Below are 54,898 nucleotides of genomic sequence, written 5' to 3' on the forward strand. Positions count from 1 at the left end.
GGCTGCGGCGCTGATACGCCTCGCGTTCCGCCAGGTAGACTTCGCGCAGGCCATACCAGGGCAGGCCGGGCAGATCGTGATGCACTAAATGGTAGTTCAGATTGAGAAACAGCAGCCGCCACGGCCAGCCCGCCTCATTAATAATAGAACGTGCCTGCGGTGCGTCCACGGCGCGATGCTCAAAAAACGATCTTACCTTGGTCAGCGCCAGCGCCGGGTAGCTGATGGCCAACAGGTAAAACGCCGCGCCGATGCCCTGCATCTGCAGCCAGTACAGCAGCACCGCCAACAGCGACAGGTGCGCCAGCCACATCGCCCAGGCGCGCAGATCGCCCGCTGCAAGCGTCTTCACTGCGCCGAACAGCGTGGTGACGATATCCAGCGCCGGGCCGAGGAGCACCCGGCCGATCAGCGTATTGCGCACCGCGGCCAACAGCGGCAGCAGGCGGGGATAACGCCGCCACTGCGCGGCGCTGAAGTAGTAACTTTCGGGATCTTCATGCGGATCGGTCAGGTGATCGTTGCGGTGATGGCGCAGATGCGAATCCCGATACAGCCCGTAGGGATACCACACCGCCAGCGGCAACAGGCCGAACAGCTGATTGACGCGCGGCCAGCGCGTCGGATGGCCGTGGATCAGCTCGTGTTGCAGCGACATATACCCGGTGGTCAGCAGGATCAGCAGCGGTGCGCCAAGCCACGGACCCAGCGCCTGCCAATAATGCGCCACGCCGAACCAGCCGCCATACACTGCCGCCATAATCCCCCAAGTGGGCAGTTCCAGCCGCCAGTGCCAACGCTGATAAAGCCGCCGGATGCGGTCGCGTTGTTCGGGGTGCAAATAGTGGGCGTGGGACATGCTGCGGCTCGCGGTTGGGGAGTTTCCCCCCAGTATCCGTGAGCCGTAACGACGTTCAAAATAACGAAAATGGCAAAGCTAAGTGAAAATTCAGCGGGTTGCGTACGCGGCATGCGGCTCACACGCCACCGGGAAATTCACCGAGTTGGCGATAAAGCACAGGTGATGCGCCTGCTCGTGAAGCTGTTGCGCCAGCTGCAGATCGTCGCCATCGCGCACTGTGACCTGCGGCCGCAGCGTCACCGAGGTAAAAAAGCCGCCGCGCGCGGCGTCTTCGCGCATCACCCCCACGGCATCGTCCTGATAGGCCAGCACCGAAATCCCCGAGGTGGCGCACAGATGCAGATACCATAATTTGTGACAGGCGCTGAGCGATGCCACCAGCAAATCTTCCGGATTCCAGCGCGTCGCGTCACCGCGGAAGGCCGGATCGGCTGAGCCGGCGATGTCTGCCTTGCCCGCGGCGCCGATCAGGTGATCGCGCCCATAGGCGCGGTAATCTTCCGTGCCTGCCCCCAGGTTCCCTTGCCAGGTGACCGCCACCTGATAATGATGCTCGCCTTTCATGCCTTTTTCTCCCGTTGGCCGGCCAATGAAAAATCATCTTAATGCATGCCCGGAAAACACTATTGGCAGAAAAGCGTGAATACGCAAACGGCGAGACGAGAAAAAACGGGCCGCGCAAGCGGCCCGTCGGTCACATCCCTTTAGGGAACGAAATCGAGCACCACGGCGTTGAACAGCGCGTACTCGGTGGCGTTGGCCATCGGCGGAAACTGCGCGTGCTGCACCGCAGCGCTGGCCGCCGCGCACAGGGGCGCATCGCCCCTCACGATCTTGCTGCTCGCCAGCTTGCCGTCCGGCCGCAGCCGTATGCTGATGGTGCAGCGTTGGCCGCGCGCGTGCTCCGGCGAGCGCAGCTCGCGGCTCACCGCGTTATGCACCCGCTCCGGGTAACTGAGCTGCGTTGCGGCCAGTGCCGGGGTCTGCGGCAACGGGGTGCCGGTCTGATGGCCGGCCCCGGCGCCGCAGCCGCTCAGCAGCAACAACGCCAACAGGCTTAGTGTCTTTTTCATTCCCTATGTCCTTATTGGGGGATTTATCCTTATCGAGCGGCCCTCACTGCGCCGCCGGGTAGGCCTCGCCGTCGTCCGCATAGCGCTGCAGCCGCTCGCGCCACCACTTGGCCGCCAGGCCGCTGGCGCTTTCCCGCCAGCCGAAGTAGGCGATATCGCTGCACCGTTCCGATTCGACGCGTTTCGCCACCAGTTCGCCGCTGTTCAGGTAAGGTTCCGCCAAGGCGCGCGGCAGATAGCCGCAGCCCAGCCCGGCCAGCTGCGCCTGCAGTTTGGCGTCGAAACCGAAGACCGTCAGCGTATCCTGCTCTTCCAGCAGATTCAGGCTCTGCGGCGCGTTGACACGCGAAGTGTCGCGCACCACCACCGCCCGGTGCTGACGGATTTCGTCCTTCGGCAACGGTTCCGGCAATGCCGCCAGCGGATGCTGCGGCGCGACGGCGAACACGTAATCCAGCTGCCCCAGCCTGCTGAACGCATAGCCTACCCGTGACGGCGGCTCGCAGATGGCGCCGATGATAATGTCGGCGCAACCGTAAACCAGCGACTCCCAGGAACCGGCCAGCACCTCGTGGCTGAAACGCAGCCGGGTATGGTGATGCTGCCGATAAAACTCGTCGATCAGCGGCAACAGGCGGGCAAACGGGAAGGAGGCGTCGATCCCAAGCGTAATCTCGCTTTCCCAGCCGTTCTCCACATAGCGCGCCTGCTGTTCCAGATCCTGCGCCGCGCGCAGCAGCACCCGCCCTTTTTCCAGCATCAGCTTGCCGGTATCGGTGAACTTCGCCCGATGGCCGGAGCGATCCAGCAGGGTGATGTCGAGATCGTTCTCGAGCTTTTGCACCATATAGCTCAGTGCCGAAGGGGTTTTAAACAGTGCGGCGGCCGCGGCGGCGAAAGATCCGTGCCGGTCCAGCGCGTCCAAAATCAGCAGCGCTTCCAGGTTTAATCTCATGCTTTCTCCCGTGTATAAAAAAACTCAACAAGTCGGCAAAAATTCTGCGGTATCTTTGAAATCGCCCTCTGCCTACCATGGGTTTTATCGGCGTTACACTCATCAGATGTTCAACCGAAATATCACTGGGAAGGTAAATTATGTCCAAGTTTCAACTGCTTGATAAAGACAATTCCGCACTGATTTTTATCGACCATCAACCGCAAATGGCCTTCGGCGTGGCTAATATTGATCGTCAGCAACTGAAAAACAACGTTGTTGGTTTGGCGAAGGCAGGCAAGATTTTCAACGTCCCTACCCTTTTCACCTCGGTCGAAACCGAAAGCTTCAGCGGCTATATCTGGCCGGAACTGCTGGCGGTGCACCCTGAAATCACCCCGATTGAACGCACCTCGATGAACTCCTGGGAAGACGCGGCCTTCGTCAAAGCCGTGGAAGCCACCGGCCGCAAAAAGCTGGTGATCTCCGCGCTGTGGACCGAAGTCTGCCTGACCTTCCCGGCGCTGATGGCGCTGGAAGCCGGCTATGAAGTGTATGTGGTGACCGACACCTCCGGCGGCACCTCCGTCGATGCGCACGAACGTTCGATCGACCGCATGGTGCAAGCCGGCGCCGTACCGGTGACCTGGCAGCAGGTGCTGCTGGAGTACCAACGCGACTGGGCGCGCAAAGACACCTACGACGCGGTGATGGCGCTGGTGCGCGAACACAGCGGCGCGTACGGCATGGGCGTCGACTACGCTTACACCATGGTGCACCACGCACCGGCCCGCACGGTGAAATAATTCCCCTTGCCCCGGCCCCGCGCCGGGGTATTTTCAGGAGTCGGTTTTATGGCCCATCCGCAGCATGTCACGCTGGTGATCACCCACCGTTTGGCGCCGGGGAACGAGCAGGCCTATGAGGCCTGGCTGAACCGCATCATGCCGGACGCCGCGGGCTTCACCGGCCATCTGGGCGTCAACGTCATCCGCCCATCCGACAGCGAACAGGCCTATACGGTGCTGGTCCGCTTCGACAATCTCGACAATCTCTACCGCTGGCTCAACTCGCCGCTGCGCAAGCAATACATCGAAGAAGTCACTCCGCTGTTGCTGGAGAACGACCATATCGAGATCCGCCCCGGCGCGGAGTTCTGGTTTACCCCGCCCAACCCCGGCGTGCGCCAGCCGCCCCAGTGGAAGCAGTTCATCATCACCCTGCTGGTGATCTTCCCTTCCACCAATCTGGTGCCCTGGTTTTGGGGACTGGCGCTGCCGCAGCTGGACGGCACGCTGCTCGGCCATTTTCTCAATGACGCCACCGTGGTCGCCCTGGTGGTGTACCTGTGGATGCCTATCGTGACTCGCGTTTTTCATCAATGGCTGACCCGCCGCTAGGCGGTTCGCCGGGAGAATGTTATGAACCACCACGCTTCATTGATCATCACCAACGGCAAGTTTCACACCGTCGATCGCCAAAATCCTACCGCACAGGCGGTCGCCATCCGCGACGGCAAGTTTCTGGCGGTCGGCAGCGAAAGCGAAGTCATGCAGCACGCCGGGCCGGAGACCCAGGTGATCGATCTGCACGGCCACACCGCCATTCCGGGCCTGAACGACTCACACCTGCACCTGATCCGCGGCGGCCTGAACTATAACCTGGAGCTGCGCTGGGAAGGCGTGCCCTCGCTGGCCGACGCGCTGCGCATGTTGAAAGAACAGGCGCTGCGCACCCCGAGCCCGCAATGGGTGCGGGTGGTCGGCGGCTGGACCGAGTTCCAGTTTGCCGAACGCCGCATGCCGACGCTGGACGAAATCAACCAGGCGGCGCCGGACACGCCGGTGTTTATTCTGCATCTCTACGATCGCGCGCTGCTCAACCGCGCGGCGCTGAAGGTGGTCGGCTACACCAAAGACACGCCGAACCCGCCGGGCGGCGAGATCCAGCGCGACGCCAACGGCAACCCGACCGGCATGCTGATCGCCAAACCCAACGCCATGATCCTGTACGCCACGCTGGCAAAAGGGCCGAAGCTGCCGCTGGAACAGCAGGTCAACTCCACCCGCCAGTTTATGCGTGAGCTGAACCGTCTCGGCCTCACCAGCGCCATCGACGCAGGCGGCGGTTTCCAGAACTACCCGGAGGATTATCAGGTGATCGCCGAGCTGCACGAGAAAAAGCAGCTGACCATCCGCATCGCCTATAACCTGTTCACCCAGCGGCCGAAGCAGGAACTGGAAGACTTCGAGCTGTGGACCGACATGCTCAAGCCGGGCCAGGGCACCGACTTCTATCGCCACAACGGCGCCGGCGAGATGCTGGTGTTTTCCGCCGCCGACTTCGAAGACTTCCTGCAGCCGCGCCCGGATCTGCCGCCGGGCACCGAAGACGAACTGGAGCGGGTGGTGCGCCATCTGGTGGAGCACCGCTGGCCGTTCCGCCTGCACGCCACCTATGACGAATCCATCAGCCGCATGCTGGACGTGTTCGAGAAGGTGAACCGCGATATTCCGTTCAACGGCCTGCACTGGCTGTTCGACCACGCCGAAACCATTACCGAGCGCAATATCGAGCGCGTCAAGGCGCTGGGCGGCGGCATTGCAGTCCAGCACCGCATGGCGTTCCAGGGTGAGTATTTCGCCGACCGCTACGGCATCGAAGCCACCAAACATACGCCGCCGGTGGCGAAAATGCTGGCGGCCGAGCTGCCGGTCGGGCTGGGCACCGACGCCACCCGCGTCGCCAGCTACAACCCGTGGACGGCGCTGTACTGGCTGGTCTCCGGCCGCACCGTCGGCGGCATGGCGATGTACGACGACAGCGCCCGGCTGGATCGCGAAACGGCGCTGATGCTGTGGACCCAGGGCAGCGCCTGGTTCTCCACCGAACAGGGCAAGAAAGGCCAGATCAAGGTCGGCCAACTGGCGGATTTGGCGGTGCTGTCGCAGGACTACTTCAGCGTGCCGGAAGAGCAGATCAAAGGCATCGAGTCGGTAATGACGGTGGTGGACGGCAAGGTGGTCTACGCCGCCGGCAGCTTCTCGCCGCTGGCGCCGCCGCCGCTGCCGGTGCTGCCGGAGTGGTCGCCGGTCACCCAGGTGCCGGGCCATTACCGCTCCGCGCCGCCGTCGGCGGCGGCCCGCGTCGGGGTCGTGAGCCAGGCGCATCAATGCTGCGGCCCGTGCGGCGTGCACGCGCACCAGCATGACATCGCGCGCCGCTCCAGCATCCCGGTGTCGGACGAGAATGCCTTCTGGGGCGCTTTCGGCTGTTCGTGCTTCTCGTTCTAAGTTATCAAGCCAATAACTTATTATAAAATTAATTTAATAAGCTATTAAGCTAACAACATAATAAATTAATGGCGCTGTCCGCAGAGAGCGCCATTTCCTTTTCAATCGCGGTTGATCTCCAGCCAGCGCCGCTGCTCGGCGGAGGCGGCTATCGCGTCCAGCACGCACGACACCTTCCAGCCCTCTTCAAAGTCCGGCCACATGCGATCGCCCGCGGCGATGCCATTGACCAGATCGCGGATCTCCACCGTCTTCTGATCGTTAAAGCCGATGCCGTGCCCGGCGCTGATGCAAAACGCCGCGTAGTCCGGGTGCTTTGGCCCCACCAGCAGCGTCTTGAACCCCTGCCGCTCCGCCGGTTCATCGTGCCGATACAGTTTCAGCTCCGCCATCCGCTCCTGGGTATAGCTCAGCGTGCCTTTGGTGCCGGTGACCACATAGGTCAACCCCATCTTGCGCCCGCAGGCGATGCGCGAGGTTTCGATAGTGCCCATCGCCCCGCCGGCGAAACGCAGCAGCGCGCTGGCCTGATCTTCGTTTTCCACCGGGTGCAGCCGCGTCGGGTCCTGCGGATCCGGGCGCTGTTTGATCACGGTCTGCATATCGCCGGAAACCGCCACAATATCGCCCACCAGGTAGTGCGCCATATTGACGATGTGCGCCGCCAGATCCCCCAGCGCGCCTAACCCGGCGCTGGCGCGGCGGCAGTGCCAATCGATCGGCGTGCGCGGATCGGCCAGATAATCCTCATTGTGGGTGCCGTAAAAATGCACCACCTCGCCGATTTCGCCGTTGGCGATAATTTCGCGCGCCAGTTGGCTGGTGGGGTTTTTCATGTAGTTAAAACCGACCAGCGTTTTCACCCCCTTGGCGCGCGCGGCCTGCACCATCTCCGCCGCATCGGCGGCGTCCAGCGCCAGCGGCTTTTCCGAATACACGTGCTTGCCGTGACGGATCGCCGCCAGCGCCATCTCTTTGTGCAAGAAGTTGGGGGCGCAGATGTCCACCACATCGATCGCCGGATCGGCCACCAACTGCCGCCAGTCGCCGGTCGAACGCGCAAAGCCGAATTCGGCCGCGCGCTGCGCCGCCAGCTCGGGCGTCACCTCCGCCAGCATCTCCAGCACCAGTTCCCCTTTCAGAGGAAAGACCGTGGCGGCCTGCGCATAGGCGATAGCGTGACAACGCCCGATATAACCGGTGCCGATTAACCCAACGCGTACCTGTTTCATCATTTTCTCCCGTGACCGAAATTCTGTGTAGAACCAGGCGTCGCTCAATGAAACGCGCCGGTTGATAACGGGTTTATATGGAATATAAATTTCAATAACAAGCACACAGGAAAATAAAGTTCATATTCGTGATGCCGTTCATGAAACATTGACGGGATGATGCAACGAGGAAAGTTCGGACACGAAGGGACGTATCCGGACAAGATAAAATGAACCGTTTATTTCATATCACGGTAAACCGTTGGCGCCGTGCTGCACGTAGCCAGGGCGTTGCAGCAGGCGCTGCTGATAGGCCGCCAGCGCCGCATAATTCGGCCGCTCGAACGGCGTCATCAGCCAGCGGTTCAGCGACAGCCCCAGCACCACGTCCGCCAGCGTGAAGGCGGCGCCGGCGGCATAAGGGCCGTGCTGCGCCAAATGTGCGTCCAACAGGCCCATCAGCCGGTTCCATTCGCGCTCGGCGGCGGCCAGGCTGGCGGCATCCTGATAATCCGCATGCCCACGCACCCGCGACATGAACACGTAGCGCCAGGCGCCGTTCAGATCGGTGGCCTGCCAGTCCATCCACATCTCCACCGCCGCGCGCGCGCCGGGTTCCTGCGGCAGCAGATCGCGGCGCCCTTCCCGCCCCGCCAGATAGCGGCAAATGGTATTCGACTCCCACAGCACCCGCTCGCCGTCGATCAGCACCGGCACCAGGCCGTTGGGATTCAACGCCAGAAACGCCGGCTCCTGCGTGGAGCGAAAGCCGCTGCCCCAGTCTTCCCGTTCCAGCGCCAGCCCCAACTCCTGACAGGTCCATAACACTTTGCGCACGTTGATTGATGAAGCCTTGCCCAAGACTCTCAGCATCGGTTTTCCTCTTATCTATTCTTTCCAGAAAGGTTTACATCCTTCACGCAGCGCTTCTGCACGCGACAAACCAATATCGATCAGCCGTGCATCGTCCAGCAATAATAATTCTTTTCGCGTCCTGTAACGTTGCAGATACAGACGCCAGCGTGACCCGCCGAATGAGCGCCGCCGCGGCGCGCCAGTAAACAGAGCCATCTTGTTATTCCCCCTGATGTTTTCGCCTGGTAGTGATGATGCGCGCCAGGCAAAAAACAATACAGATTCACGCTGGCGCTATTTTTTTCATACAGCTGCGCCAAAAAACCCGCTGAATGGTTTATTTTGAAAGTATCTGTACCGGTTTTTTAATCCTTACCCCCGATGAGAGGCCTCTGTATGACACGCTACGCCACGCTGGCCGCCATTCTCAGCCAACGCATTCAGCAAGGGTTGTATCCGGCCGGCCATCGCCTGCCTTCGGTGCGCGCATTGAGCCAGGAGCACGGCGTCAGCATCAGCACGGTGCAGCAAGCCTACCGGCTGCTCGAGGAACAGCGCCTGGTGGAAGCGCGGCCGAAATCGGGCTACTTCGTGCATACGCGGCGCGCGCAGGCCGAGCTGCCCGCCATGACGGCGCCGGTGCAGCGGCCGGTGGACATTTCGCAATGGGAGCAGGTGCTGGAACTGGTGCGCAGCCGGCCGCGCGAAGGCCTGATCCAGCTGGGGCGCGGCATGCCGGATATCGCCGAACCGACGATGAAACCGCTGATCGTCGCCCTGCGCAACGCCGCCCGCCACGGCGACCTGCGCAGCCTGTATTACGACAGCATTCAGGGCGTGGCCGCGCTGCGCGAACAGGTCGCCCGTCTGCTGCTGGACTCCGGCTGCCAAATCGGCCCCGATCAGTTGCTGATCACCACCGGCTGTCAGGAAGCAATCTCCGCCGGGCTGCGCGCCGTTTGCCAACCCGGCGACATCGTGGCGGTCGATTCGCCCTGCTTCCACGGCACCATGCAAACGCTGAAGGGTCTGGGCATCAAGGCGCTGGAAATCCCCACCGATCCGCTCACCGGCGTCAGCCTGGCGGCGCTGGAGATGGCGCTGGAACAGTGGCCGGTCAAGGCCATCCTGCTGACGCCCAACTGCAATAATCCGCTGGGCTACATCATGCCCGACGCCCACAAACAGCGGCTGCTGACGCTGGCGCAGCGCCACGACGCGGCGATCATCGAAGACGATGTCTACGGCGACATCGCCTATCACTACCCGCGGCCGCGCACCATCAAGTCATTCGACGACGACGGCCGCGTGCTGCTGTGCAGTTCGTTTTCCAAAACGCTGGCGCCGGGGCTGCGCGTGGGCTGGATCGCGCCCGGCCGCTACCTGGAGCGGGTGCTGCACATGAAGTTCATCGGCTCCGGCGCCACCGCCACCCAGCCGCAGTTGGCGATCGCCGAATTCATCCGCAGGGGGCACTATCTGCAGCACCTGCGGCGCATGCGCGCCCGCTACCAGCAGAACCGCGACCGCATGACCGATCTGATCCTGAAATACTTCCCGGCCGGCACCCGCGTCAGCCGGCCGCGCGGCGGTTTTATGCTGTGGATCGAACTGGACGAAGCGTTCGACACCCTGCGGCTGAACCGCCATCTTGAACAGCAAGGCGTACAAATCGCCGTCGGCAGCATTTTTTCCGCCGCCGGCAAGTATCGCAACTGCCTGCGCATCAACTATGCGCCGACGCTGACGACGGAGATCGAACAGGCGGTACAGCGGGTCGGCGCCACCATCCAGGCGCTGATGCCGGCCGACAGTTTGGCGCAATCAGATTAAATCTTGACGCGATCGGATTATCGGCGCATGGACAGGCTGTTTTAGAGTAATGCCTTCTCTTACCACTGGCAGGCAACAACCATGAGCAGCGATCAAATTCCGGTTTCCAGCGCGCTGGCTGTGCGCCTCGCGGCGCTAGGTGTCGATCTCGAACGGGTCGGTCAGTTGGCCGGCTTGCCCGCCGGGCTGCTCAGCGAGCGGCGCATAAAAGTGCGGCTGACCACCCACCAGTTCTTCGCCGTCTGGCGCGCCCTCGCCCAACTGAGCGACGATCCCGCCTTTGGTCTGCGGCTGGGCGGCGACGTCGCGCCGGAGCATTACGATATCGCGTCAGTCGCCGCACTGCACTCCGCCACGATGGGCGAAGCGCTGCGCAAAGTCGCGCGCTACAAACGGTTGGTGTGCCCGGAAGAACTGATGCTGGAGGAAGACGGCGACAGTATACGGCTGCATACGCGCTGGACGATGATCGAAGACCATACGCCGGAATTATTGATCGATACAATGTTCGCTTCTATCACCGCCCTGTGCCGCCGTGGCACCGGCTTGCCGCTGCAGCCCAAGGCGCTTGAGGTGACACGCCGTCACGATCCCCACTCGCCGCTGTTGCGCCACTTCGGCTGCCCGGTGCGATTCGATGCGCCGCAGGACGTGCTGGTGTTCGATCGCGCGCTGATGCGGCAGCCGCTCATCACTTATGATCAGGACATGTTGGCGCAGCTGCTGCCGGAGCTGGAGGCCGAGTTGGCCGAGGTGCGCGCCGAGCAAAACTTACCGATGCAGGTGATGGCGATCCTCGGCCGCAGCATGCGCGGCCAGCGCCCCAGCGTCAACAGCGTGGCCGCTGAACTCTATCTCAGCCCGCGCACGCTGCAGCGCCGCTTGCAACAGCACGGCTACAGCTACCAGCAATTGTTGGACAAAACCCGGCACCGCACCGCCTGCCGATTGTTGGCGGAAACCGACCTTGAACCGGGCGAAATCGCCTTTGTGCTGGGATTCGAAGAGCTGAATTCGTTCAGCCGCGCCTTTATTCAGTGGGAAGCGCTGACGCCCAGCCGCTGGCGCACGCAGCGCGCCGCCGGCCAGTGGGAGAACAGAGCATGAAAGTGATTATTTTCGGCGCCAGCGGCATGGTGGGTCAGGGCGCGCTGCGAGAATGCCTGCGCGATCCGCGGGTCAGCGAAGTGCTCAGCATCGGCCGTCGCCCGCTGGCGCAAAGCCACGCCAAACTGCGCCAGCTCTCCCTGCCCGATCTGCGTGATCTGTCGGCGCTGGCGCCGCAGCTCGCCGGCTACGACGCCTGTTTCTTCTGCCTGGGGATTTCGTCCTCCGGCCTGAGTGAAGCTGAATATCGCGCGGTGACTTACGATCTGACGCTGGCCGCCGCCCGCCCGCTGGCGACGCTGAATCCGTCGATGGTCTTCGTCTACGTCTCCGGCCTCGGCACCGACAGCAGCGAACGCGGCCGCAGCATGTGGGCCAGGGTCAAAGGCGCCACCGAAAACGCGCTGCTGGCGCTGCCGTTCCACGCGGTGATGTTCCGTCCCGGCGCCATTGTGCCGCTGCACGGCATTCGCTCCAAAGTCCGCGCATACGATCTGATTTATCGGCTGTTCAAGCCGCTGTGGCGCGGCGCATTGCGGCTGTTTCCCGCCCGGGTAAGCAGCACCGAACGAATCGGGCTGGCGATGCTGGCGGTGGCGCGCCGGGAAACGGCCTTGCGCATCCTGGAGCCGCCGCAGATCAATCAACTGGCGACGCGCTGAAATACCGTCATCAACCGCCCCGCCGCCAATACTCCGCCACCCGGCGACGCAGATGGTCGATGCCCTGCGGATGATGAATGAACTGATCCACCGGCATCATCCGCCAGCGCTGTCCCTCGTCGCCGAAACGTATGGCGGCGATCTGCGCGGGGGCGATCTCGCCGGCCATGAACCAGGTCGGGGGATAGCCGGGCAGAATGCCGTCGTAGCGCCGCCGCCAGACAACCTGACGTTCGGCGATCGCCACGCCGAATTCTTCCTGCGTCTCCCGCTGCACGCACTGCAGCGGCGTTTCGCCGTTTTCCCGCCCGCCGCCGGGCAGATCCCACAGGCCGGGCCACGGAATGTCCGGTTTGTCGTCCCGTTGGTAAACCAACAAGAGATCGCCGCACAACAGTGCGATCTTGGCCCCGCCAAACGCCCAATCCGTCATGATTTCTTCGCTCCCGGCCCATTGCCTTTGACTGAACATCATACTTCATCCCCGCGCGGCCTGGTGTATAGTGAAAATCCGTTTTCACAACAGGCGAACAATAACGATGAACTCTCCGTTTCTGGTGACCCCTCAATGGCTTGCGCAACATATCAACGATGAAAATCTGGTGGTGATCGACGTCCGGATGTCGCCGGTGGGGCTAACGCCGAAAAAGGACATGCTTGCCGAGTTCGAACGCGGCCATATCCCCGGCGCGGTCTATTTCGACATCGACGACGTGGCGGACAAAAACACCACGCTACCGCATATGCTGCCAACGGCGGCGGAGTTTGGCGAGGCGGTGGGCAAGCTGGGCATCAGCGAGCGCGATACCCTGGTGATTTACGATGAGGGTAACCAGTTCTCCGCGCCGCGCGGCTGGTGGACCTTCCGCAATTTCGGCGCCCAGCATGTTTACGTACTGGACGAAGGGCTCAACGGCTGGACCGCGCAAGGCCAGGCGCTGGCAACCGGCCCGGCGCAGCCTGAACCGCAGACGTTTAACGCCCGGTTCAACGCCGACGCGGTGGTGGATATGCGGCAAGTGGAACAGGCGTTAGGCACACCGGTGCAAATTCTCGACGCGCGCGCCGCGCCGCGTTTCCATGCCGAAGCGCCGGAGCCGCGCCCCGGCCTGCACCGCGGCCACATTCCCGGCAGCATCAACATTCCGTACGGCGAGCTGCTGGAAAACGGCCGCTTCAAATCGCTGGAGGCGCTGCGCCAAACCTTCAGCGACAAGGGGGTGGACATCAACGGCCCGATCATCACCAGCTGCGGCTCCGGCGTGACGGCGGCGGTGCTGGCGTTTGGCCTGCTGTCGCTCGGCGCGCCGCAGGTCAAGTTGTATGACGGCGCCTGGAGCGAATGGGGCCAGCTGAGCGGCAAGCAGCCGATCGCCCAAGATTAGGTTTCGATCCGCTCGACCACGATCTGCGCCAGCCGCTGCACGGCGGCCGAAGGCTGATCCTCGGCGCGGTGCAGCACCACGCCGAGCTGGCCGAGAGCGGGCAGCAGATCGGGGGCCAGCGGCGACAGGCCGGGCGGTAAGCCCGCCGCCGTGCGTACCGTAACGCCCAACCCGGCGCTCACCGCCGCCCACACGCCGTTCAGGCTGCGGCTGCTAAAGGCGATGCGCCAGGGAATGCCGGCGCGATCCAGCGCCTGCGTCGCCGCGCTGCGCATCAGGCAGGGCGCGTCGAACATCACCAACGGCAAGGGTTCGTCCCCTTCTCGCCACGGCGCCAGCGCGAAGCCGGGCGACGCGATCCAGTGCAGCTGCCGCTGTCCCAGCGCCTGATGAAACGGCGTGCTCAGACCGCCATCCCACGCCAGCGACAGATCCAGCTGGCCTTTCAGCACCCAGTCGATCAGCTCGGCATTACGCGCGATGCGCGCCTCGATCCTCACCTTTGGATTGGCGCGCGCGAAGCTGCCCAACACCTGCGGCAGAAACGTCTCGCCGAAATCCTCCTGCAGCCCCAGCCGCACCGTGCCCTGCAGATCCAACCCGCGCACCGCGGCGGCGGCTTCGTCATTGAGCTCCAGCAGGCGGCGCGCGTAACCGAGCAGGGTCTCCCCCGCCTCGGTCATCACCATGCCGCGTCCGGCCTTGCGCAGGATCGGCGCGCCGACCTGCTGCTCCAGCTTTTTCAGGTGGGCGCTGACCGCCGACGTCGAACGCCCCAGCCGTTCAGCCGCCTTCGCGAAGCTGCCCAGCTCGACGCCGGTGACGAAGCTGCGTAAATCCTCGAGATCGAACGTGATTCGCCCCATGCTGACCATCCTGATTTTCTGAACTATCAATCAAAATAATACCGATTTTACTAATAAAGATGGCGTGTCACGCTCTCCCGGTCAATGTCTTTCAGGAGAATCCTTATGCTCGCGATGCAATACCGTTTCACCCTGCCCGCCGATTACGACATGGCGATCGTCCGCCGCCGCATCGCCGATGTCGGCCACCGGCTCGACGCCTGCCCGCAGCTGATCGTCAAAGCCTATCTGTACGCGCAGCGCAGCGAAGGCAGCGCCGAGAATCTCTACGCTCCCTTCTACCTGTGGAACAGCGGCGCCGGCATGAGCGACTTTCTGATCGGCGAGGGTTTCAGGGGCCTCAGCCAGGCGTTCGGCTGGCCGCGCGTCAATCACTGGCTGCCGTGGCTGGCGCATTTCGATCGTCCTCATCTGGCCGAGGCCGCCTGGGCGACCTGTCAGGAAAGGGCCATCGCCCCCTACAGCGATCTGCCTGCGCTGCGTCGGCAACAGCAGGCGGCGCCCGGCGCGCTGGCCTCCATCGTGGCGTTCGATCCCGCCGAGTGGCGGTTAGTGCGGCTGGATGTCTGGCGTGAACCGCCGCAGGCGCGGCCGCAAAACGGTCAACTGTTCCGCGTCGGCCATCTGTCCGCGCCCTTTGACCACACTGCGCCGCGGGTTGACAGCCAAACTTGATATTGATAATCATTATCAAAATTGCATATTCATTTGCGGCTCGCGGGATGCGGGCCGCTATCCGGGGTCAACCGTCATGTCGTCATCACCAATCACACCTTACGCCACCACCTGCTGCATCGTGGGAGGCGGCCCCGCCGGGCTGATGCTCGGCTATCTGCTGGCGCGGGCGGGGATCGATGTGACGGTGCTGGAGAAGCACGCCGACTTCCTGCGCGATTTTCGCGGTGACACCATTCACCCGTCGACGCTGGAAGTCATGCACCAGCTGGGCCTGCTCGACGAACTGCTGACGTTGCCGCACCAGCGTGCGGAGTCCCTGCACGCCGAAGTCGCCGGGCGCGACATCAAGCTGGCGGATTTCACCCGCCTGCCGACGCGCTGCAAATTTATCGCCTTTATGCCGCAGTGGGAGTTCCTCAACTTTTTGGCCCAGCAGGCCGCCGCCTTCCCCAACTTCAGGCTGCTGACCTCGACGCAGGTTCACCAACTGCTGTACGACCGCGGCCAGGTGTGCGGCGTGCTGGCCGACACGCCGGAAGGCCCGATCCGCGTGCGCAGCCAGTTGGTGATCGGCACCGACGGCCGCAACTCGGTGGTGCGCGAACAGGCGGCGCTCAGCAGCCGATCCTTCGGCGCGCCGCGCGACGTAGTGTGGATGAAGCTCAGCAAGCAGCCGGGCGATCCGGCCTGGTCGATGGGCCACACCGGGCCGAAACAGAACTTCATCATGATCGATCGCGGCGACTACTGGCAGTGCGGCTATTCGATCGACAAAGGCAGCTTCGACGCGATCCGCCGCAGCGGGCTGGAGAAATTTTTGCTGCACCTCGCCGAGGTGGCGCCGTTCCAGGACGATCGCCTGCAGGAGATCGTCGAGTGGGATCAGGTAAAACTGCTGAGCATTCGCATCGATCGTCTGGATCGCTGGGCCAAACCGGGGGTGCTGTGCATCGGCGACGCCGCGCACGCCATGTCGCCGATCGGCGGCGTGGGCGTCAACCTGGCGATTCAGGACGCGGTGGCCGCCGCCAACGCTCTGATCCCGCCGCTGCGCCAGCATCGGCTGCAGCTGAAGCATCTGCTGAGCGTGCAGCGCCGGCGCGAATTTCCCACCCGGGCCATCCAGTTTCTGCAGATCAAAATGAGCCAGCGCAAACCGGGCGAACGCCGCGCGGCGGGCGGCTCGCGCCTGATCGCCCGCGTCGGCAACAGCCGCTGGCTGCCGCGCCTGTTCGGCCGCATCATCGGCCTCGGTTTTCGCCGTGAAACGCCGCAGCATCTGTCCAACGAAACCTGCCCGCCGGAATAGCATTGGTGATTTTTTCATCGCGCCGTATAATGGTTAAATCGAACGATTTAATTAACTGGAGCGATTAAATGTACGCACTCACCGCGAACGAGGCCAAAACCCAATTCGGCGATTTGCTGCTCAAGGCGCAGCGTGAACCGGTGCAAATCAATCGCAACGGCAAACCGGTCGCCGTCGTCATGTCTGTAGAAGATTACCAGGCGCTGGAAGATCTCAAATTAAGCGCACTGCAGCAAAAAATCGCGCAGGCTACCGCCGAGGAAGACGCCGGTAAGGCGGTAGACGGCGATGCCTTCTTCAACCGTCTGCTCACCGATGAAACAGACTGAGATGCCCGCGTTTCGCCTCACCCCGCAGGCCCAACAAGATCTGCTGGCTATTCGTCATTTCACCATCGAGCACTGGGGCCAAGCGCAATCTCGCCGCTATCTTGAGCAGTTGAGAGAGGTCATGCATCATTTGGCAGATATGCCGGAAGCGGGTAAAGCTCACTTCCACGATCTGGGCGAAGAGATACGCAGTTTTCCTTACGCCAGCCATAGGATCTACTACCGCAACCGCCCTGCCGGCATCACCGTTCTCGCCATTCTGCATCAGGCGATGGTGCCTCACCGGCATCTGGAACAACGGCTGTAATTTTTCTTACTCAAAGGGGCACTGATGTTCACCGTTCGTCAGGCATTGCTGGAAGATTTAACCCTGGTGCGCGATATCGGCATCCGCACCTATCGCGCCCACTTCGGTGAGCTGTGGCGCTACCCGCACGAGCTGGAAGCCTTTCTGGCGGAGGATTTTTCCGTCTCCGCACTGGAACGGACGCTGCGCGATCCCGACGTGTGCTGGCTGTTGGCCTATGAGAATGACGCCCTCGTCGGCTATGCGCGGCTCAACGTCGACAGCCTGCTGGCGCCAACGCAAACCCGCGGCGCAGAGCTGCAGAAAATCTATTTTCTGCCGGGCCATGCCGGCAACGGCTATGGCCAGCGCCTGTACGAACAGGTGCAGCTGCGGGCCATCGAGCGCCGGCAAAAAACGCTGTGGCTGGAAGTGCTGCAACGCAACACCCGCGCCCAACGTTTTTATCAGCGTCAGGGATTGAGCATTTGTGGCGAGACCTGCTACACCAGCGCCCAGGGCTCGATAGGCATCTGGTATATGAGCAAGGCGCTGTAACCGCGCCCCGCTCCGCCGTCGTTTAGCGCGGCTCCCGCTGCAGCATCAGGAACAGCAAGGCAAACGCATTGGGCGCCAGGTAGATCAGCGCCCCCAGCTGCACCGCCAGCGGATCCTTCTTGGCCTGCCAGGCCATGAACCAGTCGCCGGCGACCACCATAAAACCGACGCCCCACACCGCAATTGCGCAAAGCGCCCCCAGCATCGCCCAGGCTTTGCCCTTGGCGAAGGCGGCATAAGGGCCTTTCAATCGCCCGATCATCAGCGCCACGCCCGCGGCCGCGAATAGGCCGGCCAGCGTTTCCAGCGTGGTGATGACCGCCAACCCCAACATGCAGGCCCAGTCGGCGCGGATCGCGCGCCACATCAGCCCCGGCGTTTGATAAGTATCCTGCATGGCGAGCAGCGGCCCCACCGCATTGCGCGCGGTGCCGGCGAAATCCGCCGTATTGTTCAACAGGCTAAACAGCCCCCACAGGGCCGGAAACAGAGACAGGACGATGCAACCGAGGCGTGACACAGTGATTTCGTTCATGGTTATCCTTAATGAATAAACGGGTGGCTCCCGTCCTCATGACGGGACCGCTATTGAGATCCTGATAGTTTGACGTGCACAATGTAAGAACTAATCTTACAATGACGCAGCATAGCCGAAAGTGAGGAGGAACAATGGGCAGAACACTAACGGTAGATCTGGGTGACGAACTGCGTAGCTTCGTCGAAGACCTGGTGGCCAGCGGCGATTACCGAACGCCCAGCGAAGTCATCCGCGAATCCGTGCGCACTTTGCGCGAACGTACCGCCGCCTCAAAACTGGAAGAGCTTAGGCGCTTGATCGCCGAAGGAGAGAACAGCGGCGAAGCCGTCGAATGGGATCGTGATGTGTTCATGGAAAGAATACGGAGCAAAGCAAAAGGATGCGCAGGAGAGTAACCGTTCGTCCAAAAGCGTTGGACGATATGGAAGAGATCTATTTTTACGGGTTGGCGCACTTTGGCTTGCAGGTGGCCGAAGATTATCTGCGCCGCCTGCATCAGGCTTTCGATAACCTTAGCCACCACCAACTCGGCAAAAACATCGATGCAATCGGCCCCGGCCTATGGGTATTGCCCGTCGCCAACCACCTGATTTATTTTCGACAGCACAGGCGGGAGGTGAATATCATCAGAGTGCTGCATCATTCCCGCGATCCGCTCAGCCAATCCTTTTTCAGCTGACCCAACGTTAAATCGCCACCAGCCCGCGGACGCCGTCCTGTTCCATATTGCTGCCGGCGCCGCGCTGCACGATGCTGCCGCGCGACATCACCAGATAGCTGTCCGCCAGATCGGCGGCGAAGTCATAGAACTGCTCCACCAGCAGGATCGCCATATCGCCCCGCGCCGCCAGCTGTTTGATCACCGCGCCGATCTCCTTGATCACCGAAGGCTGGATCCCTTCCGTCGGTTCGTCGAGGATCAACAGCTGCGGCCGGCAGGCCAGCGCCCGGCCGATCGCCAGCTGCTGTTGCTGCCCGCCAGAGAGATCGCCGCCGCGCCGATCCTTCATTTGCCGCAGCACCGGAAACAGTTCATAGATCGGATCCGGCACCGCGCGCGCGTCGGCGCCGGAAAAACGCGCCAGCCCCATCAGCAGATTTTCCTCCACCGTCAGGCGCGGGAAAATTTCCCGCCCCTGCGGCACATAGGCGATGCCCGCCTGCACCCGCTGATACGGCTTTTTACCGGTGATGGCTTCGCCCCGCCAACGGACGCTGCCGCTGCGCGCCGGGACCAACCCCATCAGGCATTTCAGCAGCGTGGTCTTGCCCACGCCGTTGCGCCCCAGCAGGCAGGTCACCTCGCCGATGCGCGCCTCGAACGACAGGCCGCGCAGAATGTGGCTGCCGCCGTAATATTGATTCAATTCCTCTACCTGCAGCATGATTACGCCTCCTCAGCGCCCCAGATATACCTCAATAACTCGCTCATCGGCCTGCACCTGCGCCAGCGATCCTTCCGCCAGCACCTGCCCCTGATGCAGCACCGTCACGCGATCGGCGATGGTCTCCACAAACCCCATATCGTGCTCCACCACCATCAGCGAATGCTTGCCCGCCAGCTCGCGGAACAGTTCGGCGGTGTAGTCGGTTTCGGCGTCGGTCATGCCGGCCGCCGGCTCGTCGAGCAGCAGCAGGTGCGGCTCCTGCACCAGCAGCATGCCGATCTCGAGAAACTGTTTCTGCCCGTGGGACAGCAGCCCGGCGGGCCGGTGGCGTTCATGCCCCAGCCGCAGGGTCTTCAGCATCTCGTCGATGCGGTCGCGCTGTTCGCTGCTTAAACGGGCGCGCAGGCAGGCCCATACCGACTTGCGGGTTTTTTGGGCGATCTCCAGATTTTCGAACACCGTCAGCGCCTCGAACACCGTCGGTTTTTGAAACTTGCGGCCGATGCCGGCATGGGCGATCTGCATCGGCGCCAGCCGGGTCAGATCGACGGTCTGGTCGTAAAACACCCTGCCGCTGTCCGGCCGGGTCTTACCGGTGATCACATCCATCAGCGTGGTCTTGCCGGCGCCGTTGGGGCCGATCACGCAGCGCAGTTCGCCGACGCCAATGCGCAGCGACAGATCGGTCAGCGCGCGAAAACCGTCGAAGCTGACGTTGACGTTGTCGAGCTGCAGCACCGGATCGGTTTGCTGCCGGTATTTGTCCGCCGGCAGCGGGTGGGTAAACAGCTCGTCGGTCACTTGCATCGCCTTCATGAGCTTTTCCTCCGGCGCAGCAGGCCGATCACCCCTTTGGGCAGAAACAGCGTGACGACGATAAACATCAGGCCGAGGAAGAACTGCCAGTATTCGGGAATGGCCATGGTGAACCAGCTCTTGGCGCCGTTGACGATGCCGGCGCCGAGCAGCGGCCCCACCAGGGTGCCGCGCCCGCCGAGCGCCACCCAGATGGCGGCCTCGATCGAGTTGGTCGGCGACATTTCGCCGGGATTGATGATGCCGACCTGCGGCACATAGAGCGCGCCGGCCAGCCCGCACAGCACCGCCGACAGCGTCCAGACGAACAGCTTGAAGCCCTTCGGATCGTAGCCGCAGAAAGTCAGCCGGTTTTCCGCATCGCGCACCGCGGTCAGCACCCGGCCGAACTTGCTGCGCGCCAGCGCAAAGCCGATGGCCAGGCTGGCGGCCAGTAGCAGCACCGTCGCCAGGAACAGCGCCACCCGCGTGCCGGCGGCGGTGATGGGAAAGCCGAGCAGCGTGGTGAAACCGGTAAAGCCGTTATTGCCGCCGAAGCCAGTCTCGTTGCGAAAGAACAGCAGCATGCCGGCATAGGTCAGCGCCTGGGTCATGATCGAGAAATACACCCCTTTGATTTTCGAGCGGAAGGCGAAGTAGCCGAACAGGAAGGCCAGCAGGCCCGGCACCAGCACGATCAGGCACAGCGCCCAGGCGAAATGCTGGGTGCCGCTCCAGAACCACGGCAGCTCATTCCAGGAGAGGAACGCCATAAACGCCGGCAGCCCGTCGCCCGCCGCCTGCCGCATCAAGTACATGCCCATGGCGTAGCCGCCGAGCGCGAAGAATAGCCCGTGGCCGAGCGACAGCAGCCCGGCATAGCCCCACACCAGATCGAGCGCCACCGCCACCACCGCGTAGCACAGGATCTTGCCCGCCAGCGTCAGGGTATAGGTGGACACCGCCAGCGGATGATCCGCCGGCAACAGCGTCATGAACGGCATCACCAGCAGCGCCAGCAACGCCAACCCGCCGATGCTCAACGCCAGCCGGGGCGCTTTCTGCACGCCGGTTACGGTCAATGGTTGGCTCATCAGTCAATCACCCTGCCCTTAAGGGCGAACAGCCCCTGCGGACGCTTTTGAATAAACAGAACGATCAGCACCAGGATCAGGATCTTGCCCAGCACGGCGCCGATCTGCGGTTCGAGGATCTTGTTGACGATGCCGAGACCGAAGGCCGCCGCCACCGTCCCCGCCAGTTGGCCGACGCCGCCGAGCACCACCACCAGGAACGAGTCGATAATGTAACCTTGCCCCAGCTCCGGCCCGACGTTGCCCAACTGCGACAGCGCCACCCCGCCAAGCCCGGCGATGCCGGATCCCAGCCCGAAGGCCAGCATGTCCACCCGGCCGGTGGGCACGCCGCAACAGGCCGCCATCGCGCGGTTTTGCGTCACCGCGCGCACGTTCATGCCGAGCCGGGTCTTGTTCAGCAACAGCCAGGTCAACGCCAGCACCAGCAGCACGAACGCGATCACCGCGATGCGGTTCCACGGCAACACCAGATTCGGCAACAGCTGCACGCCGCCCGACAGCCACGCCGGGTTGGCGACCTCGACGTTCTGCGCGCCGAACAGCACCCGCACCAGTTGGATCAGCACCAGGCTGATGCCCCAGGTGGCCAGCAGGGTTTCCAGCGGCCGGCCGTACAGGTGGCGGATCACCGTACGCTCAAGCGCCATGCCGATCCCGGCGGTGATGGCGAACGCCACCGGCAGCGCCGCCAGCGGATAGAGCGCCAGCCACTGCGGCGCAAATTGCTGAAACACCCCCTGCACCAGATAGGCCGAATAGGCGCCGAGCATCAGCATTTCGCCGTGCGCCATATTGATGACGCCGAGCAGGCCGTAGGTGATCGCCAGGCCGAGCGCCGCCAGCAGCAGGATCGAACCGAGCGACAGGCCGCTGAACGCCTGGCCGAGCAGATCGCCGATCATCAGGCGGTGCTGCACGCGCTGCAGGCTGCGTTGCGCCTCGGCGCGCACCGCGGCGTCCGGCTCATTGGCCGCGTCGGTCAACGCCTGCAGCCGCGCGCGGGTTTCCGGCTCGCCCGATTCCCCCAGCAGCCGCACCGCATTGAAACGCACCTGCGGGCTGGCGTCGGCCAATTGCAGGTTCGCCAGCGCAATGCTCAGCGCATCGCGCACCTGCGGGTCTTTCTCCTGCGCCAGCCGCCGGGTCAACAGCGGCAGCTGCTCGCCCTGCGCTTCGCGCTGCAGCGCGGTCGCCGCCTGCAGCCGCACCGCCGCGTCCGCGCTGACCAGCCGCTGCGCCGACAACGCATTGGCGATCAGAATGCGCAGCCGGTTGTTCAGCCACACCTTCTTCGGCTCGCCAACCGGGGCCGCCTCACCTTCAAGCGGCAGATAGCGATCGCCCTGGCGGATAAAGGCGCGCTTCGCCTCGTCGATCGCCACGGTTTCCTGCTGCAGCCCCTGCAGCAACGGCAGGCGCGCAGGATCCGGCTCGGCCGCCCACGCCTGCAGCAGTTTGGCCTGCTGCGCGCGATTGGCCGCCGCGAACTCATCGGCCGGCCCGGCCTGCGCCAGCAGGGGCCAGGCGCACAACAGCCACAGCCCGGCGCGCAGAGAGGATAAAAACGGAGATTGCATCAGCTGCCTCTTCTGTTGGGCCGGCGCGCGTCGAGCCGCGCCGGCGCTGAGTGACGTTACTTGCCGCCTTTCACCGGGTAATCCGGTTTTTTGTCGTTGCCGGCGATATAGGGACTCCACGGCTGCGCGCGCACCGGCGCTTCGGTCTGCCACACCACGTTGAACTGCCCGTTGCCCTCGATTTCGCCAATCATCACCGGCTTGTGCAGGTGGTGATTGGTTTTGTCCATGGTCAGCGTGAAGCCCGACGGCGCGGCGAAGGTTTGCCCGGCCATCGCGGCGCGCACCTTATCGACGTCGGTAGTGCCGGCTTTTTCCACCGCCTGCGCCCACATGTGGAGGCCGACGTAGGTGGCTTCCATCGGATCGTTGGTCACCGCGGTGGCGTAATTCGGCAGATTGTGCGCCTTGGCGTAGGCTTTCCACTGGCTGACAAACTGTTTGTTGGTCGGGTTATCCAGCGATTCGAAGTAGTTCCAGGCCGCCAGGTTGCCCACCAGCGGTTTGGTGTCGATGCCGCGCAGCTCTTCCTCGCCGACCGAGAAGGCGATCACCGGCACGTCGGTGGCCTTGACGCCCTGGTTGGCGAGTTCTTTGTAGAACGGCACGTTGGAATCGCCGTTGATGGTGGAGATCACCGCGGTGTTGCCGCCGGCGGCGAATTTCTTGATGTTGGCGACGATGGTCTGGTAATCGCTGTAGCCGAACGGCGTATAGACCTCTTCGATATCCTTGTCCTGCACGCCTTTGCTGTGCAGGAAGGCGCGCAGGATCTTGTTGGTGGTGCGCGGATAGACGTAATCGGTGCCCAGCAGGAAGAAGCGCTTGGCGCCGCCGCCGTCCTCGCTCAGCAGGTATTCCACCGCCGGGATCGCCTGCTGGTTCGGCGCCGCGCCGGTGTAGAACACGTTCGGCGACATCTCTTCGCCTTCGTATTGCACCGGGTAGAACAGCAGTCCGTTCAGCTCCTCAAACACCGGCAGCACCGACTTGCGCGACACCGAGGTCCAGCAGCCGAACACCGCCGCCACCTTGTCCTGGCTCAGCAGCTGGCGCGCCTTTTCGGCGAACAGCGGCCAGTTGGAGGCCGGATCCACCACCACCGGCTCCAGCTTTTTGCCGAGCACCCCGCCTTTGGCGTTGATCTCGTCGATGGTCATCAGCGCCACATCCTTCAGCGGCGTCTCGGAAATCGCCATGGTGCCGGAGAGCGAACTCAGAATGCCGACCTTGATGGTGTCGGCGGCCTGCGCGCTCCAGGCCAGGCCCATGCCGATCGCGGCGGCGGACAGCGCAAAAGCTTTGATAAAACGACGACGTTGCATAGTTCAAACTCCCGATGTGTGTGAAATCAAAATTGTTGCGCCGAGCGCGCAGGCTGCTGAGCCCGCGCCTGGTGCAACATGTGCAGCGTTATTTTTCGTACCTCTGCCTTGCTGACGGCGATGTGCTCGCCGAGCAGCGTTTGCGCCGCCCCGCTTTGCCGCCGCAGGATCGCCTGCAAAATGGCGGCGTGCTCGCGGTAGGTGGCGTCCACCCGCGCCTGCTGGGTGAAATCCAGCCGGCGAATGATGCGGATCTTTTCGGTCAGTTCGCGGTGAATGCGCGCCATTTCGCCGTTGCCCGCCGCGGCCACCAACGCCTGATGAAACTGCTCATCGTGCTGCGACACCGCCTTGCCGTCCGCCAGGCGCGGCACTGCGGTCCAAAAATGGCTCAGCGCCGCCAGCGCGTCCGGCGTTTCCCCGGCCGGGCGTTCGCACAGCCGTTTCACCGCCTCTTGTTCCAGCACGATGCGCAGGTCGTACAGCTCTTCGAAGTAGGCGAAGTCGAACGGCCGCACCTGCCAGCCGCTGCGAAACAGCACCTCGACATAGCCTTCGCGCTCCAGCCGAAACAGCGCCTGACGCACCGGCGTGCGGCTGGCCGCCATGCGCTGCGCCACGTCGCTTTCGCTGAAGCGATCGCCCGGCAGCAGGCGAAACTCGAAGATGTCGGCCTTGAGCTGCAGATAAATGCGCTCCGCCAGCCCCTCCGGGCGCGCCTTGTGCTCTCCGTTGGTGATTTGCATCATCGCTCCTCCGTTCAGACCGCCTTTTCCAGCCACAGCAGGGCGTCGCCCGGCCCGACCGGCCGCCCCTGCCGGCAGCTGATGCGTTTAACGATCCCGGCGCGCGGCGCGGTGACCGCCAGCTCCATTTTCATCGCCTCGACCACGATCAGCGGCTGCCCGGCCGCCACCGCCTGCCCCGGTTCCACCAGGATCTTCCACACGCTGCCGTTCAGATCGGCGCTGACCAGATCGCCCTCGATGGCGTCTTCTTCCTCCGGCGGCAACAGCTGCGCCTCGGCCTCGTCGTCATCGCTGCGCCAGCGCGCCACTTCGGCGCTGAACGCCTGTTGCTGGCGATGCTGGAAGTCGGCGATCGCCTCGGCGTTGTCGGCCAGGAAACGGGTGTAGGCGGCGAAGTCGAACTCGCTCTCTTCGATGCGCACCTGCATGCGCCCTTCACGGAACGCTTCGCGCTGCTCGTCCAACTCTTGCTCGCTGACCGGATAGAAGCGCACCTGATCGAAGAAGCGCAGCAGCCAGGGTTCACCGGCGGTGAACTGCGGGTTTTTGAGAAACTTGTTCCAGATCGGCAGCGTGCGCCCGACCAGCTGGTAACCGCCCGGCGAGTCCATGCCGTAGATGCACATGTACATGCCGCCGATGCCGACCGTCCCTTCGGCGGTGTGGGTGCGCGCCGGGTTATATTTGGAGCTCAGCAGGCGATGGCGCGGATCGAGCGGCACCGCGCAGGGCGCGCCGAGGTAGACGTCTCCCAGCCCGAGGATCAGGTAGCTGGCGTCGAACAGAATGTCGCGCACCTGCTCGCGTTGGCTCAGACCGTTGATGCGCTGAATGAAATCGACGTTGTTCGGCAGCCAGGGCGCCGAGGCGCGCACCGTCTGCTGATAGCGATCCACCGCCCCCAGCGTGGCCGAATCCTCGAACGCCATCGGCAGCCAGACGGTGCGCGTCGGCACCTTCAGGCGGCTGACGTCCCCCAGCGCCCGTTCGCGCGCCAGCAGGCGCTGCAGCAGGTCGGCCTGGCTTATCAGCCGGCTGTCGTAGCGGATCTGCAGCGAACGCACGCCCGGCGCCAGCTCCGCTACACCCGGGATCGCCTCCTGCCGCAGCGACTGCATCAGCAGATGTATGCGCAGCCGCAGCGCCAGATCGAGCACATTGTCGCCGTACTCCATCAGGATGTAGCCGTCCCCCGCCTGGCGATACGCCACCGCCGGGCGCCCGTCCGCCGCCGGCAGCGCCGCCAGCACCGCGGCGGAAACGGTCGCCGCCGGGGCCAGATCCGGCGGCGGCAGGGTGATGGCCTTCACCGCCGCCAGCGCTTCGATGCTGCCGAGCTGCGCCTGCTCCAGCGACTGCGCCTGCCGGAAGCCGATCGGATGGAACCGGATGCGGTCGCCCGGCTTCACCTGCCCCACTTTCCACAGTTCGGCCTTGGCGATGGTCACCGGGCAGACGAAGCCGCCAAGGCTCGGCCCGTCGCGGGTCAGGATCACCGGGAAGTCGCCGGTGAAGTTGATGGCGCCGATGGCGTACTCGCAGTCGTGCACGTTGGAAGGATGCAAACCGGCCTCGCCGCCGTCCTCCCGCGCCCACTCGGGCTTCGGCCCCGCCAGGCGCACGCCGAGGCGGTTGGAGTTGTAATGCACCTGCCAGTCGGTGGCGAAGAAGGCCTCTATCGATTCAGCGGTGAAAAAGTCCGGCGCGCCGTGCGGCCCGTACAGCACGCCGATGTGCCACTGGTCGCCGTAGTGCGGGATCAGGCTGTCATCCATCGCCTGCGGCGCGGCGATCGGCGCCGGCGTGGTGCTGGCCGCCAGCGCCGGTTGGGCGATCGCCAGCATGTCCGCCACGCGCAAGGTGCGCCCGGCGTGGCCGCCGAACTGGCCCAGCGCGAAGGTGGAGCGGCTGCCGAGATACACCGGCACGTCAAAGCCGTTGCGTACCGCCAGATAGGTGCGGCAGCCGTGTGTGGCGCGCCCCAGCGTCAATACCTGCCCGGCCCGCACCGCGATCGGCCGCCAATACGCAACCGCCTCGCCATCCAGTTCGGCCGGGCAGCTCGCGCCCGTCAGCGCGATGGTCGCGTCGCAGTGAAAGCGCAGCGTCGGCCCCTGCAGGGTAAACTCCAGCCCGGCCGCCGCCGGGTGGTTGCCGACGATGCGGTTGGCCAGCCGAAACGCGAAGTCGTCCATCGGGCCGGACGGCGGCACGCCGATGTCCCAATAGCCGAGGCGGCCGGGATAATCCTGCACGCTGCTGTAGGTGCCGGGTTGCAGCACTTCGAGGCAGTGCGGCTGGAAACGCAAATCGTCCAGCAGGCGCGTCCAGACGTCGCCGCGCTGAAATTGCGGCGTGGCGATCACCTGTCGCAGATAGTCGAGGTTGGTGGCGATGCCGTGCAAACGGGTCGCCGCCAGCGCCACGCGCAGTTTTTCCAGCGCCTGCGCCCGATCGGCGCCGTGCACGATCAGCTTGGCGATCATCGGGTCGTAAAACGCCGACACTTCGCTGCCGGTCGCCACCCAACCGTCGAGGCGCACGTCGTCAGGGAAATGCACCTCGGTCAGCACGCCAGGGCTGGGCTGGAAGTTTTTCAGCGGATCTTCGGCATAGAGACGCACTTCGATCGCCGCGCCCTGCGGCGCGCGTTGCAGCGCCGCCCAATCCAGCGCGTCGCCCGCCGCCACCTGCAGCATGCATGCGATCAGATCCAGGCCGGTGACCATTTCGGTGACCGGGTGCTCGACCTGTAAGCGGGTGTTCACTTCCAGAAAGTAAAACTCGTCGCGCGCGGCGTCATAGATAAACTCTACGGTGCCGGCGCTGCGGTAATTCACCGACTCGCCCAGCGCCACCGCCGCCCGGTGCAGCGCCTGGCGGGTCGCCGCCGGCAGGTGCGGCGCCGGGGTTTCCTCCACCACCTTTTGGTTGCGCCGCTGCAGCGAACAGTCGCGCTCGCCGAGCGCCGCCACCCGCCCCTGGCCGTCGCCGAAAATCTGCACCTCGACGTGGCGCGCCCGATCGACGAAGCGTTCGATAAAGGCGCCGGCGTCGCGGAAGAACTGCTCTCCCAACCGTTTGACGCTGTCGTACGCGTCGCGCAGCGCCGCCTCGTCGTCACAGCGCGTCAGGCCGATGCCGCCGCCGCCGGCGGTGCTTTTCAGCATCACCGGGTAGCCGATGCGCGCGGCGGCCGAGACCGCCTGCTCAACGCTCTCCAGCAAGCCGGTGCCCGGCGTCATCGGCACCCCGGCCAACGCCGCCAGCTCGCGCGCCCGGTGCTTGAGGCCGAACTCGCGCATCTGAGCCGCCGTCGGGCCGATAAAGGCGATGCCCGCCGCTTCGCAGGCGTCGGCAAACTCGGCGCTCTCGGACAAAAAGCCGTAGCCGGGGTAGATCGCCTGTGCGCCGGTGGCGGCGGCCGCCGCGAGGATCTTGTCGATGCGCAGATAACTGTCGGCGGCCTTGTCGCCGCCGAGCGCCACCGCCCTGTCGGCTTCGGTGACGTGCGGCGCATTGCGGTCGGCGTCGGAGTAGACCGCCACGCTGGTGACGCCCAGGCGTTTCAGGGTGCGAATAGCGCGGCAGGCGATTTCGCCGCGGTTAGCGATCAGTACGGTAGTAAACATGTTCATGCCCCCTCAACGCTGGCGAGATAATCACGCCAGCCGCCAAACTCAGTGATATCCGTGGCGCCTTCCAGCGCCCAGGCTTCGCAGATGAACCCCTTCACCCGTCGGCCGTCCGCCAGCAGCAGCGTGCCGATGCCCAATGGCGCCGGGATTTCCGCCACAAACTCGCCGAAACGGGCCAGCGGGATGTCCCACAGCTCAACGCGGATCGCCGCCCCCTGCGCCGCGCGCGCCAGCCCCGGCTTCGGCGGCTCGGTATCGGCCAACGCGTACAGGCGGTAACAGGGAGCGGTGACGGTTTGTTCCACCCGCACCGCATCGCGCTGCGTCAGTTGGACGTTGAGCGGCATGCCGCTGAGGTGAGCGCCCACTACCGCCAGACGCACATGCCCTGTGGACGGCGCAGGCACAGGCTGCGGCGGCAATGCCCGGCCGATGGCCCCGAGCGGCAAGGCGCTTTGCCGTTGCCAGCGCAGGCCAAACGCCGCCAGCGCCCGGTCATGCCAGGCGGGCGCAATCAGGGTGATGCCCGCCGGCAGACCGTCTTCGCGCAGCGGCCCCGGCAGCGCCAGCGCGCTCAGATCGGCCAGGTTGGTGAAATTGGTGTAAGTGCCGAATTGCGAATTGAACAGCACCGGCTCCTGCGCCATCTCCGCCAGGGTGCGGATAGTGGGCGCGGTCGGCACCACCAGCGCGTCGAACGGCGCCAGCCGCTGGGCGATTTGCCGCGCCAGCTCGGCGCGCAGGTATTCCGCCTTGTAGGCGTCGCAGGCGCTGTAGCCGAGGCCGTTGCCGACGATGCCGCGCACCACCGGATCGATGGCCTGCGGGTTCGCTTCCAGCACCTGCTCAATGGCTACCGTGCGCTCCGCCACCCAGGGGCCGTAATACAGCTGTTCCGCCAGGGTGCGAAACGGCGCGAAATCGAGGGGTTCCAGCGTGGCGCCGCCCGCCCGCAGCTGCGCCAGCGCCTGGTGAAACGCCCGCTCGGCCTGCACGTCGCCGAAAAACTCCAGCTGGGCGGGAACGGCGAAACGCGGCGCGGCGGGGATATCCGCCGGCGCGGTATGCGGATCGGCGCGGGAATACGGGTCTGCCGCGTCAAAGCCGCTCGCCAGTTCCGCCACCTGCGCGGCGTCGGCCACCGTCAGCGCGAAGACCGACACCGTATCGTTCAACCGGCAGGCCGGCACCACGCCGCGGTTGGATAACCGCCCCTTGGTCGGCTTCAGCCCGACGATGTTGTTGAACCCGGCAGGCACGCGTCCCGAACCGGCGGTGTCGGTGCCCAGCGCAAACGGCACCAGGCCGCGCGCCACCACCGAGGCGGAGCCGGAACTGGAACCGCCGCTGACGTAGCGGCTGTCGAAGCTGTTGACCACCGCGCCATAAGGTGAGCGGGTGCCCACCAACCCGGTAGCGAACTGGTCGAGGTTGGTTTTACCGAGGGCGATCGCCCCGGCGGCGCGCAGGTGGGCGACCACGGTAGCGTCCGCCGCGGCCTGGTAGGTGAACGCCGGGCAGGCGGCGCTGGTCGGCCAGCCGCCGACGTCGATATTGTCTTTGATGGCGAAGGGCACGCCGAACAGCGGCAGGCGGCTGAGATCGCCGGCGACCGCCGCCAGCCGTTGCGCCAGCTGTTGATACTGCTGCTCGCGCTGCGCCGGCGTGGCGAGATACAGCCAGGCGTTATCGTCCGGGTTCAGGCCGGCGACCAACGTTTCGATCGTCGCACTGACGCAGGCGAGGCGCTCGCCCGCCGGACGGGTTTGATAATGGTGCTGCCATTCACTGAGGGTAAAACCGCACGCTTCAACAGGTTCGCTCATCGACTGAATTCCATCTGGTACACAAGATGGGATTCAACAGAGCAACCGGCGTGCCAATTTTTAATCTCATGATTTCAATAAATTATAATTAAAACTTATGACGGCGGCGGCAAACGGGCTGCACCAGCGGCGCGCAGCGGGAGAACAAAAAGAGTGCAATGGCGGGATGACGCAGAGGAAAAACCGGGGCGACGACACTCGCCGCCCCGCAGGACGATAGGGATAGGTCAACCGCCAGCCGCAAGCTCAGTACCTACCATGTGGTGAGCGCTACCCTTCTCCAGGTATTGGCCGCCGTGCAAACATAAAAGAACGTGGAGTCTGCCGACCATTGGCCTATTTTACCGGGTGCAACGGCCGAAGCGGGGACAGCAACTCTGACACCTACAGGATCTCCGTTCACGTTCGCTGAATCATAAATATTCAACACTTTTATGTGGCCGGAGGAGAATTGGTTATTCGGCCCACCAATAGGATAAGCGCCGTTACCGGCCGGATAGATGCCATTATCCGCAACCGTTAACTGCTTGGTGTACAACCCGCTCCATTTAAATGAGGGTTGTCCTAAGGCGGTCGCGATATCCTTCTGCGGCGAAAAATCCGCCGGGGAGATGGATACGCCGCTGCTGGTCGTATTGTTATTAGCGCCAAGCGTAAACTTAGGTGCAAAACTAATTAAAGAAGCCCCGTCCTGAGCCAACCTGACGCCCGGTTCAAACCCCTGAAGGTTATTGCCTGGAGAAATGCCGCCAAAGTAATGGTAGCTGGTACTCCCTCCTTTGGCGGCATAGAACAGGTTATCGGAGCCGTCCTTGATACCATGGAAAATGGCCGGATAAGTGCCATGGCTGGCCCTGTCCGCCAAGGACCACGGAAGTTGCCTCGGAGCCATATCGGCGATTGCCGCGTTGGCGAATCTTGTCGTATTGCTCAGCATGTTATCAAACACAAATGCCGCCGCGATGCCGTTTACCGGTTCTGCAGCCACATTGTAAGTGGTATTACCCAGGTTATAGAAACCGCCCCGACATTCAAAGGTGCTTCCATCACTCTGAAGAATAGTTTCACCTTCGCAAGTAAACTGCCCCAGGATGTTATCGGTGTTGGTTCGGGTGAGTTTGATCGCCGTAGCGCCGACGCCGCCGAACAGGTGGATATAGCAGAAACCGTTGTACCACGTTACGCTGTTGGCGTTTCCTCTCAGCTCCAGCCCCACGCCGGCATCCGTATTTGTGCCACCATCGCCCGGATTGCCGGAGACTTTGATCTGACATTGAATTTCATGGAACCCCACGCCGTGGAAGGAGCTATCCCCGCCATTGCTTTCCATCAAGATGTTCGACAAGCCACGGTGGAACCGGCAAGAGTGAAAACTGACGAACTCGGTAAACGCACCGGCATAGCCGTTCAACAGATGTAAGTTCACAAAAAACTTCATAATCAGCAATCTTTCATGCCGCATGAAACAGGAACCATTGATCCGATAGCCGGTGCCCGTATATAACGCGCCCTTGGCCGGCGTAATCGTCACATCGCTGATATATCTGTTGGTATGGATCCCGGAACCGCCTTTCGACTCAAAACATGCATGATCATTAGACGTCGGCTTAAAGAAGAATTTCGTACTAATCCAATTTTCACCCTCTATCGCAATGCCTTTATCTCCGGTGTAGTTTTCTCCCCCTAAATTTAAGGTATCTGTAATGTAATAGTTGCCGGCAGGAACATAGAGCTTCTTGCAGCCTTGGCTAATCGCATAAGCTATAGCCTGTTTAAACGCCTGCGTATCATCTGTACCAACGCCAGCTGTATCATTCCAATCGCCCTTCGCGCCGAACATCTGAGGGGTAATGTGGGGCACGCCTTCATTCGGGAAGGAATACTGAATGAGTTGATTGCCCGTTACCCCTGCAATCGTAGAGAGAATCGGTTTAAAAGCGCAATCCCAGGCGTTCTTGCCAATGAGGGTCGTTTCGTCAAATGCCCCGCCTAACTCCAGCGCCCGAGCAGGCGCAGCAAGCTTAATCACATTCCCTTCAATAATGGCGTTTTTCCCATTCAAGAAACGGATATAACCAAACCCAGAGTCCGTGACCCGGTTGCCGGAAAACACCGTACGGTCGCCATAGAGCTTGATCCATACCTGGCTGCTGGTCCATCCGGAGTTGGTTATCTTGTTGCCGGTCATCACGCAGCTATTGGTGAACAGGGCAACCTTACAGTTATTGATAATATTGCCTGAGAGGGTCGCCTCCGTTGCGGCAATGCCATTGAAGGCCGACGTCGTGGAGGTACCACAGTAATTTAAAAAGTTATCTGCGATAACGGACTCCGCGACAGAAATATCGTTATTGCCGTGATAGTCGATGCCATTCTCAACGGTATCTTCAACGTGATTCCCAATAATTCGTGAATTATTCGTAGGGATTTTGGTGGGGTTATTTACTAAGGAATAGTCGATCTGAATGCCGAACCTTTCAATCGTTTTGATATAGTTATTAGAGATATTAATGTCACTGATTCCACCCAGCGAGATGCCATAGCTGGTATTAACAATATGGTTATTGGCAACGGTCAGGTTAGTGAATGAATGAGGCGTGCCGGTCACTTCATTATTCAATGTCACCCCGCCCCCTCTTTGCGTATGCCCGGCCCCAACGGGTTTAGCGGGTTTATGTCCATCATGAATATGATTGTTCACAATCAAGATGTCATAAGCATCTCGGTTCACGCCCGTTTTCAGCAAGATCCCGTCACCCTGGTGATTCGTCAGCTCGTTATTCTGGATCGTAATATGGCGGCCGCCACGAACTGCGATAGGTTCCTCTCCCAGATCTTTAAGTAAATTGTTCTCAAGGGTAACTGACGTACAGTCAGAAAGGCCCAAAGCATCGGTATGCATGCTGATGACGCAATTTCTCACGGTGAAGTTTTCACAACGGGTGAAAGCCATGCCGGTACACGCGCGAGTGGCATACCACCAAATAGGATCTGCATCTTTCTGAGTCACCTTTCTCGTGATCCTCAGATCTTCCACGATGAAATTCGACTGTTCCACGGTATTAAAAATGTTGATTTGAGGCGTATCGTCATCCAGGTGAATTTCACCACCGCCATAAATATGGCAGTTGCTGGGGATCTGTAGAGACTGCCAAGCCGAACCCAACGTCAACCGATAGACATTCGCCATTCTGACCTGGCGTTTTTTCATCGAGTTAGCGGCGTCAATCGCCACTTTAGCGAACATGGCGCTAACAGCGTCTCGATCGTCAGCCAGGCCATCGCCTACGGCGCCGAACTGCTCAGGGGTATATTCAGCGAATTCGCCGCCGTCATTGACCTGAGCGGCGACATTTTTTGCGTTGAGCTGCGGATCTTTTTTTGACATTTGAGCCATTGAATTACTCCTCTGGATTTTACGTTTCAATCGACATTGAATTGAACGAACCCTAAAAAAGTAACCGGACGGGCGGCACGCCCACCATCAATGGCGGATGGCTGAGGGCCAGTACAACAACGGCAGGCGGGAGAGGGGCAATAAAAAAGGCGCAACCTTGCGATTGCGCCTGATGTTCGGTGAACGCTGCGCGTTACTCGCCGCGAATGCGCTGCGCCAGCCCTTTGAGGAAGTAGCGCAGCATCTGATCGCCGCACGGGCGGTAGTTCTTGGTGCCCTCTTTACGGAACAGCGCGCTCAGCTCCGGCTTGGAGATGCGGAAGTCCACCGCGGTGAAAATCTGGTGCATGTCGGTGTCTTTCAGCTCGAACGCCACGCGCAGCTTTTTCAGCACCAGGTTGTTGGTGATCGGCAGTTCAACCGCCGGCGCCGGGAACTTGTCGTCCTTGCCGCGCTTGAAGAACACCAGGCCGTTGAGGAAGTGCGCCATCACTTCGTCCGGGCACTTCTCGTAGCCCGGCTCGCCTTCTTTGATCACGTAAGCGTCCATCGCCGACACCGCCACCTCAAAATCGTCCAGTTTGATAATCTCGACCATTTTGGCGTTGTTAATGCTCAGCATATAGCGCACGCTGCGCAGCACGTCGTTGTTCATCATGGGATTGCATTGCCTTATTTGTCTAACGGGGACGTGCGCATTGTAAAAAAATGCCCCATACCCAAAATAATTGGAGTTGCATCGCGGCGGCAAATTTGTAAGCCCCCGGAGCATAGTTAACTATGTGACCGGGGCGCGCAAATGCAGCCAACAAAGAGGCAGCTCCAAGTATGACGGGTATGGCCGCACACCTTGAATGTGCGGCAGTATAGGGATCGGCAAGGGGTTTCTCAATCGATTTGGCTTTTTTGCTGATACAGCGGGATGTCTTCGCCGATGATGTACTTGTTGCGCAGCATTGACGAGACCTTGTCCATGATCATCACCACCACCACCAGGATCAGAGTGATGAACATCACCACGTCCCAGTTCCACAGCCGCATGTTCTCCGCGTACACCAGGCCGATGCCGCCGGCGCCGACGAAGCCCAGCACCGCCGCAGAGCGGGTGTTGGACTCGATCTGATACAGGCTGAGCGCCAGGAAGGTGGGGAACGACTGGGTGAAAATGCCGTAGCGGTGCTTCTGCAACCCGTTGGCGCCCACCGCCGTCAGGCCGCGGCTGGGGGACTTGTCCACCGCCTCATGGCCTTCGGCGTACAGTTTGCCCAACAGCCCGACGTCCTGCATCACGATAGCCAACACCCCGGCGAGCGGCCCCATGCCGACGGCGCGCACGAAGATCAGCCCCCAGATCGCCATGTCGATGCCGCGCAGCACGTCCAGCAAGCGGCGCACCAGCACCGAAATCGGCCGCAGCAGCGGCGTCGACATCACGTTGCGCGCGGCGAAGAACGACAGCGGCAGCGCGATCAGCGACGCGGTGATGGTGCCGGCGAACACGATGGCGATGGTGATGCCGATCTGCTGGAAGTAGTACATGAACGGCCAGTTGGCGAAGTCGTGCCAGACGAACATGCGCAGGAAATAGCGCCCCAGCTGCTGGCAGCCGTTGATAAACTGCGGCCAGCTAATGCCGAAGACCAGGAAGAAGAACACGTAGTACAGCACGATCGCCAAGGTGATCAGGCCGACGGTGCGCAGGTAGCGCCCCTGCTGCGCGAAGATCGCCGGATGCTGCTGTTTTAGCTGGCGCAGCGTTTCCGCCGACGCCGGAGTGCCCGCTGTCATTTTGCCCCCTCCACCACGCGCTTGCGCAGCTCGCCCGACACGTAGTCGAGCACGGAAACCACCACGATGATCAGCAGCAGCGTCATGCTGACCTGATCGTAACGGTCGAGTTTAATGTTGGTCATCAGCTCCTGGCCGATGCCGCCCGCCCCCACCAGCCCCAAAATGGTCGACTGACGGAAGTTGATCTCCAGCCGCATGAAGCTGTAGGAGAGAAACACCGGCTTCACCTGCGGCCACAGGCCAAAGCGCATGCGCTGCAGCGGCGTAGCGCCGCAGGCCGCCAGCCCACGCACCGGTTTGTTGGAGGCGGTTTCGATCGATTCGTAGAACAGCTTGGTCAGGCTGCCGATGGTGTGCAGCGCCAGCGCCAGGAAGCCGGGAATGGCGCCGATGCCGAACGCCATCACGAACATCACCGCCCACGCCAGCTCCGGCATGGTGCGCAAGAACGCCACCAGCGTGCGGATCGCCAGCCGCACCGAGGCGGGGGTATAGGTATTGCCGGCGGCCAGAAACGCCAGCACGGTCGCCACCAGCACCGAGAAAATGGTCGCCGCCAGCGCCAGCTGCAGGGTCTCCCAGATCAGCGGCAGCTGGATATTCAGGCGATAGCCCCAGTAGGCCAGCGAGCCTTCGGTGCGCCCGTCGGCGAACAGCAGGTTCCAGTGCAACGTTGGAACGGTTTCGGCCAGATAGTCGAAGAAGTGCGGAATAGACACCCAGACGGTGTGCAGGTTGAACTCGGCGAGGTTGCCGGCGCCCAGGTACAGCACCACCAGCCCGAGCGACCACAGCAGCGCTTCGCGTTTTTGCTTGCTGCGGATCCGTTGGTAATAGTGTGCGAAATCGGTATTCAAAGCAGGTCTTCCATCTTGATGGAACAAGGGGTTCAGCACGCTGAACCCCTTCATTCGGACGGCCGAGGCAGCCGGGAATTAACGGTCGCCTTTGGTCAGCTCGCGCTTCATATCGATGATGGTCTGGTATTCCGCCAGGGTAGTGTCGCCGATGTGCTGTTTGCCGCCCATCGCTTTGATAAAGCACGCGTGATCGTCTTTATCCAGCTTCTTGATGGCGGTGACCACTTTGGCCTTGAAGTCGGCCGGCAGCGAGTTGCTCACCAGGATCGGGCCGTTCGGGATCAGCGGCGACTGCCAAATGATGCGGATCTGCTTCATCAGGTCCGGGTGATCCATGCGGATCATGCGGGTGAACGCGCCGCTGGTGTAGCCGGTGTTGTAGTCGCCAATCATCGACGCCCAGGTCACCGCGCCTTCGAACTGGCCGTTCAGCACGCCGAGGATGTCCTGCTCGTGGCCGCCGGAGAAGGTGACGCTGGAGAAGGTGTTGTTGTATTTATTGTCGACCGTGCCGCCGAACAGCTTTTTAAACGCCTGGTTCGGGATCAGGAAGCCGGAGGTCGAATCCGGATCGGCGAAGCCGATGGCCTTGCCTTTCAAGTCTTCCAGTTTCTGGTACGGGCTGCCGGCCTTCACCACCACCACCGAGTGGTAGCCGCGCGACTGGTCAACGTCGTCGACCGCGATGCCGACGATGTCCACCGCTTTCGGATCCTTGATGTAGACCGAGGCGAACGACGACGGCGACATGCTCAGCACCAGGTCAATCTTGCCGCCCAGCAGGCCCTGGATCACGCCGGAATAGTCGGACGAGTTGCGCAGCTTGGTATCGACGTTCAACTCTTTGTCCAGGAACTGCTTCACGCATTGGTTATCGCCGATCTGCTGGGTGGCGTTCTGGCCGCCGAGAATGCCCAGGTTCAGCTCTTTCGGCGCATCCGCTGCGGCAGCATTAAATACCATCATCGCGCCGGCCATCAGGGTGGTCAGACTCAATACTTTTTTCATCAGGTGTGCCTTGTGTGTAAAGGGTAAAGGTCAAAAGTGCTTCAATGGATCTGATTGGCTTCTTCGCCATACAGCTGGTGCAGGATCCGTTCGTTCAGTTGCGAAGGATACCCGTCAAACACGATCTTCCCGTGGGCGATGCCGATCACCCGCGAGCAATACTCTTTCACCAGTTCGACCGAGTGCAGGTTCACCATCACCGCGATGCCGTCTTCGCTGATTTTCTGCAGCGCGTCCATGATGCGGCGGGTGTTTTTCGGATCGAGCGACGCCACCGGCTCATCGGCCAGCAGGATTTGCGGGTTTTGCATCAGCGCGCGGCAGATGGCGACGCGCTGCATCTGACCGCCGGAGAGGTGCTCGGCGCGCTGCAGCGCGTGCGGCAGCATGTTGAGCCACTGCAACAGCTCGATGGCGCGAGCGCGGTCGGCGTCATCGAACAGTTTGAAGAAGGATTTCAGGGTGGAGGTGTGGCTCAGGCGGCCCAGCAACACGTTGGTCATCACGTCCAGCCGCGGCACCAAGCAGAAGTCCTGGAAGATCATGCCGCAGCGCGCGCGCCACTGGCGCATCTGGCGGCCGGCAAGCTGGGCGATATCCTGCGCCACGCCATCGTCTTCGAAGTGCAGCATCTCGCCGCAGCTGGAAGGAATGGTGCCGTTGAGGGTATGCAACAGCGTGGACTTGCCTGCACCGGAGCGGCCAATCACCGCCACGAATTCGCCGGCGTGCAGATCGAAATTGATGTCATCCAGCACGCGCTGCTGCGCTTTGTAAGCTTTGCCGAGCCCCTTTACCGATAACACTTTGCGGGATGCGGCGGCGTGCTGCCCTGGGAACTCGTGCTGCGCCAATTTTAACAGTGCCTGAGCCATATGATTTCTCTGGTTTCAGTGGCTAATCATTATGGGCACCTATTAACGGATAAGTTTATGACAGTGGGATGATGGTTTTATGGCCGGGGCGTGACGCGTGCCGCCCCGGTGTACGCCTCACGCCAGGGTGAAGAAGTCCAGCCCCAGCGCCGCCTTGACCTGCTGCAGCGTCCGCTGGCTGACCTGATGCGCGCGGCGGGTGCCGTGCTGCAGGATGCGCGTCAGCTCGCCTTTATCGGCGATGAATTCGGCGCGGCGGGTGCGGATCGGTTCGAGCAGGCTCTGCAGACAATCCTCCAGCAGCCGTTTGATCTTCACGTCCCCCAACCCGCCGCGGCGGTAGTGCGCCTTCAGTTCCGCCACCAGCGCGGCGTCTTCGCAGAAGGCGTCCAGATAGGTGAACACCATGTTGCCCTCCACCCGGCCGGGATCGCTGACGTTGAGATGGCCGGGATCGGTGAACATGCTCATCACCGCCTGGTGCACCTCGTCGGCGCCGGCGCCAAGCGGGATGGCGTTACCGCGCGATTTCGACATCTTGCCCTGCCCGTCCAGCCCCGGCAGACGCCCAACGTTGCTCAACAGCGGCTGGCACTCCGTTAATATCGGTTGGCCGACGATGTGGTTGAAGCGCCGCACGATCTCGTTGGTTTGCTCCAGCATCGGCAGTTGATCCTCGCCGACCGGCACGTGGGTGGCACCGAAGGCGGTGATGTCCGCCGCCTGGCTGACCGGATAGATCAGAAAACCGGCCGGCAGGCTGCGGGCGAAATCCTTCTCGGCGATTTCGTTTTTCACCGTCGGGTTGCGTTCCAGCCGCGCCACGCTGACCAGATTAAGGTAGTACATTGTCAGCTCGGCCAACGCCGGCAGCGCCGACTGCAGGCAGATCGTGGTCTTGTGCGGATCGATGCCAACCGCCAGATAGTCGGCCACGACGTTGAGCACGTTGGCGCTGATTTTTTGCGGGTTGTTGCCGTTGTCGGTCAGGCCCTGCAGATCCGCCACCATCACCGTTTGGTTATGCTGGTGCTGCAGTGCGACGCGCTGGCGCAGCGAGCCGACGAAGTGGCCTAAATGCAGTGGGCCGGTGGCGCGATCGCCGGTAAGAATGGTGTAGCTCATGACAGTGCTCCTGAAGGTCTGTAGACCGCCGGATCAACGCCACAAAAAATAATGCCGCCAAACCGGCGGCATTAAAAAGAGATGTGAATACTCGTGCCGCCTCAGAAGAGGCGCCACCATGACTGATTGTGGGTGGAGTGCATCGATATATTCATGCCATCAAGGTATACCCGCCGCGGCAGCGCGTCAATAGCCCACCGCCGGCGCGTAAGACGGCGTTACACTCCGGCATTTGCGTTCCTGGCCTGGCGCGCTAGGGTAAAACCTTCAACCTGAAAAAGGAGCGCATGATGAAGATCGGATTTGCCGGACTGGGTGGGATGGGCAGCGCCATGGCGGCCAACCTGTTGCAGGCGGGCTTCGCCTTAACGGTATGGAACCGCTCGCCGCAGGCGGCGCAGCCGCTGGTGAGCGCCGGCGCGCGGCAGGCCGAACGGCCGGAACAGTTGGCCGATGCCGACGTGCTGATCACCATGCTGGCCGACGATGCCGCCACGCAGCAGGTAGTGGTGGACAGCGGATTGCTGCAACGGATGAAACCGGGCGCGCTGCATATCAATATGGCGACTATCTCGGTCGAACTCGCCAAACGTTTGACGACGCTGCATGAGGAGCACGGCATCGGTTATCTCGCCGCGCCGGTGCTGGGACGGGTCGATGTGGCGGCCGCCGGCAAACTGAATATTCTGGCGGCCGGCGATAGCGAGCGGCTGAAGCAAGCGCAGCCGCTGTTCGATGCCCTCGGCCAGAAAACCTGGCACTTCGGCGCCGATCCGGCGCAGGCCAACGTGGTCAAAATCGCCACCAACTTTACGCTGGCCAGCGCCATTGAAGCAATGGCGGAAGGCAGCGCGTTGGTGCGCAACTATGGCGTGTCCGGCACCGACTACCTGCAGATGCTGAGCGGCACCGTCTTCGCCGCCCCGGCCTATCAGGGCTATGGCGCGCTGATCGCCGCAGAGAAGTATTCACCCGCCGGATTCCGGCTGGCGCTGGGGTTGAAAGACGTCGGGCTGGCGCTGGCCGCCGGCGCCGACAGCCATACGCCGATGCCGTTCGCCGGGGTGCTGAAAGACAACTTCCTCGACGCGATGGCGCAGGGGGATGCGGATCTGGACTGGGCGGCGCTGGCCAAGGTGGCGGCGCGGCGGGCGGGCCTGAAATAACGAACGGGGGCGTTGGCCCCCGTTTTCCGTTCTCAGAACACGATGTCCGCCGCGGGCACGGCGCGGATCGGCACGCCGAAGCTGTCGATATTCGACAGCGTCTCGTTATGGTGGGTGCGGATCAGCAAACCGTCGGCATAGGATTTGTCGTGGCAGGTGTGCGCATCCGCCGCCAGCGTCACCGGATAGCCGCGCGCCGCGGCGCTGCGCACCGTGGTATCGATGCAAAACGGCGTGGAGTAGCCGCAAACCACCAGCTGCGATACGCCGTTGGCGATCAGCAACGCGCCGAGCGAGGTGCGCAGGAAGGAATCCGGCGTGGTTTTATCCACCCGATGGTCGCCCGGCGCCACCTTCAGCGCCGCGAGCACTTGCCAGGCGGCGCTGCCGTGCGGCAGTTCGTCGTCAGGCGTGTGGTGCTGAATCACGATCACCGGCACGCCCGCCCGGCGGGCGCGCTCGCTCAACTGATTGATGCGCGCAACGGTGCCCGCGGCATCCGCCGGCGGCGGCGTAAACAACCCTTCCTGCACATCGATAATCAACAGCGCGGTGGTCATGGCGGCTCCCGAAGAGAAGATAAATGGCGTCAGCACACCGGCTGGCGCGGGCGGAAAATGTGGTCAACGCCCTGCTCGCGCAGCCGGTTCACCAGATCGTGCCCGCCGTTCGGCGTGGCGTGCGCCAGCTGACGCTCGGCGGTAAACACCGGGCTGGCCCAAAACAGGTTCACCGGGTCGCCGTACTGCTGCGGCAACGCCAGGTGCGCGTGATGCGGATAGAAGGACGACGATAAAATATAGCCTTCGTAGCCCAACGGCGCCACGTCGGACTCCAGCGTGTGCCCTTCGCCGATCCAGGTCAACCGCGCCCACGGCGCGTGCGCGAAACCGGCCAGCGCGCTGGCCATCTGCACCGCGTTGTCTTCGGTCATGTATTGGCTGTCGATGGCGATCGCCATCTCCATGCGGCGATAGCGCGAAGCCTCGTCGTTGAACAGGATCTCCACCCACGGCATCGGCCGGATGCTGACCCCCATGGTGAGGAAGTAATAGATGCCGTCGCGCTCATGCTGAGTGATGGCCATCGGCGGCCACTTGCCCTGATCGATGGCGTAATATTTTACCGAAGGGCCGAAATGCTGCTCATAGCGCGCCTGAAAATCGCGCTGCATCTTCGGCCACGGATTGCCCTCTTCACGCTGCCAGCTGCGCCAAAACTGCCGGGTGCTTTCCGCCTGCGCATATTGCGTGTTGGTCGAGGCCGAACCGAGCGGATAGGCCAGTGGGCTCTCCTTGATGCAGCTGGCCGAATAGCACACCGAATGGTCGATATACAGGCTCCAGCCGGGGATCACCGCCAGCAGTTGGCCGTAATACCACAGGGCCGCGCCGTCGTCGCTTTCGCTCCACACCACCATCAGCCCTTCCGGGTTCAGCGGCGCTTCCCCTTCCAGGTTGCGGCAAAACTCCGCCGCCAGCATCGGCGGCTGCCCTTGTTCCAACGCGGCGCGATCCTCCTGCAGCGGCGCGGCGGCCAGGTTGCGCAGCCAGCAGGCGCGCACCTGATAGCGATCGCTGTAGGCTTCGGCGGGATAGATGTAAAAATAGGCTGCCCGGTGATCTTGCTGAACCACCGCGACCAGCGTCTGGTTCTCATTGCTGACTTCAGCAAGTACGTATGACTCGTTCATATCACCTCAATAGGGTCAGGGCGCGGCAGAATCGGCTGCGCGCCAAAAATGGAATGTGGCTTTGCCCCAAGTGTAAAACGCATTACTGGCCGGATCACCCGTAAAAGTCTCAAAAACGGCCGTAAACGAAGATAAACAAAGGCTAATTATAGCGGCTGCGGCTCATGACGGCCGAGTGATGCGCCGCACCGCGCGCTGATAGGAACCGTTGCGCATCGACGCGCCCAGCACCTTGCCCAAACCGGCGGCGCCCGTTCGCACCAGCCGCCGCCGCAGCGCGCCCGGATGAAAACCGAACTGCCGCTGCGCCCAGTCGGGCAACAGATCGATGCCCGCCTGCATCACCACCCCGCCGAGCGGGCGCGCCAACGCGCTCGGCGCCGGCGCCTTCAGCAGAATGCGCGCCACCTCTTGGGTGCGTTCATCGCACACCAGCTGCGGCCGCATCGCCTGCAGGTATTCTTCGACCTCCGCGCAGGACTGAGGTATTGCAGTGGCTCCCAGCGCGGCGGCCACGCGCGCCGCTTCACGATAGTATTGATCCTGCAAATCGCGGGAAAGATGGGGGTTACGGTAGCGCAGGTGGCTGGCCAGAAAGCGGCTGCTCTCCGCCACGTGCACCCAGGTCAGCAGCGCCGGATCGCTGGCGGCATAAGGCGTGCCGTCGCCGCCGACGCCGGTTACCCGCAGATGGATGGCTTTGACTTTGGCGATCAGCCGCTCCGCCTCGGCGGTCGGGCCGAAGGTGGTGACCGACACGAACTGGCTGGTGCGGCGCAGGCGGCCGATCATATCGTCGCGAAAATTGGAGTGATCCCATACGCCGGCCAGCGCCAGCGGGTGCAGCATTTGCAGCAGCAAGGCGCTGACGCCGCCGCACAGCATCGGCGTGAAATCGCGATGTACCTGCCAGATGACAGACTGCGGGCCGAACAGCCCCGGATCGCCGGGCGGATTCTCAAAATCGACGCCGCCGAGCGCCAGCCCGGTCAGGCTGAGCACCTGTTTCTCTATCGCTGCGCGTACCGCTTCCATCCTGCCGCCCTCTTGCTCATTCAGCGGCCAGTGTAACACGCGGCGAGCGCCTCACTGCGCCCTGCGGCGGTTGAAAGCATTAACTTACTGAATTACAGTTGTTATACCGCTTGCAACAAAGCGGGCCTATTCGATCCACTGCAGAGGCGCTTTGCAGGGCGTTAACCCACGTTAATTCGGCACTAACCCCACAAAACCTCTATCTAGTTTCTTTTCCTTCAACTTAGATAGCAGAGAGTTCGATGATTACCATCAGAGCACGCGCGGCGGAAGACAACGCGCAATTGGCAGATATCTGGCTGCGTTCGGTGCGCGCCACCCACCATTTTTTAACCGAAGACAACATCGCGCAGCTGTTCCCGCTGGTGCTGAACGACTACCTGCCGGCGGTCAACGTTTGGGTGGCTGAAGAACGCCCGGGGCATCCCTGCGGCTTTATCGGCCTGAACGGCAACAAGGTGGAGATGTTGTTTATCGACGCGGATCAGCGCGGCAAAGGGGTGGGCAAAGCGCTGCTGACCCACGCGGAAACGCTGCACGATGAGCTGCAGCTGGACGTGAACGAGCAAAATCCGCAGGCCAGCGGCTTCTACCGCCACTACGGGTTTGTCATCACCGGCCGCTCGCCGCTCGACGGCCAGGGCAACCCGTTCCCGCTGCTGCACATGAAGCTGGAAAAACGCTAGCCCTCCGCCGGCCGCCCTGCGGCCGGTTTCTTCCCCCGCCTCCCCCGCCGCCTTATATATCAAATCAGAATAAGTAATAGATTTTACATTCTTCCTGTCACTATAAACCCTCGGTAGGATTGCCCGGTATTCACCCGCAACAGAGGTTCCGTCAGCCGAAAAGCCGAACGATCTCTGTCCGGCGCACCGCGCTCTGGACGGAATGCTGTGATGTATCGATAAGGATCCGCTTCGCTATGATCGTTCTTTCGAACGTTTGCAAAACTTTTGACAGCACACAGGGCCGCGTCGTGGCGGTAGACAACGTCAGCCTGGCGGTAGAGGCCGGGCAAATTTACGGCATCATCGGCTACAGCGGCGCCGGCAAAAGCACCCTCATCCGCCTGCTCAACGGCCTGGAAACGCCCACCAGCGGCCGCATTGACGTGGGCGGTTTTGATATCGCCCGCGCCAAAGGCAGCCATCTGCGCCAGGCGCGCCTGAAAATCAGCATGGTGTTTCAGCACTTCAACCTGCTGTGGTCGCGCACCGTCAGCCAGAACATCGCGTTTTCCATGCAGATCGCCGGCGTGCCCAAGGCGCAGATTGCGCCGCGCGTGGCGGAACTGATCGCGCTGGTCGGCCTGCAGGGGCGCGAAAACGCCTACCCGTCTCAGCTCAGCGGCGGCCAAAAGCAGCGCGTCGGCATCGCCCGCGCGCTGGCCAATAACCCGAGCGTGCTGCTGTGCGACGAGGCCACCTCGGCGCTCGATCCGCAGACCACCGACGCCATTCTCGACCTGCTGTTGGACATCAACCGTCAGCTGAAATTGACCATCGTGCTAATCACCCACGAGATGCACGTGGTGCGCAAAATCTGCCACCGCGTGGCGGTGATGGAAAACGGCCGCATCGTCGAAGAAGGCCCGGTGCTTGACGTGTTCACCCGGCCGCAGCAGCCGATCACCCGACAGTTCGTCAAGCAGGTGTCGCAGTATGCGGACACCGAAGAGAGCTTCAACCCGCAGCTCACCGCCCACCTGCCGGGGGCGATTTTCAAGCTGACCTTCGTCGGCGTGCAAACCCATCAGGCGGTGATCTCTGAAGTGATCCGGCGCTACGCCCTAACCGTCAACATTCTGCACGGCAAGATCAGCCATACCCTCAACGGTTCGTTCGGCGAACTGTACATCCACGCCGAAGGCAATGAACAACAAGTCGCCGACATGCTCAACCTGCTGCACGAAAGAGACATCGCCGTCGAGGTTATCCAACATGATTGAATCCCTGTTCCCCCACCTGCGTCTGGACCAACTGTGGGACGCCACCAGGGAAACGCTGTACATGACCGGCATCGCCGGTTTGGCCACGCTGGTGCTCGGCATCGTGCTCGGCGTGCTGCTGTTTTTAACCTCGAAGGGCCAGCTGTTGCAGAACCGGGCGGTCTACTCGCTGATCTCCGTGTTGGTCAACGTCTTCCGCTCTATCCCGTTCATCATTCTGATCGTGCTGCTGATCCCATTCACCAAGTCGCTGATCGGCACCATTCTCGGCGCGGACGCGGCCCTGCCGGCGCTGATCGTCGGCGCGGCGCCGTTCTACGCCCGGCTGGTGGAGATCGCGCTGCGCGAGGTCGACAAAGGAGTGATCGAAGCGGCGCGCTCGATGGGCGCCAAAAACCGCACTCTGATTTTCCGCGTATTGCTGCCGGAAAGCTCGCCGGCGCTGGTTTCCGGCATCACCGTCACCCTGATCGCGCTGGTGAGCTACACCGCGATGGCCGGGGTGATCGGCGCCGGCGGCCTGGGCAATCTGGCCTATCTGGAAGGCTTCCAACGCAACCACAGTGACGTGACGCTGGTGGCGACGCTGACGATCCTGCTGATCGTTTTCGTCATTCAGTTCATTGGCGACACCCTGACAAGAACGCTCGATAAACGTTAATTAACCAAGGAAAACGATGATGAAAAAGCACCTACTGATGTTGGCTTTCGCCTCTGTCGCCACCCTCGCCTCTTACGGCGCCGCCGCGGCGACCAAGCTGGTGGTCGGCGCCTCCAACGTGCCGCACGCCGAGATCCTCGAACAAGCCAAACCGATACTGGCAAAGGAAGGCATCGATCTGCAGATCAAGCGCTTCCAGGACTACATCCTGCCGAACACCGCGCTGGCCAGCCACGACATCGACGCCAACTACTTCCAGCACGTGCCTTACCTGAACTCGGTGCTGAAAGACCACGCCGACGACAAGAGCTACGACTTCGTCAGCGCCGGCGCGATCCATATTGAGCCTATCGGCATCTACTCGAAGAAGTACAAGAGCCTGAAAGATCTGCCGGAAAACGGCAAAATCATCATGCGCGACGCGGTGGCGGAAGAAGGCCGCATCCTGTCTATTTTTGAACGGGAAGGCGTGATCAAGCTGAAGCCGGGGGTGAGCAAGGTGGACGCGCGCATCACCGACGTGGTGGAAAACCCGAAACACCTGAAGTTCCAGGCCAACGTTGAAGGCGCGCTGCTGCCACAGATGTATAACAACAACGAAGGCGACGCGGTGGTGATCAACGCCAACTACGCCATCGACGCCGGGCTGAATCCGACCAAGGATCCGATCGCGGTCGAAAGCGGCGAAAACAACCCGTACGCCAACATCGTCACCGTGCACAAAGCCGACGTGAACAAGCCGGAGATCGTGGCGCTGGTCAAAGTGCTGCACTCCAAACCGATTCAGGACTTTATCCGCGAGAAGTACCAGGGCGCGGTGATCCCGGTCAATCAGTAATGGGTTAGACGGCCCGGTAAAAGCCGGGCCGGTTGTCACACCTTATTGCCAATCTGGCTGAGCCGCGGCCACACCAGCATCAACGCCTCCAGCAACCGCAGCAGATCGCCGCGGCTTGCCCCTTCGCGCGCCTGCACCGACATGCCTTCAATGGTGCAAATGACGTACTTCGCCAGCAGCGCGGTGTCGGTCTTCGCCAGCAGTTCACCCTGCTGCACCTTGCGATCGAAGCAGGCTTTCAGCGCCGCTTCCTGGGCATGATGTTTTTTGCGCAACATCTGGGCGACGTCGTCGGACGCGGACGACAGCGCGGCGGAGGCGCACACCATAAAACAACCTGACGGCGTATCGGGGTCGGTAAACACTTCGACGGAAGAACGCACGTAGGCCTCGACGATCTCGGCCACCGGCAACGCCTGTTCCAACAGTTGGTTGGTGCAGGTGGTGTATTTTTGCAAATAGCGTTCCACCGCCGCGCGGAACATCCCTTCCTTGTTGCCGAATTCCGCATACAGCGTTGGTGCTTTGGCGCCGGTCACTTCCACCAGATCGGCCAGCGAGGTGGCTTCATAGCCGTGCCGCCAGAACAGATCGAGCGCGCTTTCCAGCGCCCGGTCGCGATCAAATTGTTTCGGCCTGCCACGGCTCTTTTTGCCGCAGACCTCTTCATTGATGCTCATCATTCTCTCCTGTCCCGCTCCACAGCAGGGTTAGCACAAATAACTTAACGATCATTATAAAAAAATATTGCGCCCTCGTCGAGAACCGATTAGCATTTAGTTATCGATCGTTAAGATAATTTAGCGAAGCGGATTAAACCCCTCTATTCACCGTTATCGGAAAGGAATTAACATTATGAAAAACTTAAAATTAACCTTAGCAGCCCTCACTCTGGCCAGCGTTTCCTTCGGCAGCTTCGCCGCTGATTTGGTTCAGAACCAACCGGCTGACCAGCAGAAAGTGGGCGTCATTACCGTCAGCGGCGCATCCGATCTGACCTCGCTGGAAAACAGCCTGGCCGCCAAAGCCGATCAGGCCGGTGCAAAATCCTTCCGCATCATCGGCGCCGGCGGTAACAACCAGCTGCACGGAACCGCAGAAATCTATCAATAACAAGGTATTAAACCAGCGGATCGCGATAATTTCGGCTCCCGACGCCAGGGCATAAAAAAAATTAATTAATGAGCATTAAAAAAATACTTGCAATCCGTCAAACCGGCATCTAACATTAAATTATCGATCGTTAATTAATTTAACGACCTTACAAAACAAACATCGTAAAGAACAAAGATAGGAAATAAGACCATGAAAAACCTGAAAATGACCATCGCAGCCATCGCACTGGCCTCCGTCTCTTTCGGCAGCTTCGCCGCCGATCTGGTTAACGCGCAACCCGCCGACCTGCAAAAAGCCGGCGTCGTCACCGTCAGCGGTGCGTCCGACCTGAGCAGCCTGGAAAACAAACTGGCGGCCAAAGCCGACGCGGCGGGCGCCAAATCTTTCCAGATCATCGCCACCACCGGTGACAACAAACTGCACGGCACCGCGATCATCTACAATTAATCGCCGGACCGGCAATCGTGCAAAAGGGCGGCTCAGGCCGCCTTTTGTTTGCTTTGACGCCAACGTTCTGTTGTAAGCTGTAGCGACCTTTTCCCGCTGAGCCGAGCAACGCCATGACTCCCCTGCTGTTCCACAAATATCACGGTCTGGGCAACGACTACCTGGTCTGCCACCGTTCGGTCGCCGAACGTCTGAGCCAGGAACAGATCCGCCTGCTGTGCCACCCGCATTACGGCATCGGTTCCGACGGCCTGCTGATCGACAGCGGCGACGCCGTCAATCCCACCCTGCGCATCATCAACCCGGACGGCTCCGAAGCGGAGAAAAGCGGCAACGGTCTGCGTATCTACGCGCGCTATCTGTTCGACAGCAAGCGCGTGGCGCATCAGCCGTTTCTGGTGCACACCGCCGGCGGCGACGTGCGTTGCCAGGTGGCGGAAGACGCGCATCAGATAACCGTGGAGATGGGGCGCGCCAATTTCAGCCCGGCGGCGCTGCCGGCGTTGATCGATCTGCCGGAGGCGCTGAACTATCCGCTGCCCCTGAGGGAGGCGACGTTAAGCGTTTCGCTGGTGTCGATGGGCAATCCGCACTGCGTGGTGCCGGTGGAAAAACTGGATCTGGCGCAGGTGCATCGGCTCGGACCGCAGATTGAGCGCCATCCGCTGTTCCCGAAACGCACCAATGTACAACTGGTGGAAGTGGTCGATCGCCAGACGCTGCGCATCGGCATCTGGGAGCGCGGCGCCGGCTTTACCCTCGCCTCCGGCAGCAGCAGCTGCGCCGCCGCCAGCGTGATGCGCAAGTTGGGACGAGTCGGCGATCGGGTTAGCGTGCGGATGCCGGGCGGCGAACTGCAGATCGCCTTCAGCGGCGATTTTCAGGTCAGCATGCGCGGACCGGTGCATAAAATCGCCACCCTGACGCTGGACGAAGACTGCTTTGCCGGCGGCGCGGGGCTGTTTACGGGATCCACCCCAGCAGCCTGAACCACAGATAGTCCAACGGCACCAGCAGTGCGAAGCTGAGCGCGGCCAACAGCAGGCATAGCTTTAGCCCTTCGCGCGCCGGCACTTTGCCCATCCCCATCGCCACCACGATCGGCGAGGCCTGATACGGCAGCAGCGGCGTGGCATAGCCGATCACCTGGGTCATCAGCACCGTCAGCAGCGGCAGGCCGCTGCCCGCGGACAACGCCTGCGCCAGCGGAGTAAACAGCGCCGGCACGCCGTTGGCGGTCACCACGAAATTCAGCAACGCGGTGATCCCCACCAGCGAACCGAACGCAGCGAACGGTTTGCCATGCAGATCCGGCATCATCGCCAGCAGCGCACCGCCCAGCCGATCGCCGAGACCGGAGTGGCTGACCAGCGCGGTCAGCCCCAGGATCCCCGCCACGTAGATACAGGTGCGCACGTTAACCCCGGCGGCGAACTGCTCGCCGTTGAGAAAACCGATGCGCGGCAACAGGCAGAAGCAGGCCGCCGCCAACCCGATCCAGGCGGGGGCGATGCCGTGCCAGCTGTCGGTCATCCACAGCAGCACCGTAATGCCCAACAGTGCGATCAGCCGCCACTCGGCGGCGCTGAGCGGGGTTTGTGCCGCCTCGGCCGCCACCGGCTGCGGCCGCGCGCGGAACAGGCCGCAGATGCACAGCGTCAGCAGCGCGCCTTTAGCGATCCCGAGCACCGGGGCATGCAACAACAGGTAAGAAAGATAAGCGAAGTGGCTGCCGTAGGCGCTTTCCGCCGCGCCGCTCATCACCAGATTGGGCACGTTGGCCGGCAGGATGCTGGCGGAGAGCTGGAAGGTGCCGAACCCCACCGCCAGCGCCAAACCGATGCGGCCGCGCGAGCCTTCCGCCAGGCCGGCGCGATTGGCCAACGCCATGACGATCGGCATCAGCAGCGTAATTCGCCCCATGTTGGAGGGCATGACAAACGCCAGCGCGTAGCTTATCGCCACCACGCCGCCCACCAGGCGGGGCCAGGAACCGGCCAGATGCGGCAAGAGTCGGTTGGCCAGGCGATCCGCCAAACCGGTGCTGCGGATGGCGGTGCCCAACACGAAGCCGCTGAGCACCAGCCAAAATGCGGAGGACGCGAAACCGGAAAAGGTCACCGCAGCGGGCGCCAGCTGCAATACCATCACCGCCGCAAAGAACAGCAGCGCGACCAAATACTCCGGCAGGCGGGCGCTGGCCCATAGCGCGATGACCACCAGCGTGACCAGCGCGGACAGCGCCATCGGATCCCCCAACATAGTTTCCTCCCTGATAAAACGTTGTGATTGTTATCAAACGGTTAACAGGGTGACACAAGGCGCGGGCGTTAACCTTGAAACCGCTCACATATCGTCGTTCTGCAGATTTTTCAGCATGCACACATTGCAGCCGTGGTGGCCGGTATTGCCGCGCCGTTCCGTCAACAGCGTGAACCCCAGCGCGTAGTACAACCCGATCGCCTCTTTCAACTGTTCGGTGGTTTCCAGGTAGCAGTAGCGATACCCCGCCGCCCGCGCCGCCTTCAGCGCCTGCACCACCATATGGCGCGCCATGCCCAGCCCGCGCGCGCCGGGTTTGAAAAACAGTTTTTGCAACTCGCAATAGCCGGGCTCTTCGCCGGCCAGCGGCGCCATGCCGACGCCCCCCACCACCTGCCCGCCGCGCTCCAGCACCCAGTAGTGGCCGCCGTTGTCGCGATACAGACCGGTCAGCCGATCGAGATCCGGATCGTGCAGGCTGACCCCTTCCATTTTGTCCATGCCGTACTCGCGAAACACGTCGCGAATGATCGCCGCCATCGCCGCATCGTCGCGCTCGACGATCGGCCGCACCCGCAGGTTGGCGTCGCGCTGTTTGCGCGCGCTGCGCAGCGCCGCGGTCATCTTTTTCATCGCCGCGGTAGTGCTCGCCAGCTCATCGTCGTCCAACTGCGCCAGCGCCGCCTGCATAAAACCGTCGGCGTCGCTCTCGATGCCGGCCAGCGTCTTGCCGCCCTGTTTACTCAACCGATGCAGGTTGTGCCGCTTGTCATCAGGATGATCCACCGTTTCTATCACGCCGGCGGCCACCAGGCTGCGCAGCGCCCGGCTGGCGCTGGCCTTGTCGATGCAAAGCCGGGCCGCCAGCTCGGTGACGCCCAGCGGCTGCTCGCTGACTTCGATCATCAGATGGATCTGCAGCGGCGAAAAGCGCGAGCCGTTGCTCTGCTTGTTCAACATGCCGAATTCTCTGACCAAACTGCGCGCCAATGCTCTGAAATCCCTGATGTTCACAATTGATATCCCCAATTAACTACCGATAAAAAATGAGATTTGGTTGATAGTGTTACCTAATTCTCACTACCTTAACGGATCATCAAGCCGCCATGAACCCCGGTATAACAGAGGAGCTGATGCAAAACGTTACATTACCCAATACAGTAAACTGATTAATTCAAAAAAATCAGAATAAAAATTCATTAATTTAATGTTGATAAAACAATAAACCAGTTAAAAAACATACAATCGTGAAAAAATCTGCGGTTAAGAGAAGAAATCGATATCAATCCATTGAATTACAATAGGTTACAACAATGTTAATAGCGGCATTAATGCCGATATCTTGTTGTAATTTGTTACATATTCATGGCAGGATCGCGACGCTTCCATAACGGCGACAACGCTCGTTATGGAAACATCGGGCGCGGGTTGCTCCCGCGCTGTTTTATGCTCATGGAGAGATCGCATGCCAATGAAAAAATCACTCGCCGTCTGTTCCGTCGCCCTTTCCGTCACTTTGCTGGCGGGCTGTGCGACCGAATCCTCCCGCTCTTTGGAAGTGCCGAAAGTGGCTTCCTACAACACCACTTATCAGGGCCCACGCAGCCCTATCGCCGTCGGTAAATTCGACAACCGCTCCAGCTACATGAATGGCATCTTCTCCGATGGCGTCGATCGGCTGGGCAATCAGTCCAAGACTATCCTGATCACGCATTTGCAGCAGACTGGCCGTTTCAACGTGCTGGACCGCGCCAACATGGAAGAGTTGAAAACTGAAGCCGGCATTAAAGGGAAAGCACAAACGCTGAAAGGCGCCAACTATGTGATTACCGGCGATGTCACCGAATTCGGCCGCAAAGAAGTCGGCGATCATCAGCTGTGGGGCATTTTGGGCCGTGGTAAATCACAGGTCGCTTACGCCAAAGTCAATCTGAACGTCGTGAACGTACAGACTTCAGAAGTCGTCTATTCCTCTCAGGGCGCCGGTGAATACGAACTGTCCAATCGCGAAATCATCGGTTTCGGGGGCACCGCCAGCTACGACTCCACCCTTAACGGCAAGGTGCTGGATCTGGCCGTGCGTGAAGCCGTCAATAACCTGGTTACCGGTATCGAAAACGGCGCATGGCGCCCTGCTAACTAACGGACTAGAAGCAGAGAAAGATGATAACTAAAAAAATGGGCGGGGCGCTGTTTGCAGCGACCCTGTTGGCCGGCTGCGCCGCGCCGAAAACGCTTTACAATTGGGATGGCTACCAAACTTCTCTTTATCAATACTACCAGCAGGATGGGCAAAGCCCTGAGCAGCAGATCGCTACGCTGAAAGAGATCGTCGAGAAATCCCGCGCCAAGGATAAAGCGGTACCGCCGGGGCTGCATGCGCAACTGGGGCTGCTGTACAGCAAAACCGGCAACGACGGACAAGCCATGAGTGAATTCAACACGGAAAAAACGCTGTTCCCGGAATCGGCACCGTTTATGAATTTCCTGATGGCCAAGGATAAGGGGAGCTTTAAATGAAGCGTGTACTCACTTTCCTCAGCGTTACCGCCATCCTGTTGCTGAGCGGCTGTGCCAAGCAAACGCCTTATGACTATGCGGCATTCCATGAGAGCAAGCCGAAGTCGATCCTGGTCTTGCCGCCGATGAATCAGTCGCCGGATGTCAAAGCCAGCCACAGCGTGCTCGCCAGTGCAACCTTACCGCTGGCCGAGGCCGGTTACTATGTGATGCCGGTCGCTGTAGTGGAGGAAACCTTCCTGCAAAACGGTCTAACCAACGCCAACGACATCCGCGCCGTCAGTCCGAAAAAACTGCACCAGATTTTCGGCGCCGACACCGTGCTGTACCTGGATGTCACGCAATACGGTACCAGCTACATGGTGATCAGCAGCGAAACTCGCGTTACCGTAGCCGCTCGCCTGGTTGACCTGCGCAACGGCAAACAGCTGTGGGCCGGCACCGCCACCGCATCCAGCAACGAAGGCAACAACAATTCCGGTGGCCTGCTGGGCATGGTGATCAGCGCCGCGATTTCACAAATCGCGGATACCATCAGCGATAAAGGGTTCGACATTGGTGCCATCGCCAACACTCGCCTCCTGTCGGCAACAGGTCAGAACGGCGCCATTCTTTATGGCCCGCGCTCGCCTCATTACGCCAGCCAGCGTTAAGCAGTCTCTCGGGCGGCCTTCTCGGGCCGCCTATGCCAAACTTGTCCCTTTTGCCAAAAGTAGCCCATGCTTTAACTGCACCTCTCCTTCTGGCTAACCGGGACGCTGGCTCATGACGAAAAAAACCACCCTGCTGCAATTCTTCCACTGGTACTACCCCGACGGCGGCAAACTGTGGCAGGAGGCCGCCGAGCGCGCCCCGCACCTGGCCGAACTGGGCATCACCGATCTGTGGCTGCCCCCCGCCTGCAAGGGCGCTTCCGGCGGCTACTCCGTCGGCTACGACACCTACGATCTGTTCGATCTGGGCGAATTTGACCAGAAAGGCAGCGTGGCCACCAAATACGGCGACAAGGCTGCGCTGGAACATGCCGCCACTACGCTGCGCGAACACGGCGTGGGGGTGATCTACGACGTGGTGTTCAACCACAAGCTCGGCGCGGACGAAAAAGAACGGGTACACGTGTTCAAGGTGGACGCCAACAACCGCAACGATATCGACGACCAGGGCTTCGACGCGCTGGCCTACACCCGCTTCACCTTTCCCGGTCGCCAGGGCGTGCATTCCGAGTTTATCTGGGATTACAAATGCTTCAGCGGCGTCGACTATGTTGAGCAGCCAGACGACAAAGGGGTGTTTAAAATCGCCAACGACTACGGCGACGACGGCTGGAACGATCAGGTCGACGACGAGAAAGGCAACTACGACTACCTGATGGGCGCCGACGTGGAGTTCCGCAACGCCGCGGTGACGGAGGAGCTCAAATACTGGGCGCGCTGGCTGCTGGACACGCTGCCGTGCGACGGCTTCCGCCTTGACGCCGCCAAACACATTCCCGCCTGGTTCTTCAAAGAGTGGGCGGATCACGTGCGCGGCAGCGCGCAGCGCGACCTGTTTATCGTTGCCGAATACTGGTCGCACGATCTCGGCGCGCTGCAACAATATATCGAGTTGGTGGACGGCAAGGTGATGCTGTTCGACGTGGCGCTGCACCTGAAGTTTCATCAGGCGTCGAAACAGGGCGACGGCTTCGACATGGCGCAGATCTTCACCGATACCCTGACCGCCGCCGATCCGGCCCACGCGGTGACGCTGGTCGCCAACCACGATACCCAGCCGCTGCAATCGCTGGAAGCGCCGGTGGAACCCTGGTTCAAACCGCTGGCCTATGCGCTGATCCTGCTGCGCGAACAGGGCGTACCCTGCGTGTTTTACCCCGACCTGTATGGCGCCAGCTACCGCGACAAGGGGCGCGACGGCGGCGAATACCAGATCGACATGCCGGCGATCCCGGAGCTGGAGAAACTGATCGCCGCCCGCCAGCGCTT

At 61.8% G+C, this 54,898-nt stretch carries 57 protein-coding genes (2 of these 57 running past the window's edge); 26 read left to right on the forward strand and 31 right to left on the reverse strand.

Annotated elements, in window-relative coordinates; translation table 11 throughout:
- The 4 genes from ACJ8KE_RS10905 to ACJ8KE_RS10920 all read right to left on the reverse strand — a co-directional run.
- Positions 1 to 859 carry the 5' portion of a fatty acid desaturase gene (locus ACJ8KE_RS10905; protein WP_016928559.1) on the reverse strand. It extends 200 nt beyond the left edge of the window, so 859 of the gene's 1,059 nt are visible here — the first part of the coding sequence; its start codon is at positions 857 to 859; its stop codon lies off the left edge, out of view.
- A 90-nt stretch (positions 860 to 949) separates the two neighbouring features.
- Positions 950 to 1,426, reverse strand: coding sequence for an OsmC family protein (locus ACJ8KE_RS10910; RefSeq protein WP_079449513.1), 477 nt, complete (start codon positions 1,424 to 1,426; stop codon positions 950 to 952).
- A 140-nt stretch (positions 1,427 to 1,566) separates the two neighbouring features.
- Entirely contained in the window at positions 1,567 to 1,935 is a 369-nt protein-coding gene (locus ACJ8KE_RS10915) for a cell envelope integrity TolA C-terminal domain-containing protein (protein WP_016928561.1), read from the reverse strand.
- A 43-nt stretch (positions 1,936 to 1,978) separates the two neighbouring features.
- Entirely contained in the window at positions 1,979 to 2,890 is a 912-nt protein-coding gene (locus tag ACJ8KE_RS10920; RefSeq protein ID WP_079449514.1) for a LysR substrate-binding domain-containing protein, read from the reverse strand.
- Positions 2,891 to 3,030: 140 nt separating this feature from the next.
- On the opposite strand from ACJ8KE_RS10920, the gene ACJ8KE_RS10925 reads away from it, so the two are divergent.
- Genes ACJ8KE_RS10925 through ACJ8KE_RS10935 form a run of 3 tightly spaced genes read left to right on the forward strand, consistent with a single transcriptional unit; the run spans position 3,031 to position 6,162 of the window.
- The gene (locus tag ACJ8KE_RS10925; RefSeq protein WP_004939390.1) at positions 3,031 to 3,675 is read left to right on the forward strand and encodes a hydrolase; all 645 of its coding nucleotides are present in this window, start codon (positions 3,031 to 3,033) and stop codon (positions 3,673 to 3,675) included.
- Between the two features lie 48 nt (positions 3,676 to 3,723).
- Positions 3,724 to 4,269, forward strand: a complete 546-nt coding sequence (locus ACJ8KE_RS10930) for an antibiotic biosynthesis monooxygenase (protein WP_033640957.1) — start codon at positions 3,724 to 3,726, stop codon at positions 4,267 to 4,269.
- Positions 4,270 to 4,290: 21 nt separating this feature from the next.
- Positions 4,291 to 6,162 (forward strand): amidohydrolase, encoded by a 1,872-nt coding sequence (locus ACJ8KE_RS10935; protein ID WP_079449515.1) that lies wholly within the window; start codon positions 4,291 to 4,293, stop codon positions 6,160 to 6,162.
- Positions 6,163 to 6,263: 101 nt separating this feature from the next.
- Here the strand turns inward: ACJ8KE_RS10935 and ACJ8KE_RS10940 are convergent, their stop codons facing one another.
- The 3 genes from ACJ8KE_RS10940 to ACJ8KE_RS10950 all read right to left on the reverse strand — a co-directional run bounded on the left by ACJ8KE_RS10940 (position 6,264) and on the right by ACJ8KE_RS10950 (position 8,444).
- On the reverse strand, positions 6,264 to 7,394 hold the full coding sequence (locus ACJ8KE_RS10940; RefSeq protein ID WP_033640958.1) for a Gfo/Idh/MocA family protein: 1,131 nt from the start codon (positions 7,392 to 7,394) through the stop codon (positions 6,264 to 6,266).
- Positions 7,395 to 7,622: 228 nt separating this feature from the next.
- Positions 7,623 to 8,246, reverse strand: a complete 624-nt coding sequence (locus ACJ8KE_RS10945) for a glutathione S-transferase family protein (protein WP_016928566.1) — start codon at positions 8,244 to 8,246, stop codon at positions 7,623 to 7,625.
- 15 nt (positions 8,247 to 8,261) lie between these two features.
- Positions 8,262 to 8,444, reverse strand: a complete 183-nt coding sequence (locus ACJ8KE_RS10950) for a DUF1127 domain-containing protein (protein WP_016928567.1) — start codon at positions 8,442 to 8,444, stop codon at positions 8,262 to 8,264.
- A 180-nt stretch (positions 8,445 to 8,624) separates the two neighbouring features.
- Here ACJ8KE_RS10950 and ACJ8KE_RS10955 point away from each other — a divergent pair, with 180 nt between their 5' ends.
- The 3 genes from ACJ8KE_RS10955 (at position 8,625) to ACJ8KE_RS10965 (ending at position 11,830) form a co-directional block, all read left to right on the forward strand.
- On the forward strand, positions 8,625 to 10,061 hold the full coding sequence (locus ACJ8KE_RS10955) for an aminotransferase-like domain-containing protein (protein WP_318669893.1): 1,437 nt from the start codon (positions 8,625 to 8,627) through the stop codon (positions 10,059 to 10,061).
- 81 nt (positions 10,062 to 10,142) lie between these two features.
- Positions 10,143 to 11,168, forward strand: coding sequence for an AraC family transcriptional regulator (locus ACJ8KE_RS10960; RefSeq protein WP_016928569.1), 1,026 nt, complete (start codon positions 10,143 to 10,145; stop codon positions 11,166 to 11,168).
- Positions 11,165 to 11,830 (forward strand): epimerase, encoded by a 666-nt coding sequence (locus ACJ8KE_RS10965; RefSeq protein WP_016928570.1) that lies wholly within the window; start codon positions 11,165 to 11,167, stop codon positions 11,828 to 11,830. Before ACJ8KE_RS10960 ends, ACJ8KE_RS10965 begins: the two co-directional genes overlap by 4 nt.
- Positions 11,831 to 11,840: 10 nt before the next feature.
- Here ACJ8KE_RS10965 and ACJ8KE_RS10970 read toward each other — a convergent pair whose 3' ends face one another.
- On the reverse strand, positions 11,841 to 12,263 hold the full coding sequence (locus ACJ8KE_RS10970; protein WP_028127917.1) for an NUDIX hydrolase: 423 nt from the start codon (positions 12,261 to 12,263) through the stop codon (positions 11,841 to 11,843).
- 106 nt (positions 12,264 to 12,369) lie between these two features.
- Here ACJ8KE_RS10970 and sseA point away from each other — a divergent pair, with 106 nt between their 5' ends.
- On the forward strand, positions 12,370 to 13,215 hold the full coding sequence (gene sseA / locus ACJ8KE_RS10975; protein ID WP_016928572.1) for a 3-mercaptopyruvate sulfurtransferase: 846 nt from the start codon (positions 12,370 to 12,372) through the stop codon (positions 13,213 to 13,215).
- On the opposite strand, the gene ACJ8KE_RS10980 is transcribed toward sseA, so the two are convergent.
- Positions 13,212 to 14,081, reverse strand: a complete 870-nt coding sequence (locus ACJ8KE_RS10980; protein ID WP_016928573.1) for a LysR substrate-binding domain-containing protein — start codon at positions 14,079 to 14,081, stop codon at positions 13,212 to 13,214. The genes sseA and ACJ8KE_RS10980 overlap by 4 nt on opposite strands.
- Positions 14,082 to 14,186: 105 nt before the next feature.
- On the opposite strand from ACJ8KE_RS10980, the gene ACJ8KE_RS10985 reads away from it, so the two are divergent.
- The 5 genes from ACJ8KE_RS10985 to ACJ8KE_RS11005 all read left to right on the forward strand — a co-directional run bounded on the left by ACJ8KE_RS10985 (position 14,187) and on the right by ACJ8KE_RS11005 (position 17,241).
- The gene (locus tag ACJ8KE_RS10985) at positions 14,187 to 14,756 is read left to right on the forward strand and encodes a DUF4865 family protein (RefSeq protein WP_016928574.1); all 570 of its coding nucleotides are present in this window, start codon (positions 14,187 to 14,189) and stop codon (positions 14,754 to 14,756) included.
- A gap of 76 nt (positions 14,757 to 14,832) precedes the next feature.
- Positions 14,833 to 16,068, forward strand: coding sequence for an FAD-dependent oxidoreductase (locus tag ACJ8KE_RS10990; RefSeq protein WP_442517241.1), 1,236 nt, complete (start codon positions 14,833 to 14,835; stop codon positions 16,066 to 16,068).
- A 68-nt stretch (positions 16,069 to 16,136) separates the two neighbouring features.
- Complete coding sequence (locus ACJ8KE_RS10995; RefSeq protein ID WP_016928576.1) at positions 16,137 to 16,397, forward strand: type II toxin-antitoxin system Phd/YefM family antitoxin; 261 nt, start codon at positions 16,137 to 16,139, stop codon at positions 16,395 to 16,397.
- Position 16,398: 1 nt separating this feature from the next.
- Positions 16,399 to 16,704: a type II toxin-antitoxin system RelE/ParE family toxin gene (locus ACJ8KE_RS11000; RefSeq protein ID WP_028127915.1), complete on the forward strand. Its 306-nt coding sequence runs from the start codon at positions 16,399 to 16,401 to the stop codon at positions 16,702 to 16,704.
- A gap of 24 nt (positions 16,705 to 16,728) precedes the next feature.
- Positions 16,729 to 17,241, forward strand: coding sequence for a GNAT family N-acetyltransferase (locus ACJ8KE_RS11005; RefSeq protein WP_016928578.1), 513 nt, complete (start codon positions 16,729 to 16,731; stop codon positions 17,239 to 17,241).
- A gap of 22 nt (positions 17,242 to 17,263) precedes the next feature.
- On the opposite strand, the gene ACJ8KE_RS11010 is transcribed toward ACJ8KE_RS11005, so the two are convergent.
- On the reverse strand, positions 17,264 to 17,776 hold the full coding sequence (locus ACJ8KE_RS11010; protein WP_033640967.1) for a DUF2165 family protein: 513 nt from the start codon (positions 17,774 to 17,776) through the stop codon (positions 17,264 to 17,266).
- A gap of 134 nt (positions 17,777 to 17,910) precedes the next feature.
- On the opposite strand from ACJ8KE_RS11010, the gene ACJ8KE_RS11015 reads away from it, so the two are divergent.
- Together ACJ8KE_RS11015 and ACJ8KE_RS11020 are read left to right on the forward strand one after the other, a co-directional pair.
- Complete coding sequence (locus tag ACJ8KE_RS11015) at positions 17,911 to 18,174, forward strand: type II toxin-antitoxin system ParD family antitoxin (protein ID WP_004939442.1); 264 nt, start codon at positions 17,911 to 17,913, stop codon at positions 18,172 to 18,174.
- Entirely contained in the window at positions 18,159 to 18,458 is a 300-nt protein-coding gene (locus ACJ8KE_RS11020) for a type II toxin-antitoxin system RelE/ParE family toxin (protein ID WP_042783942.1), read from the forward strand. The genes ACJ8KE_RS11015 and ACJ8KE_RS11020 overlap by 16 nt, the downstream gene beginning before the upstream one ends.
- A 7-nt stretch (positions 18,459 to 18,465) precedes the next feature.
- Here ACJ8KE_RS11020 and urtE read toward each other — a convergent pair whose 3' ends face one another.
- The 15 genes from urtE to trpS all read right to left on the reverse strand — a co-directional run bounded on the left by urtE (position 18,466) and on the right by trpS (position 39,230).
- On the reverse strand, positions 18,466 to 19,164 hold the full coding sequence (gene urtE, locus ACJ8KE_RS11025; protein WP_117287008.1) for an urea ABC transporter ATP-binding subunit UrtE: 699 nt from the start codon (positions 19,162 to 19,164) through the stop codon (positions 18,466 to 18,468).
- Positions 19,165 to 19,176: 12 nt separating this feature from the next.
- The gene (gene urtD / locus ACJ8KE_RS11030) at positions 19,177 to 19,983 is read right to left on the reverse strand and encodes an urea ABC transporter ATP-binding protein UrtD (protein ID WP_015377102.1); all 807 of its coding nucleotides are present in this window, start codon (positions 19,981 to 19,983) and stop codon (positions 19,177 to 19,179) included.
- Positions 19,980 to 21,056, reverse strand: a complete 1,077-nt coding sequence (gene urtC, locus ACJ8KE_RS11035) for an urea ABC transporter permease subunit UrtC (protein WP_025302022.1) — start codon at positions 21,054 to 21,056, stop codon at positions 19,980 to 19,982. Before urtC ends, urtD begins: the two co-directional genes overlap by 4 nt.
- Positions 21,056 to 22,636 (reverse strand): urea ABC transporter permease subunit UrtB, encoded by a 1,581-nt coding sequence (gene urtB / locus ACJ8KE_RS11040; protein ID WP_079449520.1) that lies wholly within the window; start codon positions 22,634 to 22,636, stop codon positions 21,056 to 21,058. The genes urtC and urtB overlap by 1 nt, the downstream gene beginning before the upstream one ends.
- A 56-nt stretch (positions 22,637 to 22,692) precedes the next feature.
- A complete protein-coding gene (urtA, locus tag ACJ8KE_RS11045) occupies positions 22,693 to 23,961 on the reverse strand; it encodes an urea ABC transporter substrate-binding protein (RefSeq protein WP_033640971.1) in 1,269 nt (422 codons plus the stop codon).
- Between the two features lie 26 nt (positions 23,962 to 23,987).
- The gene (locus ACJ8KE_RS11050; protein WP_306376676.1) at positions 23,988 to 24,707 is read right to left on the reverse strand and encodes a GntR family transcriptional regulator; all 720 of its coding nucleotides are present in this window, start codon (positions 24,705 to 24,707) and stop codon (positions 23,988 to 23,990) included.
- Positions 24,708 to 24,721: 14 nt separating this feature from the next.
- Entirely contained in the window at positions 24,722 to 28,342 is a 3,621-nt protein-coding gene (gene uca / locus ACJ8KE_RS11055) for an urea carboxylase (protein ID WP_442517242.1), read from the reverse strand.
- Positions 28,343 to 28,344: 2 nt separating this feature from the next.
- A complete protein-coding gene (gene atzF, locus ACJ8KE_RS11060) occupies positions 28,345 to 30,174 on the reverse strand; it encodes an allophanate hydrolase (RefSeq protein ID WP_143778725.1) in 1,830 nt (609 codons plus the stop codon).
- Positions 30,175 to 30,427: 253 nt separating this feature from the next.
- Positions 30,428 to 33,571 carry a right-handed parallel beta-helix repeat-containing protein gene (locus ACJ8KE_RS11065; protein ID WP_306376673.1) on the reverse strand — a complete coding sequence of 1,048 codons (3,144 nt, stop codon included), beginning with the start codon at positions 33,569 to 33,571 and terminating at the stop codon, positions 30,428 to 30,430.
- Positions 33,572 to 33,764: 193 nt separating this feature from the next.
- Positions 33,765 to 34,229 (reverse strand): DUF1456 family protein, encoded by a 465-nt coding sequence (locus ACJ8KE_RS11070; RefSeq protein ID WP_016928588.1) that lies wholly within the window; start codon positions 34,227 to 34,229, stop codon positions 33,765 to 33,767.
- A gap of 230 nt (positions 34,230 to 34,459) precedes the next feature.
- Positions 34,460 to 35,359 carry a phosphonate ABC transporter, permease protein PhnE gene (gene phnE, locus ACJ8KE_RS11075; protein ID WP_240293939.1) on the reverse strand — a complete coding sequence of 300 codons (900 nt, stop codon included), beginning with the start codon at positions 35,357 to 35,359 and terminating at the stop codon, positions 34,460 to 34,462.
- Positions 35,356 to 36,219, reverse strand: a complete 864-nt coding sequence (gene phnE, locus ACJ8KE_RS11080; protein ID WP_016928590.1) for a phosphonate ABC transporter, permease protein PhnE — start codon at positions 36,217 to 36,219, stop codon at positions 35,356 to 35,358. Before phnE (ACJ8KE_RS11080) ends, phnE (ACJ8KE_RS11075) begins: the two co-directional genes overlap by 4 nt.
- 78 nt (positions 36,220 to 36,297) lie before the next feature.
- Complete coding sequence (phnD, locus tag ACJ8KE_RS11085; RefSeq protein WP_004939482.1) at positions 36,298 to 37,230, reverse strand: phosphonate ABC transporter substrate-binding protein; 933 nt, start codon at positions 37,228 to 37,230, stop codon at positions 36,298 to 36,300.
- Between the two features lie 41 nt (positions 37,231 to 37,271).
- Positions 37,272 to 38,105 (reverse strand): phosphonate ABC transporter ATP-binding protein, encoded by an 834-nt coding sequence (phnC, locus tag ACJ8KE_RS11090; protein WP_322193246.1) that lies wholly within the window; start codon positions 38,103 to 38,105, stop codon positions 37,272 to 37,274.
- A gap of 117 nt (positions 38,106 to 38,222) precedes the next feature.
- Positions 38,223 to 39,230, reverse strand: coding sequence for a tryptophan--tRNA ligase (gene trpS / locus ACJ8KE_RS11095; protein WP_274985290.1), 1,008 nt, complete (start codon positions 39,228 to 39,230; stop codon positions 38,223 to 38,225).
- 290 nt (positions 39,231 to 39,520) lie between these two features.
- Here trpS and ACJ8KE_RS11100 point away from each other — a divergent pair, with 290 nt between their 5' ends.
- On the forward strand, positions 39,521 to 40,396 hold the full coding sequence (locus ACJ8KE_RS11100; protein ID WP_079449524.1) for an NAD(P)-dependent oxidoreductase: 876 nt from the start codon (positions 39,521 to 39,523) through the stop codon (positions 40,394 to 40,396).
- 32 nt (positions 40,397 to 40,428) lie between these two features.
- On the opposite strand, the gene ACJ8KE_RS11105 is transcribed toward ACJ8KE_RS11100, so the two are convergent.
- The 3 genes from ACJ8KE_RS11105 to ACJ8KE_RS11115 form a co-directional block, all read right to left on the reverse strand.
- Positions 40,429 to 40,956, reverse strand: a complete 528-nt coding sequence (locus ACJ8KE_RS11105) for a cysteine hydrolase family protein (RefSeq protein WP_079449525.1) — start codon at positions 40,954 to 40,956, stop codon at positions 40,429 to 40,431.
- Between the two features lie 29 nt (positions 40,957 to 40,985).
- Positions 40,986 to 42,089: a suppressor of fused domain protein gene (locus ACJ8KE_RS11110; RefSeq protein ID WP_016928594.1), complete on the reverse strand. Its 1,104-nt coding sequence runs from the start codon at positions 42,087 to 42,089 to the stop codon at positions 40,986 to 40,988.
- Positions 42,090 to 42,251: 162 nt separating this feature from the next.
- On the reverse strand, positions 42,252 to 43,124 hold the full coding sequence (locus ACJ8KE_RS11115; RefSeq protein ID WP_016928595.1) for an oxygenase MpaB family protein: 873 nt from the start codon (positions 43,122 to 43,124) through the stop codon (positions 42,252 to 42,254).
- A 242-nt stretch (positions 43,125 to 43,366) separates the two neighbouring features.
- On the opposite strand from ACJ8KE_RS11115, the gene ACJ8KE_RS11120 reads away from it, so the two are divergent.
- The 4 genes from ACJ8KE_RS11120 (at position 43,367) to ACJ8KE_RS11135 (ending at position 46,571) form a co-directional block, all read left to right on the forward strand.
- A complete protein-coding gene (locus tag ACJ8KE_RS11120) occupies positions 43,367 to 43,810 on the forward strand; it encodes an acetyltransferase (protein ID WP_016928596.1) in 444 nt (147 codons plus the stop codon).
- 236 nt (positions 43,811 to 44,046) lie between these two features.
- Positions 44,047 to 45,072, forward strand: coding sequence for a methionine ABC transporter ATP-binding protein (locus tag ACJ8KE_RS11125; RefSeq protein WP_033640979.1), 1,026 nt, complete (start codon positions 44,047 to 44,049; stop codon positions 45,070 to 45,072).
- On the forward strand, positions 45,065 to 45,733 hold the full coding sequence (locus tag ACJ8KE_RS11130; RefSeq protein WP_197754594.1) for a methionine ABC transporter permease: 669 nt from the start codon (positions 45,065 to 45,067) through the stop codon (positions 45,731 to 45,733). The genes ACJ8KE_RS11125 and ACJ8KE_RS11130 overlap by 8 nt, the downstream gene beginning before the upstream one ends.
- A gap of 19 nt (positions 45,734 to 45,752) precedes the next feature.
- A complete protein-coding gene (locus ACJ8KE_RS11135) occupies positions 45,753 to 46,571 on the forward strand; it encodes a MetQ/NlpA family ABC transporter substrate-binding protein (protein WP_274985288.1) in 819 nt (272 codons plus the stop codon).
- Positions 46,572 to 46,606: 35 nt separating this feature from the next.
- Here the strand turns inward: ACJ8KE_RS11135 and ACJ8KE_RS11140 are convergent, their stop codons facing one another.
- Positions 46,607 to 47,251, reverse strand: coding sequence for a TetR/AcrR family transcriptional regulator (locus ACJ8KE_RS11140; protein WP_049276899.1), 645 nt, complete (start codon positions 47,249 to 47,251; stop codon positions 46,607 to 46,609).
- A 175-nt stretch (positions 47,252 to 47,426) separates the two neighbouring features.
- On the opposite strand from ACJ8KE_RS11140, the gene bhsA (ACJ8KE_RS11145) reads away from it, so the two are divergent.
- The 3 genes from bhsA (ACJ8KE_RS11145) (at position 47,427) to dapF (ending at position 49,123) form a co-directional block, all read left to right on the forward strand.
- A complete protein-coding gene (gene bhsA / locus ACJ8KE_RS11145; protein WP_016928600.1) occupies positions 47,427 to 47,684 on the forward strand; it encodes a multiple stress resistance protein BhsA in 258 nt (85 codons plus the stop codon).
- 192 nt (positions 47,685 to 47,876) lie between these two features.
- Complete coding sequence (gene bhsA / locus ACJ8KE_RS11150; protein ID WP_016928601.1) at positions 47,877 to 48,134, forward strand: multiple stress resistance protein BhsA; 258 nt, start codon at positions 47,877 to 47,879, stop codon at positions 48,132 to 48,134.
- A gap of 113 nt (positions 48,135 to 48,247) precedes the next feature.
- Positions 48,248 to 49,123, forward strand: a complete 876-nt coding sequence (dapF, locus tag ACJ8KE_RS11155; protein WP_261419839.1) for a diaminopimelate epimerase — start codon at positions 48,248 to 48,250, stop codon at positions 49,121 to 49,123.
- Here dapF and ACJ8KE_RS11160 read toward each other — a convergent pair.
- Positions 49,098 to 50,396 (reverse strand): SLC13 family permease, encoded by a 1,299-nt coding sequence (locus tag ACJ8KE_RS11160; protein WP_016928603.1) that lies wholly within the window; start codon positions 50,394 to 50,396, stop codon positions 49,098 to 49,100. The two genes, dapF and ACJ8KE_RS11160, sit on opposite strands and share 26 nt — an antisense overlap.
- An 84-nt stretch (positions 50,397 to 50,480) precedes the next feature.
- Positions 50,481 to 51,386 (reverse strand): bifunctional helix-turn-helix transcriptional regulator/GNAT family N-acetyltransferase, encoded by a 906-nt coding sequence (locus ACJ8KE_RS11165; RefSeq protein WP_016928604.1) that lies wholly within the window; start codon positions 51,384 to 51,386, stop codon positions 50,481 to 50,483.
- 481 nt (positions 51,387 to 51,867) lie between these two features.
- On the opposite strand from ACJ8KE_RS11165, the gene ACJ8KE_RS11170 reads away from it, so the two are divergent.
- The 4 genes from ACJ8KE_RS11170 to amyA form a co-directional block, all read left to right on the forward strand.
- The gene (locus tag ACJ8KE_RS11170) at positions 51,868 to 52,539 is read left to right on the forward strand and encodes a CsgG/HfaB family protein (RefSeq protein WP_016928605.1); all 672 of its coding nucleotides are present in this window, start codon (positions 51,868 to 51,870) and stop codon (positions 52,537 to 52,539) included.
- Positions 52,540 to 52,559: 20 nt separating this feature from the next.
- Positions 52,560 to 52,916 (forward strand): DUF4810 domain-containing protein, encoded by a 357-nt coding sequence (locus tag ACJ8KE_RS11175; RefSeq protein ID WP_016928606.1) that lies wholly within the window; start codon positions 52,560 to 52,562, stop codon positions 52,914 to 52,916.
- On the forward strand, positions 52,913 to 53,569 hold the full coding sequence (locus ACJ8KE_RS11180; protein WP_016928607.1) for a DUF799 domain-containing protein: 657 nt from the start codon (positions 52,913 to 52,915) through the stop codon (positions 53,567 to 53,569). Before ACJ8KE_RS11175 ends, ACJ8KE_RS11180 begins: the two co-directional genes overlap by 4 nt.
- Before the next feature lie 112 nt (positions 53,570 to 53,681).
- Positions 53,682 to 54,898 carry the 5' portion of an alpha-amylase gene (gene amyA / locus ACJ8KE_RS11185; protein ID WP_016928608.1) on the forward strand. The gene runs 274 nt beyond the window's last position, so 1,217 of the gene's 1,491 nt are visible here — the first part of the coding sequence; the start codon lies at positions 53,682 to 53,684; its stop codon lies beyond the right edge, outside the window.

The organism is Serratia sp. CY56464, from assembly GCF_052168435.1.
Lineage (GTDB): Bacteria > Pseudomonadota > Gammaproteobacteria > Enterobacterales > Enterobacteriaceae > Serratia > Serratia marcescens.

Coding starts and splice junctions, on each gene's coding strand:
- ACJ8KE_RS10910 (WP_079449513.1), bottom strand. CDS start 1,426: ATGAAAGGCGAGCATCATTATCAGGTGGCGGTCACCTGGCAAGGGAAC.
- ACJ8KE_RS10915 (WP_016928561.1), bottom strand. CDS start 1,935: ATGAAAAAGACACTAAGCCTGTTGGCGTTGTTGCTGCTGAGCGGCTGC.
- ACJ8KE_RS10920 (WP_079449514.1), bottom strand. CDS start 2,890: ATGAGATTAAACCTGGAAGCGCTGCTGATTTTGGACGCGCTGGACCGG.
- ACJ8KE_RS10925 (WP_004939390.1), top strand. CDS start 3,031: ATGTCCAAGTTTCAACTGCTTGATAAAGACAATTCCGCACTGATTTTT.
- ACJ8KE_RS10930 (WP_033640957.1), top strand. CDS start 3,724: ATGGCCCATCCGCAGCATGTCACGCTGGTGATCACCCACCGTTTGGCG.
- ACJ8KE_RS10935 (WP_079449515.1), top strand. CDS start 4,291: ATGAACCACCACGCTTCATTGATCATCACCAACGGCAAGTTTCACACC.
- ACJ8KE_RS10940 (WP_033640958.1), bottom strand. CDS start 7,394: ATGAAACAGGTACGCGTTGGGTTAATCGGCACCGGTTATATCGGGCGT.
- ACJ8KE_RS10945 (WP_016928566.1), bottom strand. CDS start 8,246: ATGCTGAGAGTCTTGGGCAAGGCTTCATCAATCAACGTGCGCAAAGTG.
- ACJ8KE_RS10950 (WP_016928567.1), bottom strand. CDS start 8,444: ATGGCTCTGTTTACTGGCGCGCCGCGGCGGCGCTCATTCGGCGGGTCA.
- ACJ8KE_RS10955 (WP_318669893.1), top strand. CDS start 8,625: ATGACACGCTACGCCACGCTGGCCGCCATTCTCAGCCAACGCATTCAG.
- ACJ8KE_RS10960 (WP_016928569.1), top strand. CDS start 10,143: ATGAGCAGCGATCAAATTCCGGTTTCCAGCGCGCTGGCTGTGCGCCTC.
- ACJ8KE_RS10965 (WP_016928570.1), top strand. CDS start 11,165: ATGAAAGTGATTATTTTCGGCGCCAGCGGCATGGTGGGTCAGGGCGCG.
- ACJ8KE_RS10970 (WP_028127917.1), bottom strand. CDS start 12,263: ATGACGGATTGGGCGTTTGGCGGGGCCAAGATCGCACTGTTGTGCGGC.
- sseA (WP_016928572.1), top strand. CDS start 12,370: ATGAACTCTCCGTTTCTGGTGACCCCTCAATGGCTTGCGCAACATATC.
- ACJ8KE_RS10980 (WP_016928573.1), bottom strand. CDS start 14,081: ATGGGGCGAATCACGTTCGATCTCGAGGATTTACGCAGCTTCGTCACC.
- ACJ8KE_RS10985 (WP_016928574.1), top strand. CDS start 14,187: ATGCTCGCGATGCAATACCGTTTCACCCTGCCCGCCGATTACGACATG.
- ACJ8KE_RS10990 (WP_442517241.1), top strand. CDS start 14,833: ATGTCGTCATCACCAATCACACCTTACGCCACCACCTGCTGCATCGTG.
- ACJ8KE_RS10995 (WP_016928576.1), top strand. CDS start 16,137: ATGTACGCACTCACCGCGAACGAGGCCAAAACCCAATTCGGCGATTTG.
- ACJ8KE_RS11000 (WP_028127915.1), top strand. CDS start 16,399: ATGCCCGCGTTTCGCCTCACCCCGCAGGCCCAACAAGATCTGCTGGCT.
- ACJ8KE_RS11005 (WP_016928578.1), top strand. CDS start 16,729: ATGTTCACCGTTCGTCAGGCATTGCTGGAAGATTTAACCCTGGTGCGC.
- ACJ8KE_RS11010 (WP_033640967.1), bottom strand. CDS start 17,776: ATGAACGAAATCACTGTGTCACGCCTCGGTTGCATCGTCCTGTCTCTG.
- ACJ8KE_RS11015 (WP_004939442.1), top strand. CDS start 17,911: ATGGGCAGAACACTAACGGTAGATCTGGGTGACGAACTGCGTAGCTTC.
- ACJ8KE_RS11020 (WP_042783942.1), top strand. CDS start 18,159: ATGCGCAGGAGAGTAACCGTTCGTCCAAAAGCGTTGGACGATATGGAA.
- urtE (WP_117287008.1), bottom strand. CDS start 19,164: ATGCTGCAGGTAGAGGAATTGAATCAATATTACGGCGGCAGCCACATT.
- urtD (WP_015377102.1), bottom strand. CDS start 19,983: ATGAAGGCGATGCAAGTGACCGACGAGCTGTTTACCCACCCGCTGCCG.
- urtC (WP_025302022.1), bottom strand. CDS start 21,056: ATGAGCCAACCATTGACCGTAACCGGCGTGCAGAAAGCGCCCCGGCTG.
- urtB (WP_079449520.1), bottom strand. CDS start 22,636: ATGCAATCTCCGTTTTTATCCTCTCTGCGCGCCGGGCTGTGGCTGTTG.
- urtA (WP_033640971.1), bottom strand. CDS start 23,961: ATGCAACGTCGTCGTTTTATCAAAGCTTTTGCGCTGTCCGCCGCCGCG.
- ACJ8KE_RS11050 (WP_306376676.1), bottom strand. CDS start 24,707: ATGCAAATCACCAACGGAGAGCACAAGGCGCGCCCGGAGGGGCTGGCG.
- uca (WP_442517242.1), bottom strand. CDS start 28,342: ATGTTTACTACCGTACTGATCGCTAACCGCGGCGAAATCGCCTGCCGC.
- atzF (WP_143778725.1), bottom strand. CDS start 30,174: ATGAGCGAACCTGTTGAAGCGTGCGGTTTTACCCTCAGTGAATGGCAG.
- ACJ8KE_RS11065 (WP_306376673.1), bottom strand. CDS start 33,571: ATGGCTCAAATGTCAAAAAAAGATCCGCAGCTCAACGCAAAAAATGTC.
- ACJ8KE_RS11070 (WP_016928588.1), bottom strand. CDS start 34,229: ATGATGAACAACGACGTGCTGCGCAGCGTGCGCTATATGCTGAGCATT.
- phnE (WP_240293939.1), bottom strand. CDS start 35,359: ATGACAGCGGGCACTCCGGCGTCGGCGGAAACGCTGCGCCAGCTAAAA.
- phnD (WP_004939482.1), bottom strand. CDS start 37,230: ATGAAAAAAGTATTGAGTCTGACCACCCTGATGGCCGGCGCGATGATG.
- phnC (WP_322193246.1), bottom strand. CDS start 38,105: ATGGCTCAGGCACTGTTAAAATTGGCGCAGCACGAGTTCCCAGGGCAG.
- trpS (WP_274985290.1), bottom strand. CDS start 39,230: ATGAGCTACACCATTCTTACCGGCGATCGCGCCACCGGCCCACTGCAT.
- ACJ8KE_RS11100 (WP_079449524.1), top strand. CDS start 39,521: ATGAAGATCGGATTTGCCGGACTGGGTGGGATGGGCAGCGCCATGGCG.
- ACJ8KE_RS11105 (WP_079449525.1), bottom strand. CDS start 40,956: ATGACCACCGCGCTGTTGATTATCGATGTGCAGGAAGGGTTGTTTACG.
- ACJ8KE_RS11110 (WP_016928594.1), bottom strand. CDS start 42,089: ATGAACGAGTCATACGTACTTGCTGAAGTCAGCAATGAGAACCAGACG.
- ACJ8KE_RS11115 (WP_016928595.1), bottom strand. CDS start 43,124: ATGGAAGCGGTACGCGCAGCGATAGAGAAACAGGTGCTCAGCCTGACC.
- ACJ8KE_RS11120 (WP_016928596.1), top strand. CDS start 43,367: ATGATTACCATCAGAGCACGCGCGGCGGAAGACAACGCGCAATTGGCA.
- ACJ8KE_RS11125 (WP_033640979.1), top strand. CDS start 44,047: ATGATCGTTCTTTCGAACGTTTGCAAAACTTTTGACAGCACACAGGGC.
- ACJ8KE_RS11130 (WP_197754594.1), top strand. CDS start 45,065: ATGATTGAATCCCTGTTCCCCCACCTGCGTCTGGACCAACTGTGGGAC.
- ACJ8KE_RS11135 (WP_274985288.1), top strand. CDS start 45,753: ATGAAAAAGCACCTACTGATGTTGGCTTTCGCCTCTGTCGCCACCCTC.
- ACJ8KE_RS11140 (WP_049276899.1), bottom strand. CDS start 47,251: ATGAGCATCAATGAAGAGGTCTGCGGCAAAAAGAGCCGTGGCAGGCCG.
- bhsA (WP_016928600.1), top strand. CDS start 47,427: ATGAAAAACTTAAAATTAACCTTAGCAGCCCTCACTCTGGCCAGCGTT.
- bhsA (WP_016928601.1), top strand. CDS start 47,877: ATGAAAAACCTGAAAATGACCATCGCAGCCATCGCACTGGCCTCCGTC.
- dapF (WP_261419839.1), top strand. CDS start 48,248: ATGACTCCCCTGCTGTTCCACAAATATCACGGTCTGGGCAACGACTAC.
- ACJ8KE_RS11160 (WP_016928603.1), bottom strand. CDS start 50,396: ATGTTGGGGGATCCGATGGCGCTGTCCGCGCTGGTCACGCTGGTGGTC.
- ACJ8KE_RS11170 (WP_016928605.1), top strand. CDS start 51,868: ATGAAAAAATCACTCGCCGTCTGTTCCGTCGCCCTTTCCGTCACTTTG.
- ACJ8KE_RS11175 (WP_016928606.1), top strand. CDS start 52,560: ATGATAACTAAAAAAATGGGCGGGGCGCTGTTTGCAGCGACCCTGTTG.
- ACJ8KE_RS11180 (WP_016928607.1), top strand. CDS start 52,913: ATGAAGCGTGTACTCACTTTCCTCAGCGTTACCGCCATCCTGTTGCTG.